The following is a 56,558-nucleotide window of genomic DNA, read 5'->3' as shown; positions in this document are numbered from 1 at the left end:
CATGACCTATGGCAGCGTGCCGGCGCTGCGCGGCCAGGGCGGGATTGCTGAGACCGTTCTCGCCAGGATCGGCACGCGCAGCTACGACCCGCGCGACATTCCCGTCGCCGACAAGACCGGGGCTCTGGTCGGGATGGGCATGACCGAGAAGCAGGGCGGGTCGGACGTGCGCTCCAACACCACCGTCGCGGTGCCGGCAGGCAGCGGCACCGGCGATGAGTTCCTCCTTACCGGACACAAATGGTTCTTCTCCTGCCCGCAGATCGACGCGCACCTGGTGCTCGCCCAGGCGCCGGGCGGCCTGTCCTGCTTCCTCGTGCCGCGCCGGCTGCCGGACGGGACGAAGAACGCGGTGCGCATCCAGCGCCTGAAGGACAAGGTCGGCAACAAGTCGAACGCCTCCTCCGAGGTCGAATTCCACAATGCCCATGGCTGGCTCGTCGGCGAGGAAGGCCGCGGCATCCCGACCATCCTCGAGATGGGCACCTTCACGCGGCTCGACTGCGCGCTGGGTTCGGCCGGCCTGCTGCGCGGCGCGGTGGCGCAGGCGCTGCACCACGCCTTCCACCGCCGCGCCTTCCAGCGCCACCTGATCGACCAGCCGCTGATGACCAACGTGGTCGCCGACCTCGCCATCGAATCGGAAGCGGCGACGCTGCTTGCGCTGCGGCTCGCGCGCGCTTTCGACGGCATGGCGGCGGGAAGCGCCGAGGATGCCGCCTTCGTGCGGCTGTGCACGCCGGCGGTGAAATACTGGGTCTGCAAGCGCGCGCCGAACGGCGTCGTGGAGGCGATGGAGGTGCTGGGCGGCAACGGCTATGTCGACGAAGGGCCGCTCGGTCTCCTCTACAAGGAAATCCCGCTCAACTCGATCTGGGAAGGCTCGGGCAACGTCATGTGCCTCGACGTGCTGCGGGCGCTGCAGAAGACGCCGGACATCCTCGGCGTCTATCTGGCCGAGATCTCAGCCGCACGCGGCGCCGACAGCCGTCTCGATGCGGCCGCCCGGTCGCTGGAAGCCGACTTCGCGCAACGGGCCGACATGGAGCACCGCGCGCGGCGGCTGGTGGAGCGGATGATGACGGTGCTGCAGGGCGCGCTGCTCGTCCGCCACGCGCCGGCGGCGGTGGCCGACGCCTTCTGCGCCAGCCGGCTCGGCAACGACTGGGGCCACGCCTTCGGCACGCTGCCGGCCGGTGTCGACACGCGCTCGATCGTCGAGCGGGCGCGGCCGATCTGAACGACCGACCCGCGCGACTGACGCCCGAAACGACGAAGGCCCGCGAATTCCGGTTCGCGGGCCTTCCTCGTTCAGGCGTTCGGGAGGTGCGTCAGAGAACGACGACGTTGGCGCCCATCGGCACGCGGCCGTAGAGGTCCATGACGTGCTCGTTGATCATCCGGAAGCAGCCGTTCGACGAATTCGTGCCGATGGTCTGCGGCGCGTTCGTTCCGTGGATGCGGATGTGGGTGTCCTTGCTGTTCTGGTGCAGGTAGATGGCGCGCGCGCCGAGCGGGTTGTCGGGGCCGCCCGGCATGCCGTCCTTGTACTGGCCGTACTTCTTCGGCTCGCGCTTCTGCATGTCCTGGGTCGGGATCCAGCGGGGCCATTCCTGCTTGTCGCCCACCTTGGCCGCACCCTTGAACTCAAGGCCCTCGCGGCCGACCGCGATGGCGTAGCGCCGCGCGCTGTTGGAGGATTCCACCAGGTAGAGGAAGCGCTCGGACGTGTTGATGACGATGGTGCCGCGCGGATAGCCCGAGAAGGGCACCGTCTGCGGGACGAACTCGTTCTTCACCGCAAACGTCTTGCCCTTCTGGCGCTTCTCCAGCACCGAATCGAGCGCCTCGGTCTGCGGCAGGAGCTTCGCCGTCCGGCTGCCGAAAATTCCGATCAGCGGATCTCCGGGTCTGGTCTCGGACCGCAGCTCGCCATTGTTGCCCGCGGCCATCACCTCCGACACCGTCGGCGGCTTCGGCTTCTCGGCGAGCTTGACGTTCTTCGTTTTCACCTCGTTCCGCGCCTGGGGCTTCTGGGCGCGCTTGAGGGTTTCCGCCGCGCCGGGATCGACCCGGTCGCGTTCGGCCGACGCCGGAAGGGTCAGGCTGAGGGCGATGACGGCGCCGAGCGCCGCAATGAATAGACGAGTTGTCCGCATGACGTTCGCGACCTGCCGTGGTTTTGCGCAAGGCTCCGAAGCGGGATCGCCCACCGAAGCCGGTGGACAGGAATACCGCATTGCAGCACGCGGGCTCAAGTCCAATCGGCAAGTGGTTGCAGCAATCGGGTCGGTTCGTCGGGCGCGGTTGCAGATCGACAACAGTGCAGACTGCGCGCTGTTCCCCCATGCCGCCGAAGAACAGCCCTCCGGCGAGCAATAACGAAGTCTAAACGAACACCCTGTTCGCGATGAGCGGCGAATTACTGGCCGCTCGGAACCTGCGGACCGGCGGGCGCCGGTGCCGGCGCGGCAGGCGTGTCGCTGCCGCCGAGCTGGTCGAGCACGCCGCCGCCCGTGCCGCCGCCCTGTTCCTGCTGGCCGGCTGGCAGGCGATCGAGGATGTCGATGGGCTGCTCGCCGTAGCGTGCGATCAGCGACAGGCCGAGCGAGGTGACGAAGAAGGCCGCCGCCAGGATCGCCGTGGCGCGGGTGAGCGCATTGGCTGCGCCGCGCGCCGTCATGAAGCCGGACCCGCCGCCGATGCCGAGGCCGCCGCCCTCCGAGCGCTGAAGCAGCACGACGCCGACCAGCGCGAGCACGATCATCAGGTGAATGACGATGAGGACGGTTTCCATTGATCAATTCCGCGGATGTGTCCGGGCACGCGGTGCCCTGGGAAGGAGACGCGGCTCAATACACGCCTTTGCCGACGTTTCCAAGCCCGAACGCCGCCGATGTGACGTCTGGCCCCGATATGGGGGCCGGACCGGCAAATTCAAACGATTCCTTCGTCCGCCGTCTCTCAGATGGAGCGATAGGCATCGGCGATGCCGAGGAAGTCGGCGGCCTTGAGGCTGGCGCCGCCCACGAGCGCGCCGTCGACATTGTCGATGCCGAGCAGCTCCACCGCGTTCGACGGCTTCACCGAGCCGCCATAGAGGATGCGCGTGGTCGATGCCGCCTCGCCGATGATGCGGCGCAGTTCCGCACGGATATGCGCATGGGCGACGGCGACGTCGTCCGGCGACGGGGTCAGGCCGGTCCCGATCGCCCAGACCGGCTCGTAGGCGACGATCATCGTCTTTGCATTCGCGCCCTCGGGGACGGATCCCGCGAGCTGGCGCGAGAGAACCGCAAGCGTTTCGCCCGCCTCGCGCTCGGCGCGTGTCTCGCCGACGCAGACGATGGCGACGAGGCCCGCCTGCCACGCGGCTTCGGCCTTCGCCCGCACCGTCGCGTCGTCCTCGCCATGGTCGGCACGGCGTTCCGAATGACCGACGATGACGTGGCTCGCGCCGGCATCCTTCAGCATCTCCGCCGAGATGTCGCCGGTGTGGGCGCCGCTCGCGCGGGCATGGCAGTCCTGCCCGCCGCTCCTGACCGGCGTCGAGGCGAGGATCTGCTGCGCCCGCCAGACGAGCGTCGCCGGAAAGCACAGAAGCGCATCGCATTCCGCGTCGAGGCCGCGCATGAAGCCGTTGCCGATGGCGCGCGCCTCGGGCAGCGACGCGCTGGTGCCGTTCATCTTCCAGTTGCCGGCGACGAGCGGCTTTATGCCCTTGGTCATGACGAAATTCTCCATCGAAGGCGGTGTGATGCAGGGGTTTCCTACCAAACCGGACCCATAAAGCAATCGACACCCGCCATGAAGGAGTCTATTTGCTGTGCTCCGTGACCGCGCCGCGCACAGGCGGGGCGACAGGATAATCTTGGGTAGGACATGCTCGATTCATTGCGTTCGGCGGCCGGCACGTGGGTAGCGAAGCTTCTGCTTCTGCTGCTGGTTCTGAGCTTCGCCGTCTGGGGAATTTCCGGACAGATCGCCAACGGCTTCGGCGGCAATGCCGTCATTACCGCCGGTGAGACCACCGTGACGCCGATCGAGTACCGGCTGGCCTACGACCGCCAGCTCTCGGTCCTGTCGCAGCGCTTCGGCACCAGGGTGACGCGCGAGCAGGCGGTGGCGCTCGGCGTCGACCAGCAGGTCCTGTCGCAGCTGGTCGCGGGCGCCGTGCTCGACGAGCAGGCCCGCGTCATGAACCTCGGCGTCTCGAAAGACAGGATCGCCGTACTCACCGCCGAGGATCCGGCCTTCCGGGGGCCCGGCGGCAGCTTCGACCGCCGCCAGTTCGAGTTCGTGCTGCGCCAGATCGGGATGCGGCCCGAGGATTATCTGAAGAACCGCGAGCAGGTCGCGATCCGCCAGCAGATCGTCGAGGCGATTTCGGACGGCCTGTCGGTGCCGGACACCTTCCTGCGCGCGGTCGCACTCTACCAGGGCGAAGACCGCACGGTCGAATATCTCGTCCTGCCGCCGGCGCTGGTCGAGCCGATCGAGGCGCCGACCGAGGCGCAGCTGACGGCCTATTTCGAAGAGAACAAGGCGCGCTACGCAGCGCCCGAATACCGCAAGATCGACTACGTCAAGCTCGAGCCCGAAGACATCGCCGACACGTCGGCCATCACCGACGAGCAGGTGGCTGAAGACTACCAGCGCACGATCGCGGCCTTCACGACGCCGGAGCGGCGCACCATCGACCAGATCGTCTTCCTCAACGAGGACGCGGCGAAGATCGCCGCCGACCGCCTGCTCGGCGGCGCGACCTTCGAGCAGATGGTCGAAGCCGACGGACGAAGCCTCGACGACGTCCGGCTCGGCACGGTCGAGAAGTCGCGCGTGCCGGACCCGGCCATCGCCGACGCGGCCTTCGGCCTCGCCAAGGACGAGGTCAGCGGCATCGTGCAGGGCGCGTTCGGCCCGGCCATCGTCCGCGTGACCGAAATCATCCCGCAGACCGTGAAGCCGCTCTCGGAGGTACAGGAACAGATCCGCCGCGACCTCGCGCTGGCCGAGGCCAACCGCGTTCTTCTCGACGTGCACGACCGCTACGAGGACGCGCGCGCCGCCGGCAGCACTATGCAGGAAGCAGCCGCATCGCTCGGACTGACCGTCACGCCGGTCGAATCCGTCAGCCGCGCCGGCCAGGATCCCTCGGGCGCGGTGCTGCGCGACATTCCCGAGACGGCCGAACTGCTGCGCCAGGCCTTCGAGACCGAGATCGACGTCGAGAACCCGCCGATCAACATCGGCTCCGACGGCTTCGTCTACTATGAGGTCCGCAGCATCACGCCGGCGCGCGACCGTGCGCTCGACGAGGTGCGCGACCGCGTCGTCGCCGACTGGACGGCGGCGCAGGTATCCGCACGCCTCGCCGAGCGGGCGGGCGGGATCGAGAAGCGGGTCAGGGACGGCGCGACGCTGGATGAGATCGCCGCCGAACTCGGCTACGAGAAGCAGGTCAAGCGCGGCGTGCGCCGCGGCGCCACCGATCCCGATCTCGGCGAGACGGGCGTGGCCGCCGTCTACGGCGTCACCGATGGCGGCACCGGTCTGGTGCCGACACCGTCGGGGGACGGCCAGATCGTCTTCAAGGTGACGGAAGTGTTCGAGCCCGCCGGCGCCAGTGCGGAATCCGTCGCGCCCGACATGCGCCAGGCCTTCCGGTCCGGCTGGTCGGACGACCTGCTCGACCAGATGGTCGCCGAACTGCAGCAGCGATACGAGGTGACCGTCAACCGGACGGCCATCGACCAGGCCCTGAGCTTCTGACGGAACGGGCGATGAGCGATTTCAAACCCTTCATCGCCAAGGTCGCGTCCGGCCAGTCGCTGAGCTTCGAGGAGGCGCGCCAGGCGTTCGAGATCGTCATGTCCGGCGAGGCGACGCCGGCCCAGATCGGCGGCTTCCTGATGGCCATGCGCGTGCGCGGCGAGACGGTGGACGAGATCTCCGGCGCCGTCGCCACCATGCGCGCCAAGATGCTGCCGGTGGAGGCGCCCGCCGACGCGATCGACATCGTCGGCACCGGCGGCGACGTCTCGGGCTCCTACAACATCTCCACCTGCTCGGCCTTCGTGCTGGCGGGTGCAGGCGTGCCGGTGGCCAAGCACGGCAACCGCGCGCTGTCGTCGAAATCGGGCGCGGCCGACACGCTGATGGCGCTGGGCATCGACATCGACATCGGCCCGAAGGAGATCGCGAGCTGCATAAGGGAGGCCGGTGTCGGCTTCATGTTCGCGCCGCGCCATCATTCGGCAATGAAGCATGTCGGCCCGGCGCGGGTGGAACTGGGCACCCGCACCATCTTCAATCTGCTCGGGCCGCTGTCGAACCCGGCCGGCGTCAAGCGGCTGATGGTCGGCGTGTTCTCGCCCGAATGGGTCGAGCCGGTGGCGAGCGTCCTCAAGGCGCTCGGCGCGGAGGCAGCCTGGGTGGTGCATGGCGACGGGCTCGACGAGGTGACGACCGCCGGCAGCACCAAGGTCGCGCAGCTCCGCGACGGCGCCATCGAACTCTTCACCGTCACGCCCGAGGCCGCCGGACTGCCGCGCGCCGATTTCGCCGACCTGCGCGGCGGCGACGCTGCCCACAACGCTCTGGCGCTGCGCTCGGTGCTGGCCGGCGAGAAATCGCCCTACCGCGACATCGTCCTGATGAATGCCGCCGCCGCCCTTCTGGTCGCTGGCCGCGTCGCATCGCTCGCCGACGGCGTCGGCGTCGCGGCGCAGTCGATCGATTCGGGCAAGGCGGAACAGGCGCTCGAGCGCCTCATCAAGGTCTCGAACCGCGAGGCGGGCGCGTGAGCGACATCCTGAAGAAGATCGAGGCGTACAAGCGCGAGGAGATCGCCGCCGCCAGGGCCGCGGTTTCCCTGACGGACATGCGCGCGCGCGCGAAGGACGCCGACCGGCCGCGCGGCTTTGCCGCCGCGCTGCGCCGCAAGCGCGAGGCGGGATCGTTCGCGCTGATCGCGGAGATCAAGAAGGCGAGCCCGTCCAAGGGCCTGATCCGCGCCGACTTCGACCCGCCGTCGCTCGCCGCCGCCTACGAGGCGGGCGGTGCCGCCTGCCTGTCGGTGCTGACCGACGCCCCCTCCTTCCAGGGCGCCCCCGAATTCCTCACCGCCGCGCGCGCCGCATGCGCCCTGCCCGCGCTGCGCAAGGACTTCATGTTCGAGCCCTACCAGGTCTTCGAGGCGCGCAGCTGGGGCGCCGACGCGATCCTCGTCATCATGGCGAGCCTCTCCGACGACGAGGCGAAGGCGCTGGAGGAAGCCGCCTTCGAGATCGGCATGGACGTGTTGGTGGAAGTGCACGACGAGGCCGAGATGGAGCGCGCGCTTCGCCTGTCCTCGCCGCTCGTCGGCGTCAACAACCGCAACCTGCGCAGCTTCGAGGTGGACCTCGCGACCTCCGAGCGGCTGGCGGCGATGGTGCCGGACGATCGCCTGCTGGTCGGCGAGAGCGGCATCTTCACCCATGCCGATTGCCTGCGCCTCGCCAGATGCGGCATCGGCACCTTCCTGGTCGGCGAGAGCCTGATGCGGCAGGCCGACGTCGCCGCCGCCACGCGCGCGCTGCTTTCGGGCGAGGCCGAGGGCCTGCGCCGGACCGCCTGAGCGATGGCCGGCGCCCTCACCCATATCGGTGCTTCCGGCGAAGCGCACATGGTCGACGTCGGCGCCAAGGACGAGACGAAGCGCATCGCCGTCGCCGAAGGCTTCGTCGTCATGAAGCCGGAAACGCTGGCGATGATCCTCGAGGGCAACGCGAAGAAGGGCGACGTGCTGGCCACCGCCCGCATCGCCGGCATCATGGCGGCCAAGAAGACGCACGACCTCATCCCGCTCTGCCATCCGCTGATGCTGAACAAGGTCGCCGTCGAGATCGAGCCCGACGAGGCCCTGCCCGGTCTGCACGTCACCGCAACCGTTGCCGTCTCGGGCAAGACCGGCGTCGAGATGGAGGCTCTGACGGCGGCCTCCGTCGCCTGCCTGACGATCTACGACATGGCCAAGGCCGTCGACCGCGGCATGACGATCACCGGCATTCGCGTCCTGGAGAAGTCCGGCGGCAAGTCCGGCGACTGGCGCGTCGCGGGCCGGTGATGGCAGCCGGGCTGCTTCCCATCGACGAGGCGCTATCGCTTCTTCTGGCCGGTGTGGAGCCGCTCGGGTCCGAGCGCGTCGGCATCGCCGACAGCGGGGGGCGGATCCTCGCCGGTCCCGTGCGGGCGCTGCGCACCCAGCCGCCCTTCGACGCATCCGCCATGGACGGCTATGCCGTCCGCGCCGAAGACGTCGCCGCCCCCCCTGCCCGCCTCGCCGTGATCGGCATCGCACCGGCAGGCAGGCCTTTCGCGGGCGCCGTCGGCCCAGGCCAGGCCGTTCGCATCTTCACGGGGGCGCCGGTGCCGGACGGCGCCGACAGCGTGCTGATCCAGGAGAACACCCGCACCGTCGAGCCCGGCATCGTCGAAGCACTGGAGCCGGTGCGCGCCGGCGCCAACATCCGCCGCCGCGGGCTCGATTTCAGCGAGGGCGAACCGCTGCTGGAGGCGGGCCGGCTGGTCGACGCCGCAGCGCTGGCGCTCGCAGCCTCCGCCAATCATGCCGAACTCGAGGTCGTGCGCCGTCCGCTCGTCGCGGTGCTGGCCACCGGCGACGAACTGCTGGCGCCGGGCAGTGTGGTCGGCGAAGGCCAGATCATCTCGTCCAACACCTATGGCGTCGCGCTGATCGCGCGCCAGGCCGGCGCCCGCACGCTCGACCTCGGCATCGCGCCCGACGACCGCGACGCGATCGCTGCGGCCATCGACCGCGCGCTTGAAGCGGGCGCCGAGATCATCGTGACGTCGGGCGGCGCCTCGGTCGGCGACCATGATCTGGTCCGCGACGTGCTGGCGGCCAAGGGCGGTGACCTCGACTTCTGGAAGATCGCGATGCGGCCCGGCAAGCCGCTGATGGCGGGAACCCTCGCCGGGCGCCGCATCCTCGGCTTGCCCGGCAATCCCGTGGCGAGCCTCGTCTGCAGCCACGTCTTCCTGAAACCGCTGGTGGCACGGCTAGCCGGCCGCGCCCATGTCGACGACGTGCGTCCCGGCGTCTTCGGCGGGCCGGTCGCGGCCAACGACCTGCGGCAGGACTACATGCGCGCCCGCGTGGTCGAGACCGACGGCGTGCTCGTCGCCACCCCCTCTGCGGTCCAGGACTCCTCGATGCTGCGCACCCTTGCCGAGGCGCGCGCGCTCGTCATCCGCGAACCCTTCGCGCCCGCCGCCGCGGCCGGCGATCCCTGTCGGATCCTGATGCTGCGCTGACGGTCGTCGGCAAAGGCGGCGCGTCCTCCCTTTTCTGATGGGGGAAACGGTCGGCGACGACGGTTCGGCGACGGAATGCTCGTCCCTGCGAAGGCCATCGGGAAAGGATTGACAGTTTTTTGCCAAATCCCTGACCATTCGAAGAATTGGAGATCCATGATGGCGACAATGAACGTCAGCCTGCCCGCCCCGATGGTCGGATTCGTGGAGGAGATGGTTGCGAGCGGAGGATACAGCTCTTCCAGCGAAGTCGTGCGCGAGGCGCTCCGTCTCTTGCGTGACGAGCGTGCGGTAGAGCATGAGAAGGCCGTCATTCTTCGGCGCGAGGTCGGGAGCGGCCTCGAGCAGGCCCGCGCGCAACGCTTCTCCGATCGATCGCTGGAAGAAATCGCCGGGAGCGTGGTGAAGAAGGCGGATCGGAAGTGAGCCTTCGGCTCACCGGAGCCGTCGACCACGACATCGAGCGCATTCTCGAGGACAACCTGCAGCTGTTCGGGCCGCGCCAGTTCCGGGCCTATACGGATTTGATCGGTCAGGCTCTCCAGCGGCTCGCCGCGGATCCGCGGGGCCCGGGCACATCGGCGCGCGCGGACATCGGTCCAGGGGTGCGTTCGCTTCGGCTGTATGCGGTCGCACGGCGCAGAGGGGCTGGATCACACTGCGTCTACTATCTGCCGCCGGAGGACGGACGAGGATCCGATGTCGTCGTTCTGCGCCTCCTGCATGACCGGATGGAACCAGGGCACCGCGTGACGTCCGCACGTCACGATGACCAGGAATGGGGCGGAACTCCATCCGGCTCGAAGCCTTAGCGTCTGATGTCGGTCGAGGTCCGGCACGCAGGCGCTGCCACGCCCACCATCACGGCATTCCCGTCGATTCCCCGGACCCGCGCGATTCCCTGATACCGCGCGGACGGCCACGTTCCGTCTTGTCTTCTTCCGCCCGACCGGAGCAGCCGCCCCGACCCGCCGCCTTCACCAGGCGACGGTAAGGCGCGCCTGGCCCTGGTAGCCGGTGAGGTCGATCTCCTGCACGCCATAGCGGCCCGAGAAGCTCGACGACAGGCTGACATTGTCGTTGAGGGCGGTCTCGATGCCGAGCGCCAGTTCGAGTGCGGTTCCGCCGGTGCCCGTGGTGTAGGCGAAATTGTCGACCGTCACCGTCTCGTCGGCGGTCAGGTCGTGCGCCACGGCGAAGTCGGCAAAGGTCGACACGCCCTCGAAATGGCCCTCGGCGCGCAGGCCGCCGCGCACGCTCATCGCGTCGCCCGTGCCGAACTGGACGTCGTCGACCCAGTTGCTCGACAGGTCGCTCACCGTCGTGTTCTGGTAGGCGAACTGGCCCCAGGGCGTGATGCGCAAGGTCTCGCTGCCGAACGTCACGCCGGCCTCGACCACCACCGTCGCCGTCTGGGCGTCGAGCGTGGTGGCGCTCGCGGCCGTCGGGTTGAACGTCCAGTCGCTCGCGCCATACTGGGCGACCGCGTCGAGATAGGCCCGCTCGTTCGACCAGTTGGCGGTGATGCCGGCGGCATAGAGGTTGCCGCTGAGGTCGGCCGTGCCGGTCTCCGTGGTGACGTCGCTGGTCGACCTGCCGTAGGAGGCGAGGAAGCCGGCGCGGAAATTGCCGCTGCCGATCACGTCGCTGCCGAACTGCGTGAAATAGGTCTGCTGCGTATGCGAGGTGGCGTCCTCGATCTCGGTGCTGCTGCCGCCGGCGCGCATGAAGGACGTCTGCATGTCTTCGCTGGTGCCGAGGCCGCGGCGATCCACCTTGCTCCCCAGGATTTCCAGCGAGGCCTTGCGGATGCTGCTCTCCAGCACCGACAGGCCGTAGGTCTCGTCCTGGATGATCGAACCGACGCCGTAGACGATCACGTCGCCCGCGCCGAACAGCTGCTCTTCTGTCCAGCCGCCCGTGCCTTCGACCGTGGCCACCGAATCCGCCGCGCGAACGGTGCGGGTCAGCACGATCTCGTGGCCGTTCTGCGTGAACCTTTCGGCACGGTAGATGTCGGCATCTGCATCGCTGCCGCCGATCCGGATCAGCTCGATCTGGCTCAGGTCGCCGAGCGCGTCGCCGCGGTCGGAATTGTAGCGCGCCAGCGTGACCGCCAGGGAGCCGGTCGCATCGCCGCCGATGTTGGTCTGGTCGTAGTCGTAGGCGGCCACGTAGGTTCCCTGGCCGTAGACGATCTCGAACAGCGAATCGGCGGTGTCGAGGTCCAGATTACCGCTGACGGTGACCACGCCCGGCGAGTAGCCGGGCGACAGATGGCCGCTGAACGCGAGATCGCCGATGATGAAGATGTTGCCGGTGATGGTGCCGTTGTTGATCACGGCGTCGCCCGTCACCTGGAGCTGGCCGCCCAGCGTTCCGCCGAGCACGGTCGAGCCGGCTTCGGCCGTCAGGCCGCCGACGATGGTCGAGCCGTCGGCGAAGTCGGCGTCCGCGCCCTCCTCGATGTAGAAGCCGGCGCCGTTGACGAGGCCCGACCAGCTGGTGCCCGCCGACACCGTCACCGTGGTCGCGCCAGACCCGGTCTTGGTGCCGGTGTCGAAGATGTTGCCGACCACCACCGTCTCGCTGTCGATGACGAAATTGACGATGCCGTCGGATCCGGCGCCGTCGCGCTCCACGAGCAGCAGCGTGCCGTCATTGCCGGTGATGGTCGTGCCAGATCCCAGCGTGATGTTGGCGATGCCGCCGCTCTCGTCGAAATAGGCATAGGCCAGCGACTTGTCGGTCGAAAGGCTGGTGCCGGTGGTCGTGATCGAGCCGCCATTGACCACCGAGAGCGCCGACAGGTTGGCGCCGCCGGCGACCGAGCCGCCGTCCACCACGATCGTGCCGCCGCTCGACGCGATCAGTCCGGTCTGGGAGGCGACCTCGCCGAGCGTCAGGCTGCCGCCGGCCACTTCGAAGCCGCCCGAGCCGTTGATGGCACCCGAGAAGGTGGTCGAGGCATTGGTGAGCTTCAGGCGGTTCGCACCCAGTTCCACCGTGCCGTCGCCCGACAGCGTGACGATGTCGATGCCGGCCAGCGCCGAGGCGATGTCGAAGGTGCCCGCCACGTCGACGGACGAGGAGAGGGCGATCGAGCCGCCGTCGGCGATGAACAGCGTCGTGCCCTCCTCGACGCTCGTCGCGCCGGTATAGACGCTGACGCCGGTCAGCGTCTGCGAGCCGCCAGCCACGGTCAGCCCGCCATTGCCGGAAATGACGCCGGAGAAGGTTGTCGACGCGTCCGTGAGGATCAGGTCGTTGGCACCGAGCGTCACGGTGCCGCCGCCGGCCAGCGTCACGATCGAGGCGTCGGTATCGTTGCCGGCGATGTCGAGCTCGCCGTCGACGGTCACCACCGCGGACGCCTCGATGCTGCCTTCGCCGTCGAGCACCAGCTTGGCGCCCGTGGCGACGTTGGTCCCGCCGGTATAGGTGTTGACGCCCGACAGCGTCTGCGTGCCGCCGTCGACCGTGAAGCCGCCCGTCCCTGCGATGACGCCCGAAAAGTCGGTCGAGCCGTTGGAAACGACGAGGGTCTTGTCGCCAAGCGTCACGTCGCCGCCGCCCGAGAGCGTCACGATCGTGGCGCCGGATGTGGTCGCCGCGATGTCGATCTCGCCCTCGACCTTGACCTCCGCCGAGTTCTCGATGCTGCCGCCCCCCGACAGGACCAGCTTGGCCTCGTCGGCGATCGACGTGTCGCCCGAATAGGTGTTGGTGCCCGTGAGCGTCTGCGTGCCGCCATCGACCGTGAAGCCGCCGGTGCCGGCGATGACGCCCGAGAATTCGGTCGAGGCGTCCGACAGGACGAGGGTCTGGGCGCCCAGCGTCACGTCGCCGCCACCCGACAGGGTGACGATCGTCGCGCCGGAAGTGGTGGCCGCGATGTCGAATTCGCCCTCGACCTTCACCTCGGCCGAATCCGCGATGCTGCCGTCGCCCGACAGGACGAGTTCGGCGCCCGCATCGATCGTCGTGTCGCCGGTATAGGTGTTGACCCCCGAGAGCGTCTGCGTGCCGTCTTCGACCGTCAGGCCGCCGCTACCGGTGATGACGCCGGAAAAGGTCGTCGAGCCGTTGGAGACGACCAGCGTGTTTTCGCCCAGCGCGACGTCGCCGCCGCCTGCCAGCGTGGTCAGGCTGCGGTCGCCATTGGCGCCCGACAGGTCGAGCTTGCCGTCGATCGTCACCTGCGAGGATTCGGAAATGTCGGCCGCGCCTTTCAGCACGAGCGTCGTCCCGTCCTTCACCTCGGTCGTGCCGGCATAGCTGTTGTTGGCGGTCATCGTGATCGTGCCGACGGTCGTGCCGTCGCCGAGGATCACCGAACCGTTCGACAGGACGCCGTCCAGATAGGCGATGTTTTCGCCGAGTTCCCCGCCGTTGGCGATGATGGTCCGCGTGCCGCCGGCGAGGTCGATGGCGTTCTCGAAGTAGACGTCGGAATCGGCGCTGTCCGAGCCGAACAGCAGCGACGAGCCGTCGGTGACGAAGCTTGCGGAGGCCCAGGTCAGCGTCTGGCCGTTGTTCAGGCGCACGGTCAGGTCGCCATCGACCGCGGCGAAGCCGCCCGAGCCGGTCCACTGGATGCGGCCGGACGCCGTGCCGAGATGGCGGTCGAAGGTGCCGTTGGTCTGCAGGACGCCGCCGGCGAGGTTGATGTTGCTGTCCTCGTGGATGCCGGTGCCGTCGTCGGCGTCGAGCACGCCGCCGGAGATCTTCGTCTGGCCGGAATAGGTGTTGACGCCGTTGAAGACGACGAGGCCGCTCTGGATGTCGATGCCTGCCCCGTTGCCGCTGGCGATCGAGGTGCCGCTGATGCTGGCCTTGCTGTCGTCGGCGATGGTGCCGTTGAAGGTGATCGTGTTGCCGTCGCCGGCGTCCAGCTTGACGGTCGAGCCCTTCATCATGAACAGGTCGGTGCCCGCCGCCTGGCCCGCATCGCCGCCGTTTTCGCTCGATCCGCCATAGACGCTGTTGCCGTCGAAGGTCGCGTTGCCGGTGATGGTGACCGTGCCGCCCGACTGCACGAAGATCGCGCCGCCATAGGCCGAACCGCCGCCGCCGCCATAGCCGTTCGCCGTTCCGTCGGCGGTGGAGCCCACGCCGCCGCCGAAGCCGGCGGCGCCGCCCGAACCGCCCGAGCCGTCATGCGGACCGTGATTGGCTTCGGAGCCGTCTTCGCCACCCTCACCGCCCTCGCCGCCCATGCCGCCGCCGGCGCCGAACCCGCCGCTGCCGCCCGAGCCGCCCGAGCCGCCGGAACCGCCCGCAGAAGCGGAGATCGTCACGGCATTGCCGGCGTCGCCGCCGTCGCCGCCCGCGCCGCCGCCGTAGCCGAAGCTGCCGTCGCCGCCGGCGCCACCGGACGCGCCGCTGCCGCCAGCGCCGGAAACGCCCATCGCGTAGCTCGTGACCTCGATGGCGGTCAGAAACGCGGCTTCGGCGGCCGCCTTCGTCACGGCCGCGGCCGCGTCAGCGGTCTTGTCGGTGGTCAACGCAGTGAAAGCCGCTGCAGCCGCCGTCAACTGTGCCGTCAGCGCCGCATCCATTGGCTGGGCCGATGCCGCGGCAGCTGCAGTGAAAGCCGCTGCTAGCGCTGTCAGCTGCGTCACCTCGACGGATTCCGAACCGGAATTGTAGATGGCGTAGACCTGGTCGGCGAGTGCCTTGACCGTCTGCACGGTCGAAGCCGCGCCCGAGGCACCATCGCCGCCTTCGCCGCCGGCGCCACCGGCGCCAGCGCTGCCGTCGCCGCCATCGAAGCCGTTCTGGCCGCTCGGTCCGGTGCCGTTGCCGGCGAAATAAGAGGCTTCGGTCGGCGCGTCGCGCCCGTCGTCGCCGTCCGCGCCCGTCGTGCCGTCACCGCGCCCGTTCAACCCGCCGCCCGTGTCGCCCACGCCGCCGTCGCCGCCGATCGCGGTGTTGCCGATGAAGTCGACCGAATCGATGGTGACCGTGGCGCCGCTGCCGACGAAGATGCCGCCGCCCATGCCCGCGCCGCCGCCGCTGCCGTCGCTGCCCTGCGCGGTCTGGCCGGTGATGGTGGTGCTGGAGATCGTCGAGGTACCGGTCAGGTACTCCGTCGCTTCGGCGCGTCCGGAATAGCCGGCCGCCAGAAGCGTCACCGCAATCATCGACGTCGTGGCGAGCGCCCTGTCACGGAAGCGCCATCCGGTCGCGGTGGCGCTTGTGGACGTGGCCGCGATCATGCCGCGCGACGCGGCCGGACGGCTCTCGATTGAACGGTTCATGGACCGGATATCCCCTCGCTGTCGTGTCCGGCGCGGCAGTCGGAATCGTCGACCTGGCCAGCAAATCAGCGGGATTGCTACCATCTCGTCCTAACGAAAAATTAATGTATATTACACGTCAGGCTTGTGCGGGTCAGCCATCCGTCCGGCGCATCAGCCGTCGATCCCGAGGGGAACGGACAGGCCGTAGCCCCAGTTGCGGATGGCGCGGATGCAGCGCTCCTCGGCACCCGTCTCCTTGATCTTCTGGTTGATCCGGAAGATCGTCACGTTGACGGTGTTGCGGCTGGCCACGGCGCCGTTGCCGCCCAGCACCTCGGCGATCTGCCAGGCCTCGAGCTTGCGATCCGGCGCACGCGCCAGCGCCACGAGCACCGCCATTTCCGCTCCCGACAGCGGAACCTTGCGCACCGGCCCGTGCAGCTGCCGTGCCTTGAGGTCGATCCGGAAGTCGAGCAGCGGAGCGGCTGGTTCCGCGACGCGGCGCCGGAGCGCGCCGACGGCCGCCGTCAGTTCGTCCGGATCCACGGGCTTGGTCAGGTAGATGTCGGCACCCATCTCGTAGCCGTCCCGGCGGTCGGCCGGCTTGCCGCGCCCAGACAGGATGATGATACCGATGCGCGGCTGCAGGCGGCGCATGCGGGCGGTGAGGCTCAGCCCGCTCTCGCCCGGCAGGTTGACGTCGATGAGGAGCATGTCCGGATCGTTCGACTGCGGATCCTCGATGAATTCCTCCGCGCAGCTGAAGGCGCTGACGCGATAGCCGACGTCCGAAAGCGACCGCGCGATGGCGCGGCGCAGGCCGTCATTGTCCTCGATCACCACGATGTCCATCAGCGCCGTAGGTCCGCTTGCAGGAGGCCTTCCTCGCCGGCCGGCACGCCCAGGCCACCGCGGCCGGGGGCGACGAGCGGCAGCCAGAACTCGAGGCGGACCCGATCGTCCGCCACCGTGCACGCGATGCGGCCCGACAGCATGTCGGTCACGCCGGCGACGACGTAGAGCCCGAGCCCGGAGCCCGGAGCCTGGCGCGCGCCGGGCGCCCGGTAGAACTTGTCGAAGACGCGCGCGGGGTCGGGGCGTCCCGCGGCGGCGGCCGCGTTTTCGACGGTGACCGCCACGCCGTCGACGCCGTCGCGGTCGGATCTGCGGCAGGTGAGGACGATCGGCGTATCCGCCGGCGCGTATTTGATGGCGTTCTCGACCAGGTTCGACAGCACCATGTCGACCATGTGCCGGTCGCTCTCGACCACAACGGGCATCCGCGCGTCGATCGTCACGGGGTTAGACGGTGCATGGCGCGCGACGACCTTGCGCAGCGCCTCGGCAAGGTCGAACCGGACACCAGCGCCCCCCGGATCGGCCTGGTTCGACAGGTTGCTGCGTTCCACCACGGCGTCGATCTCGTCCAGCGCCTCCTGGACATCGCGGTATCGCTCCGGACCGAGACGCCTTTCGTCGACGGACAGCCGGATCGTCGCCAGGGGGGTGCGGATTTCGTGCACCAGCATGGCCGTGAAGCGGTCCTGGATGTCGCGCTGCCGCCGCTCGGCGCCCAGGGCCTGGCTCACCAGGTCCAGCCGCGCGCGGTTCTCGCCGTCGCGCAGGTCCCTGTCCCGGGTCCGGCGCTGGATGACGAAGTACATCTGCGCGCCGTAGGTCAGCACCAGGATGTAGGGATAGTGGAACGTCCATTCGCCAAGGCTGCCGATCCCGAGCAGCGGGGCGATCGTCATGACGAAGGCGATGGCCTGGACGGCGTAGAGCGTTCGCAGCAGGAGCGACGGAACGCGTTCCTTCCATGGCCAGAACGCCATCGCGAAATAGAAGGCCGAGCTGAGGAAGATGAGGGTGGAATTCGACCGCAGCGCAAACTGGGTGTGTCCGCTCAAAAGCACGATGATCAGCGCGACCGCGCAGGCAAACATCATCCAGCTGACCGTGGAAACGATCCGCGCCGGGGCATAGAGCAGGAAGATCTGGCGATGCAGCATCACCCCCAGGACGGGAGTCAGGCAGACGAGGATGTTGGTCAGTCCGTGCACCGTCCCGGGCGACGCCGTCGGAAGCAGGGGCGCGAGGTAGCCCATCACCGCCAGCACGTAGAGCATGTAGCAGATCTGGGAGGCGACGAAGATGACGGTGATCGGCTCCGGGCGGACGACGAGATCGCTGATCGACCAGAGCAGGATGCAGCAGGTGATGGCGAGAAACACGACGAGCAGCGCGTCGGACGCGAGTTCGGCGCGGCGCAGGTCGTGCCAGTCGAGAGCCTGCACGCCGAACAGCGACGAACTGGTGGTCTCCAGCCGCAGGTAGTAGACCCCATCGGGCGCCGGGGGATCGATTTCCAGCGCCAGGGCCACCGCCGCCGTCTCCCGCTCCGAGAAGGCCGGAAGATCGCCCGTCACCCGGCTGCGCCAGCCTGGTCCGGCCGGGTCCGGCTCGAACAGAACGACCGAATCCAGAAAGGTCGGCCTGATGTGCAGGACCAGCGGCCGGCCGTCCGGATGGGCCTCGACGCGCAGGCGGATCCAGTGGGCGGATGGCGTGTAACTCGCGGCGAGCACCGGCGCCATCGGCGCGAACTCCATCCCGACGACGTCGTCGATGCCCCACTGCGCCGACGCATCCTCCAGGACCTGCCGCTCGACAACGTGGTCGGCTCCCGCGGGCATGGATATGAAGGAGCCGGCGGCGAGGATGACGGCGAGCATCGCGGCGATCGCCAGCAATGGGAGAACGAGTTCGCCCGGTCCCGGCAGTGCCTTGACCGAAGTTGCGGACGTCCGGGCGGCATGCTCAGGCCGCTGGCGCGAGGTGGTAACCATGTATCCCGACCGCAATGCCCATCGTATCCAAGCAGGGCGATCCAGAATCCGTCTGCATTTTCAAAGCCACCCCATGCCCACGACAAACCCTATGCACCCAAGACGGGCCAATGACCAGAGGTTGTTTTGATCGCTGCTGCGTGTATCCCGATCATTCTTGCTGCAGGGGCGGCTGCCCGGTCACCACGCTGGTTTCGCTCGTCTTCCGGCGCGGCGGCGGTTGCTGAAGACCTTCCGGTCCGGGCAAACGCCACAGAAACCGGTTGCGGAACAAGACTGGAACGGATAGGTTTGTTCCGGTTTTGTTTTTCTCTGCGATTCCTCCCGGGGGTGGACCGATGCTGACCCGCAAGCAACACGAGCTTCTCCTTTACATTCACGAACGCCTGAAGGAGACGGGCATTCCGCCGTCGTTCGACGAGATGAAGGAAGCCCTCGATCTCGCGTCGAAATCGGGCATTCACCGCCTGATCACGGCGCTGGAGGAGCGCGGCTTCATTCGCCGCCTGCCCAACCGCGCCCGCGCCCTGGAGGTACTTCGGCTGCCCGACTCGATCGCGCCGGGCCTCGGCGCGCCGCGGAAGTTCTCGCCCAGCGTGGTGGAAGGCGGCCTCGGCAGGAAGCCCGAGCCGAGCCCCGCGCGCACGGCCAGCAACGACGACAATGCCAACGGCATCTCGATCCCGGTGATGGGGCGCATCGCCGCCGGCGTGCCGATCGACGCCATCCAGCACCAGACGCATTCGGTCGTCGTGCCGCCGGACATGCTCACCGCCGGCGACCACTATGCGCTCGAGGTGAAGGGCGATTCGATGATCGAGGCCGGCATCCTCGACGGCGACACGGTCATCATCCGCAACACCTCGTCGGCCACGCCCGGCGACATCGTCGTGGCGCTGGTCGATGGCGAGGAAGCGACGCTGAAGCGGTTCCGCCGCAAGGGCGCGTCGATCGCGCTGGAGGCCGCCAACCCCGCCTACGAGACGCGCATCTTCGGCCCCGACAGGGTCAGCGTGCAGGGCAAGCTGGTCGGTCTCATCCGCCGCTACTGAGCCGGCGCGGCCGGGTTCGCTCCGGCCGGCGCCTGAACGGTTCCGGCCTCTGGCTGACGCTCTTCCGGCCGATAGGGCGGCAGTCCGCGCGCCTCCCGCGAGAAGCGCAGATGCGCATGCCATGGCCGGAAGGGTTCCGCGATGGCCCGCCGGATGGCGGCGAACGCGGCCGGCCCGTCGCCGGGGGCAGCGAAGCGTCCTTCCGCGCTGCCGCGGCGCGCGAGATCGCGTTTGGTGAGCACCGTCGTCGATGTCCCTGCCGCGCAGGGCGCCGAGACCGTCGCGTCGTCGATCACGAGAACGGCCGCGACGCCGCAATGGTCGGCCGCCGGGGTGCCTTCGCTCAGCCAGACGACCAGCGCACCGCTTGCGTGCCGCGCGGCGCAGGCCTGACGGGTGCAGGCGAAGGGCGTGTCGGCCTGCAGTTCGGGGAGGCGCAAGGGTCTCCCGCTGTCCGTCGCGGCGGCGGGGCCGTCATCCGCCTGGACCGGCCTGATCACCGCGCCCGCCATGGCCGCGTCCTTCCAGATGCCGGTGACGAAATCGCTCGGCCGCGTACGGTTGACTGCCAGGTCGCCATTGCCCATGCGCAGGGCGACCAGCCGCCCGTCGTCGGCGACGAAAAGCTCTGGCAGGTCGCGGGTGGCGATGATGCCGATGCCGGCGACGAGCAGCGGCAGAACGAGCACGCGCAGCCATGTGGTCAGCACGGTCGCCAGCACGAGTGCGGCCGTCAGCGTCAGCACCGCCGAGGCCGGAATGGCGCCGACCGCGTCGATCGGCGTCATCTCCGCCAGCCATCGCGCGATCGCCAGCATCACGCCGATGCCCCAGCCCATCAGGTCGAGTGCCGGACCATCCAGCCCGAACGGCATCAGCACGCCGGCCAGCACCGCCGACGGCATGACGACGAGCGAAACCACCGGCATGGCGAGCAGGTTGGCCGCCAGACCGAGTGGCGAGGCGCGGTGGAAGTGCCAGACGCCGTAGAGCGCCGTCGCCGTTCCCGCGATCAGTGAGGTCGCGGCGATGCCGCCCGCATAGCCGAGCCCCTTTTCCAGCATGGCTCGCGGCATCGCGCGGTCGCGGCTCCATCCGGCGCCCGCCGGGCGGCGCAGACGCCGCTCCGACCAGGCCGCATAGGCGGCAATCAGCGCGCCGGTCGCGGCAAACGACATCTGGAAGCTCGGCCCCACCACCTCGTGCGGCGCGACCGCGATGACGATCAGCGCCGAGATCGCGAGGTTGCGCATGGTGAGCGCGGCGCGGTCGAACAGCAGCGCGACCAGCATGATGGCGATCATGATGTAGGAGCGCTGCGCCGCCACGGCCGCGCCGCAGATCACGAGATAGTAGCTTGCGGCCACGAGCGCGGCGACGGCGGCGTATTTCTTCACCGGCCGGCGCGATGCGAAGCCGGGCGCGAGCGCAAACAGGAAGCGCAGCGTCAGCATCACCGTCCCGGCGACCAGCGCCATGTGCAGGCCCGAGATCGACAGGACATGTGCGAGGCCGGTCTTGCGCAGGTCCTCGTTGACCTCTTCGGGAATGCCGGCCCGCGTTCCGGCGATCAGCGCGGCGGCGATGGCGCCCTCCGCGCCGCCGACGCGCTGCATGATGCGCGCCGAGATGGCCTCGCGCATCCGCCCGACACGGGCGAGCAGCCCGGCCCGCCATCCCGGCGCCGATGCGAGGTCCGCCTCCACCGGGTTGGACAGGAAGAAGCCCGTCGCGCCGATGCCGTCCATGTAGCTTTCGAAGGCGAAGTCGTAGCCATGCGGCCGCGCGGGGCCGGACGGCGGAAACAGCCGGGCATATCCGGCGACGCCGTCTCCCGGTGCAAGCGTCGGGGGGATCGCGCGGGCGGAAAGCCGGACGCGCTCCGGCGCATAGCGCAATGTCGGCCGCGCCGTGCTCTCCACGTCGATCGTCAGCCGCACGCGGCCGCTTGCCTGCCGCTCGATTGCGGCCACGCGCCCCGTCAGCATGGTCGGGATCTCGGAGCCCAGCATCGGCGTGCCGGCCCGCCAGGTCTCGGTCTTGCCAGCGAGAGCGCCGAGCACCATCAGCAGCGCTGCGGTCGCCGCCACCCGTCCTGCGCCGCCATCCGCCGTCGCCAGCCGCCAGACGACGGCTGCGATCGTCAGTCCGCCGAGGACGGGAAAGCCCGGCTCGACGGGAAGCGTCCAGTAGAGCGCGGCACCCACGGCAAGCAGCACCGGCAGGAACAGGAAGCCCGCGCCGCGATCGCGCTCGACGGCGGCGGCCGCCTGCGCGCGGATCCAGAGCCGTGCAGCCGCGCCGGAACGTGCTGGCAGTGCGGGCTTTGCGCGTGGCGCCTCCCACTCCGCGCCGCCTCCGGCATGGTCGGGCAGGCGCGCGCCCGCGAGGGCGGCGGGAAGCATGCGCCGCTCGTCGGCATCCGGTTCACCCGCCGTCGCCATCGCCCACGTCCCCGCGCGGAGCCTCCAAGCCGACGCCCCTCCCCCGAAAAGCTTGCACCCCAACGAGCCTATGCTACATGAACGCAGCCCAAAACACCCGCGCGACGATGCAGTCCCTGCGCACGCGCCCGTCCCCTGGAACCGTCATGCCCGCACCCATCGTCACGCGCTTCGCGCCCTCGCCCACCGGCTACCTGCACATCGGCGGCGCGCGCACCGCGCTGTTCAACTGGCTCTACGCGAAGCACACCGGCGGCACGATGCTGCTGCGCATCGAAGACACCGACCGCGAGCGGTCGACCGAGGCGGCGACCGTGGCGATCCTCGACGGTCTGGCCTGGCTCGGGCTGCACTGGGACGGCGAGCCGATCTCCCAGGCCTCGCGCGCCGAGCGACACCGCGAGGTTGCCGAGGAACTCGTCCGCATGGGCGAAGCCTATTACGCCTACGAGACCGCGGAGGAACTCGACGCCATGCGCGAGAAGGCGCGCGCGGAAGGCCGGCCGCCGCGCTACGACGGCAGCTGGCGCGACCGCGACGCGTCGCAGGCGCCCGTCGGCGTGCGGCCGGTGATCCGCATCAAAGCGCCGCGCGAGGGCGAGACCGTGGTGCACGACAGGGTCCAGGGCGAGGTCCGCTTCCCCAACAAGGATCTCGACGATTTCATCATCCTGCGTTCCGACGGCACGCCGACCTACATGCATGCCGTGGTCGTCGACGATCACGACATGGGCGTCACCCACATCATCCGCGGCGACGACCACCTCACCAACGCCGCGCGTCAGACCGTCATCTACAAGGCGATGGGCTGGGACGTGCCGGTGATGGCGCACATCCCGCTGATCCACGGCGCCGACGGCGCCAAGCTGTCGAAGCGCCACGGCGCGCTCGGCGTCGAGGCCTATCGCGCCATGGGCTACCTGCCGGCGGCGCTGCGCAACTATCTCGCCCGGCTCGGCTGGAGCCATGGCGACGACGAGGTCATGTCGACCGCCGACATGGTGTCCTGGTTCGAGATCGAGGACGTGAACAAGGGCGCGGCCCGCTTCGATTTCCAGAAGCTCGAGGCGCTGAACGGCGTCCACATCCGCAACACTCCCGATGCCGAGCTGCTCGACATCCTCGTCGACACCCTGCCCTATCTGGAAGGCGGCAATGCGCTCCTGGACGCGCTGGACGAGAAGCGCCGCGCCATGCTGCTCGCCGCCATGCCCGGCCTCAAGGAGCGCGCCAAGACGCTGGTCGAACTCGCCGACAGCGCTGGCTACCTCTTCGCAACCCGCCCGCTGACGCTCGACGAGAAGGCCACGCAACTGGTGGGCGAGCCGCCGCGCGCCATCCTCGCCGGCGCCCGGGCCGCTCTCGGCGCCATCGAAGGCGACTGGACCGCGGCGTCGACCGAAGCAGCCATTCGCGCCCACGTCGCCGCAACGGGCCTGAAGCTCGGCGCCGTGGCACAGCCGCTGCGCGCGGCCCTCACTGGACGGGCCACCTCGCCCGGCGTCTTCGACGTGCTCGCCGTGCTCGGCCGCGACGAAAGCCTCGGCCGCATCGACGACCTGCTGTGAGGCTTCCGCCCTTGCGGGGCGGCCTAAATCGATCCAACCGGGAGATGCCGGTTTCGCGGCCCTTCCGAGGGTGGTGCAACGCAACATTCCGGCCGTGACAACTTGGCATCGGGGGGGAAATAGGATAGCTAGAACGCCGTTCTTGCTCGCGATTTCCCGTCGTCGAGCCTCCTCCCCACGCTGAAATTCCGACAAAGGAGCCCGCGATGTCCGATTCAACCGCAAAACTCGATTTTGGCGGCAAGGCGATCGATCTGGCCGTCCGAAAGGGCTCCGTCGGTCCCGACGTCATCGACATCGGCAAGCTCTACGCCCAGACCGGCGCCTTCACCTACGATCCGGGCTTCACCTCCACCGCGAGTTGCGAATCCGAGATCACCTTCATCGACGGCGACGAGGGCGTGCTCCTGCATCGCGGCTATCCGATCGAGCAGCTGGCCGAGCATGGCGACTTCCTCGAGGTCTGCTACCTGCTGCTCTACGGCGAGCTGCCGACCAAGTCCCAGAAGGAAGACTTCGACTACCGCGTGACGCGCCACACCATGGTGCACGAGCAGATGTCGCGCTTCTTCACCGGCTTCCGCCGCGACGCGCATCCGATGGCGGTCATGTGCGGCGTGGTCGGCGCGCTGTCGGCCTTCTACCACGACTCGACCGACATCTCCGACCCATACCAGCGCATGGTCGCCTCGATGCGGCTGATCGCCAAGACGCCGACGATCGCGGCGATGGCCTACAAGTACCACATCGGCCAGCCCTTCGTTTACCCGAAGAACGATCTCGACTATGCGGCCAACTTCCTCAACATGTGCTTCGCGGTGCCCTGCGAGGAGTACAAGGTGAACCCGGTGCTGGCGCGTGCCATGGACCGCATCTTCATCCTGCATGCCGACCACGAGCAGAACGCCTCGACCTCGACCGTGCGTCTCGCCGGCTCGTCGGGCGCCAACCCCTTCGCCTGCATCGCCGCCGGCATTGCCTGCCTCTGGGGCCCCGCGCATGGCGGCGCCAACGAAGCGGCGCTCAACATGCTGTCGGAGATCGGCTCGGTCGATCGCATCCCCGAATTCATCGCCCGCGCCAAGGACAAGAACGATCCCTTCCGCCTGATGGGCTTCGGCCACCGCGTCTACAAGAACTACGATCCGCGCGCCAAGATCATGCAGAAGACGACCCACGAGGTGCTGGGCGAGCTCGGCATCAAGGACGATCCGCTGCTCGACGTGGCGATGGAGCTGGAGAAGATCGCGCTGACCGACGCGTACTTCATCGAGAAGAAGCTCTATCCGAACATCGACTTCTATTCCGGCATCACGCTGAAGGCGCTGGGCTTCCCCACCACCATGTTCACCGTGCTGTTCGCGGTTGCCCGCACCGTCGGCTGGGTAGCGCAGTGGAAGGAGATGATCGAGGATCCGCACCAGAAGATCGGCCGTCCGCGCCAGCTCTACACCGGCGCGCCGGCGCGCGATTACATGCCGATCGCCAAGCGCTGACGCGCAACGATCGATCTCCCGTCCTGAACGACCCGGCGGCGCCCTTGGGCGCCGTCAGCCGTTTGGGCGGCGGTTCATCGTGGACAGCACCGCTTCGGCGGCAATCGTGCCCGAGGGCCGGTCCGTCGCCATCGCGGCGGCGATCCTGTCGAAGCCGGCGATCTGGGCGGCCCGCGCCGGCGTGTCGGCCAGCAGAAGCTCGAGATGGCGCGCCAGCATGCCCGGCCGCACGAAATGGTCGTAGAATTCCGGCACCACCGGGCTGTCGGCGACGAGGTTCGGCAGCGACGCCGTCCAGATGCCGATCATCGAATAGGCCGCGCGCATGAGGCGGTCGGCCTTGTAGCAGGCCAGCGTCGGCACGCGCCCGAGCGCCAGTTCCAGCGTCACCGTGCCCGACGCGGCGAGGGCCGCATCTGCCTCGCCGAAGGCCCGGTACTTCTCGTCCACCGACGTCAGGATCTCGGGCGTGACCGTCCAGCCGGCAGTTTCGGCCCGCACCATGCCCTCGACATGCGGCACGGTCGGCAGGAGAACCCGCAGCGCTGTGCCGCGCGCGGCCAGGATGTCGATCGTCTCGCGGAACGGCTCGAGCAGGCGCGAAACCTCGCCGCGGCGCGAGCCGGGCAGGACGAGCAGCGTCGCCGGCGTTGCCGGGTCGCGCGGCGCCTTTGCCCGCTGGCGCTCGGCAGCCGCCGCAAGGCGCGGCTCGTGTGCGAGGCGGTGGCCGACATAGGTGGCCGCCGGCCCCTTCAGCCGCGCCAGTTCGCCCACCTCGAACGGCAGCAGGCACAGCACGTGGTCGACGAAGGCGGCCATGCGCGGCGCTCGCTCCGGCCGCCAGGCCCAGACGCTCGGGCAGACATAGTGCACGACCGGCACGTCGGGGGCGGCGGCGCGCACCTTCTTGGCCACGCGCAGGCTGAAATCGGGCACGTCGACGGTGATCAGGCAATCCGGCTTCGCCGCCGCCACCGCGGCCGCCGCCTGGCCGATCCGGCGGTAGAGCTGCGGCAGCCGCGTCACCACGGCGGCGATGCCCATCAGCGAGATCTCGCCCGGGTCGAACAGCGTCTTCAGGCCGAGCGCCTGGAGATGCGGACCGCCGACGCCGATCAGTTCGACCTTGCGGCCGGTCGCTGCCTGCAGCGCGGTAACGAGATCGGCACCCAGCAGGTCGCCGGACTCCTCCCCGGCCACGATGGCGATGCGCAGCGGCCGGTCGCTCATGGCGTCGTCCCGTCGATGCCGACCACGAAGAGGCCAAGCCGGTCGGCGCTCTCGATCACGTCTGCCTGTCGCAGCACGATGGCGCGGCCCGCCTCGACCGCGATCCCCGAGAGGCCCGCATCATGCACCTCGGCCACGGTGTCCGGCCCGATGGTCGGGAGATCGGCGCGCAGTTCCTGCCCCGGCTTGGCGCATTTCACCAGCACGCCGCCCGTCATCGTGATCCGGCCGGAAGCGCGCAGGTCGCGCACGCGCGCCAGCATCGCGGCCGTGCCTTCCACGCCCTCCAGCGCCACCACCCGTCGCCCCACGGCAACAGCGGCCTGGCCGATGTCGAGCGCGCCGATGGCGCGGGCGGCCGCGAAGCCTGCCGCGATGCCCGCGTCCATGGCGGCGGCTGGCCGTGCCCGCGTGAGAGGGCCCTTGCCCGCCAGGAGGTCGGGCAGGATCTGGTGCGAGCCGAGCACCCGGATGCCGCTGGCCTCGATGTGGCGGACGACGACCCTCAACAAGGCGTCGTCGCCGCGCCCGAGCCCCCAGACGATGCCGGGCAGCAGCTTCAGCAGGCCGACGCTGAACCGGATGGCGCGCAGCCGGGGCCGTCGCGACACGCTGCCGGCCATCACCACATGGGTGGCGCGGGCGGCGCGCAGCACCGGCAGCAGCCGGCCATATTCCTCGAGTTCCAGAACGGTATGGTCGCCGTCGGTCAGGCCTGTCCGGTCCTCGCCGCCGACGATGATGACGAAGGGCGGATGGCCGGCCTCGGTGAGACCACGCACCAGTTCGCGCGGGAGTTCGCCCCCGCCGGCGATCACCGCGACGCGATCGGAGGGAGAGAGGTCGAGCGAGAGGGTCCGGTCAGCCGTCGCTGCCATCGCCGGCGTCTCCGGCATCGGCATAGGGCGGCACGCACATGTGCCGCTTGCCGCGCTTGGTCATGAACTCGACGATCTCCATCACCTCGGGTGCCTCCGCGAAGTCGATGGCCACCCTCTCGAGGTTCTGCGCCACCGGACGGGCGGGATCGAAGATGCGGCGGTAGGCCTCGCGCATCGACAGCACCTGCGCGCGGGCCATGCCGGCGCGGCGCATGCCGACGAGGTTGAAGCCCTGCAGCCGCGCCCGGTTGCCCACCGCCATCGCGAAGGGAATGACGTCGCCCACCACCGCCGAGCAGCCGCCGAGGAAAGCGCGACGACCGATGCGGACGTTCTGGTGCACGGCGGTCAGGCCGCCGATGATGACGTAGTCGCCCACCTCGCAATGTCCACCGAGGGTAGCCTGGTTGGTCAGCGTGACGTTGTTGCCGACGATGCAGTCATGCGCCACATGCGCGGCCACGAGATAGAAGCCGTTGTCGCCGACCACGGTCGCGCCGCGGCCGCTGTCGGTGCCGGTGTGCATCGTGACGTATTCGCGGATGGTGCAGTTGCGGCCGACCGTCAGCGTCGTGCGGCCGCCCTTGTGCTTCATGTCCTGCGGCGGTCCGCCGAGCACGGCATGCGGATAGACCCTGGTGCCCTCGCCGATCGACGTCGCGCCGATGACGCTGACATGGCTGACGAGTTCCACGCCGTCGCCCAGCACGGCGTCGGCACCGACATGGCAGAACGGGCCGACGCGCACGCCCTGGCCGAGCTGCGCGCCCGCTTCGACGACGGCCGCCGGATGGATGAAGGTTTCGCTCATCGAGGCGGTCAGCCGGCCTGCTTCGGCGTCATCATCGCCGTCAGCTGGGCTTCGGCGACCTTGACGCCGTCAACGGTCGCCTCGCAGGCATAGCGGAAGATGCCGCCGCGCTCCTTCTCCTTGCGGACGTGGATGCGCAGCTGGTCGCCCGGGGTGACCGGCTTGCGGAACTTGGCACCGTCGATCGCCATGAAATAGACGAGGCTCGGTGTGTCCATGCCGCTCTTGCGGATGCAGATGGCGCCCGCCGTCTGCGCCATGGCCTCGACGATCAGAACGCCCGGCATCACCGGATGGCCGGGAAAATGGCCCTGGAAGTGCGGCTCGTTCATCGACACGTTCTTGATTCCGACGGCCGAGTCGTTGCCGTCGATCTCGACCAGCCGATCGACCAGCAGGAACGGATAGCGATGCGGCAGGAGCTTCAGGAGCCCGATGATGTCGACGGCTTCCAGTGTCGATCCACCCTCAGCCATTCGCGGTCCCCTTTCGTTTCCTGTCGCTTGCGAGCTTCTTCAAGGTGTAGACCTCGCGGAAGAACTCCGTTGCCAGCTTGGCCGGGAAGCCGGCCCATCTCTCGCCGGCCGGAACGTCGTGCATCAGGCCGCTGCCGGCGGCGATCTGCGCGCCGTTGCCGATGGTGACGTGGTCGGAAATCCCGGCCCTGCCGCCCAGAAGCACGCCGTCGCCGATGATCACCGAGCCGGAGATGCCTGCCTGCGCGGCGATGGCGCAATGCCGTCCGATGCGCACGTTGTGACCGATCTGGACGAGATTGTCGATCTTGGTCCCCTCGCCCACCACCGTGTCGTCGAGGGCACCGCGATCGATGGTGGTGTTGGCGCCGATCTCGACGTCGTCCTGGATGATCACGCGGCCGATCTGCGGAATCTTCTCCAGCCCCGCTGGCCCGGGATGGAAGCCGAAGCCGTCCTGGCCGATCCGCGCACCACCGTGGATGGTGACGCGGTTGCCGATCAGCGACGCGAGAATGGAAGCGCCGGGGCCGATATAGCAGTCGCGGCCGATCCGGCAGTCGGCGCCGATCACCGCGTTCGGTGCGATCACGCTGCCGCGGCCGATCTCGGCCCCGTCGCCGATGACGGCGCCCGCACCGATCGAAGCGCCGTCCTCGACGATGGCGCGCGGCGATACGACGGCGCTGTCGGAGATGGCCTGCGGGATTGCCGCGAGCCGGATGCCGCGGACGGCTTCCGGATAGAGCGCGCGGCCGATGCGGGCGAAGGCCACGGCCGGGTGGCGCGCGAGGATCACGGCGATGCCGTCCGGAACGCGATCGGCCAGATCCTCCTGGCAGAGCACCGCCGCCGCCACGAGGCGGTCGAGCAGCGCCGCATGCTTGCGCCCGTCGACGAAGACGAGCTTGCCCGCCCCGCCCTGCGCGGCCGCGGCCAGCCCGTCGATCTCGGTGTCTGCGGTGGAAGGATGCTGCAGCGTGCCGCCGGCCATCGCGGCAGCCTCGCCGACGGTCAGACGCCGCGTCGGCGGAAAGAAAACGGGATCACCCATCGTGTGAAAGGATCCTTGAATCCCGAACCGGGCGGGGATGACCCGCCCGGCGAGCCGCTTCCGATCAGAAGCGGGTCGAAATGCCGATGTTGAAGCTCTGCACCTCGTCGGTCTCTTCCTTCAGGACCGGCACGGCGTAGTCGACGCGCAGCGGGCCGAAGGGCGATGCCCACAGCAGCGATGCACCGACCGAAGCGCGCCAGTTCATGGCGTCCGAACCCGCGTCAACCTGCGACAGCGAGTTGCCGTAGATCGTCGCCGCATCGGCGAAAACCGCACCCTTCAAGCCGAGGCTGTCGGGCACCAGCGGCAGCGGGAACTGCGCTTCCGCCGTGGCGTTGAAGTAGGTCGTGCCGCCCAGATGATCCTCGGGGTTGGACGAGTCGACCGGACCGATGCCGCTCGATTCGAAGCCGCGGATGATCCGGCTGGTGTTCTGGAAGTAGTCGAACAGACGCAGCGACGAACCGGTCTCGATGATGTGGCCGCCGCCGACCGACAGGAGCGCCACCACGTCCTGCTCTTCGAGCAGCGTGTGGTAGTAGGTCGCCCGACCGGTGAGCTTGATCCACTCGGCATCGCCGCCGAGGCCGGCATATTCGCCGGTGAAGGTGGCGTAGAGGCCGGAACGCGGGTTGTTCATGTTGTCGATGGTGTTGAACAGCAAGGTGCCGCTCACCGACGACTTCACCCACTTGCCCTGCTCGATGGCGTCGACATAGGCCTGACCGATGTCGCAATCGCCGAGCACGTCGTTATCGTCATCGTCGCAGTCGTCGGAATAGGAATAGTCCTGGACCGAGTAGTTGTAGGCGACCTGCGTCGACAGCGCGCGGGTGATCGGCAGGCCGAGGCGTACGGTCGCGCCCGTCTCTTCCGAGTCGTAGTTGGTGTAGTTGCGCGTGCGGCGGAACACGTCGAAGCCGGCCGAGATGCGGCGGCCGAGGAAATACGGCTCGGTGAAGGAGAGGCCGTAATCGCGCGAGTTCGCACCACCGCCGGCCGAGACCTTGATGTACTGGCCGCGTCCGAGGAAGTTGCGCTCGCTGATCGAACCCTCGACCGAGATGCCGCCCGTCGCGCTGGTGTCGCCCGATGTCGAGTAGCCGGCACCGATCGAGAACTCGCCCGTCGACTTCTCCACCACGTCGATGACGAGGTAGACCTGGTCGGGCTGCGAGCCCGGCACGGTCGAGACGTTCACCGAGGTGAAGTAGTTCAGGCCCTCGAGCCGGCGCTTGGCGCGCTGGACCATGACCTGGTTGAAGGCGTCGCCTTCGCTGATGTCGAACTCGCGACGGATGACATAGTCACGCGTGCGGGAGTTGCCGCGGATCTCGATGCGCTCGACATAGGTGCGGGCGCCCTGGTCGACCGAATAGGTCACCGAGATGGTGCGGTTCTCGAAGTCGCGGTCGCCGCGCGGCGTCACCGTGGCGAAGGCGTAGCCCATGTCGACGACGCGTTCGGTCAGCGCGATGATCGTGTCTTCGACGGCCTTGGCGCTGTACACCTTGCCCTGCTCGCTCTCGATCAGCGAACCGACCGAAGCCATGTCGACGCCGTCGAGCGTGCTCTCGATGGTGACGTTGCCGAAGGTGTACCGATCGCCTTCCTCGATGGTGAAGGAGACGGTGTACTCGTTGCGGGTCTCGTCGAGCTCCGCATAGGACGAGATGACACGGAAGTCGGCATAGCCGCGATTGTAGTAGAAGCGGCGCAGCGCTTCCTCGTCCGCACGGAGGCGATCTTCGCTGTAGAGGTCGTCACGGAACAGGAAGGACAGCACGTTCGACGACTTCGTCGTGATGACTTCCTTCAGGCGGCGCGCGTTGAAGGCGCTGTTGCCGACGAAGTTGATCGCCGCGATCTTGGTCCGGTCGCCTTCGTTGATCTCGAACACCACGTTGACGCGGTTGTCGCCGAGATCGATCGTGCGGCTGCTCACGGTCGCGTCGTCGCGGCCGATGGCGCTGTAGGCCTGGCGGATCGATTCCGCGTCCGCCTCGAGCGCCGCGTCCGAATAGGTGCCGCGCGGCTTGAGCTGCACGGCCTGCGAGAGGTTGGCGTCCTTGATCTTCCGGTTGCCCTGGAAGATCACCTGGTTGACGATGGCATATTCGTCCACCTGCACCACGAGGGTCGAACCGACCTGGTTGATGCGCACGTCGGCGAACAGTCCGGTTCCGAAGAGGCGCTTCACGCCCTCGTCGATGTCGGCCGGGCCGAAGCTCCGGCCGGTCTGGATCCCGACATATTCACGGATGGTCGCGTCGTCGACCCTGCGATTGCCCCGCACGTCGATGCTGCTCACCACCGCCGCCTGCGCCGCAGCGACCGCGGCGAACTGGAGGGTGAACGCACCGGACGCGACCAAGCCGGTCGAAAGGGCGAGTGCCGAAACGGCGCTCACGAAATGTCTGCCTGCCTTCATCGGGCTTGTATACCTTGCTCTCGTAGTCCCCACGTCGAGATACCGGACGGCCGGTCGAAACCGCATACCGTATGACCCGTATTTCCTATACACGCAAGGCTCCTGGTTAATTTGTGTTTACTAATCCCGGCGGCGTGTCGTTCGGGTCACGCAATTCCCGTCGCATGGTGAATCAACCGTGAAGATCCTCTCCCAACCGCCATCGCCCGCTCAGCACCCAAACAGGTCGTTCCAGAAAACGAACCCCATGAAGGCAAGCACCAGAAGCACACCGGCGCGGTAGACCAGGTCCATGACTCGTTCGGACACCGGCCGGCCGCTTGCCGCCTCAATGGCATAGAAGAGAAGATGCCCGCCGTCCAGCGGCGGCACCGGCAGCAGGTTGAGAACGCCGATGCCGACCGAAAGCATGGCGACGAGCTGAATCAGCCATTCAAAGCCCTTCGCCGCCGCCTTTCCGGCCATGTCGGCTATCTTTACCGGGCCGCCCAGCTGGCACCTGTCTTCACGGCCTGCGACAAAACGTTTCAAGAATTGACCGGTCCGGAGGATCACATCCCCCGTCTCTACGACCGCCTGCCCCAGCGATTCCAGCGGGCCGTACTCGACGACTCGCGGCTGGCCGACTTCCTGGTTGTTCACCACCCCGATGACGCCGACGCGGATCGTGTTGCCGAGCGCGTCGGTCTGCTCGCTGAGTTCGGGGGTGGCGACCAGTTCGACTTCCCGTTCGTCGCGCAGCATCACGAAGGTGAGGGAATCGCCGGCGCGGCCGGTCACATAGCGCTGGACGTCGGAAAAGGTCTCCACGCGGTTGCCGTCGACCATCAGGAACCGGTCGCCGGGCAGGAAGCCAGCCGCCTCGGCGGGGCTGCCGGGGCGCACCTCGGCCACCATCGGGTCGGAGACGAAGCGGCCATAGAGGCCGAACATCACCGCAAAGACGGCGATCGTCAGCAGGAAGTTGAAGAGCGGGCCGGCCACCACCGTCGCCGCGCGCTTCCACACCGGCTGGACGTGGAAGGCACGTCTGCGGTCGGACTCCGACAGCCCCGCCATCTCCTCGGCGTCGGGCGGCGTGCTCGCGGCGTTCATGTCGCCGACGAACTTGACGTAGCCGCCGAGCGGGATCAGCGACAGCTTCCAGCGCGTGCCGTGGCTGTCGTTGAAGCCGAAGAGCTCGGGGCCGAAGCCGATCGAGAAGGCCTGCGCGCCGATGCCGCACATGCGGCCGACGAGATAATGGCCCATCTCGTGCACGAAGACGACGATCGTCAGCACGAACAGGAAGGGCACGATGGTGCCGATGAGCAGTCCGTCCGTCCCGAAGATGGATAGTGCGATCTCGCCCAAGCTCGATTCTCGCCTCTTGTTTCGCCCCGTGGGGCCAAAGGATGGATGGACAATCCGGGCAACAGGATGACGCCGCCCGCCCGGGAGGGATCAGGACGCAAAGAGACCGGCTGCCGGTCTCGCCGCTCCAGACATAAGCCACCCGACGACGTACAGGGCCGTGGCAGCCGCCACAAGCCCGTCGACCCGATCCATCACGCCGCCATGGCCGGGAATGAGCCGCGAGGAGTCCTTGGCGCCGAAGCGGCGCTTGATCCAGGATTCGAACAGGTCGCCTATCTGCGAGGCGACCGACAGGAACAGGGCGGCGAGCGCGAGCGTCTGCCAGTGGGCCGTGCCCACGGCAACGGCCACGGCGATGCCGGCGACGACGCCGAAGACCGCGCCGCCGACGGCCCCGCTCCAGGTCTTGCCGGGCGAGATCGCCGGCGCGAGCTTCGGCCCGCCGACCGCGCGCCCGACGAAATAGGCAAAGACGTCCGTCGCCCACACCACGGCGAAGAGGAAGCCGATCGCCGCGAGCCCGGCCGTGTCGCTGCCGCGCAGCGCCGCGAAGGCCAGGCAGGGGATCGCGGCATAGGCGATGCCCGAGGCGCCCCATGCGCCCTGCCCGGCAAACGAGCCGACGGCCAGGGCGGCGAGCAGCACGGGCAGCATCGCCACCAGCGTCACGTCCGCCGCGACGCCCGCGCCCGTCATGACGAGAGGCACGGCCAGCAGCAGCACATACGCCACCCAGGCGACGCGCTGCCGGCCGAGGGCGGCCATATGAGCCCATTCGTAGAAGATCGCGAACCCCGTCGCCACGACCAGCAGTCGGAACGGCAGGCCGCCGAGCCAGGTCAGCAGCAGCACGGCCGGTGCCATCACGAGCGCGGACAGGATGCGGAGGCGCAGGTTGCTCATCGCCGGACCGAAGCTCTGGCGATGCCCGCGCTCACGATGCGACGTCCCTCGCGGGAACGCCGCCGAAGCGGCGATCGCGTCCCTCGAACACGGCGATCGCCTCGGCGAGGTGGTTCTCGCCGAAGTCCGGCCAGAAACAGTCGAGGAAGCAGAATTCCGCATAGGCGGCCTGCCAGAGCAGGAAGTTCGACAGGCGCTGGTCGCCGCCGGTGCGCACGATGAGGTCCGGATCGGGCATGCCCGCCGTGTCGAGGAACGCGCCGAAGGTCTCGGCCGTCACCTGTCCCGACGAGATCTCGCCTGCCGCAGCCATGCGCGCGATCTTGGCGGCCGCCCGGGCGATCTCGTCGCGGGCGCCGTAGTTGAAGGCGATGACGAGGTTCATCGAGACATTGTCGGCCGTCAGCGCCTCGGCCTCCTCGAGCAGCATCCGGATGTCGGGCTTCAGGCCCTTGCGCTCGCCGATCACCCGCACCCGCACGCCGTTCTGGTGCAGTTCGGCGAGGTCGCGGCGGATGAAGAGCTTGAGCAGGCCCATGAGGTCGCTGACCTCGGTCGGCGGACGCGACCAGTTCTCCGAGGAGAAGGCGTAGACGGTCATCCACTTGATGCCGAGGTCGCCGACGGCCCGCACGGTGCGGCGCAGCGTTTCCACGCCCGAGCGATGGCCGACGGTGCGCGGCATGCCGCGCGCGGTCGCCCAGCGGCCGTTTCCGTCCATGATGAAGGCGATGTGCTCGGGCTTCGGCATGCTGTTCCTCGTGCGCGGCGTCGGACAGCCGCTCAGACCTGCATGATCTCCGCCTCTTTTTCGGCAAGCGCCGCATCGATCGCGGAAATCGTCTCGTCGGTCATCTTCTGGACCTTGTCGGAACGGATGCGCACGTCGTCCTGGGCGAGATCGCCATCCTTTTCCGCCTTCTTCAAGGCATCCATGCCGTCGCGTCGCACGTGCCGGGCCGCCACGCGGGCCTGCTCGGCATACTGGTGCGCAATCTTTACCAGTTCCTTGCGCCGCTGCTCGTTGAGCTCCGGCAGCGGAATGCGCAGCGTCGTGCCGTCCATGATCGGATTGAAGCCGAGATTCGATTCGCGGATCGCGCGGTCGACGGCGCCGACCATCTGCTTGTCCCAGACCGAAACCGCGATCATGCGCGGCTCGGGCACCGTCACGTTGGCCACCTGGTTGATCGGCATCGTCGTGCCATAGGCGCTGACCATGACCGGATCGAGAAGGTTGGACGACGCGCGTCCGGTCCGCAGCGAGGCGAGGTCGTGCTTGAAGGCGCTAACGGCGCCGTCCATGCGGCGCTGCAGGTCCTTGTGATCGTAGGCAATGCTCATTGTCTGGCTCCATGCTCCGGCCGGCAGCGGGCGAACGCTTTACGCATCCGCCACGGTCGTGCAGCGGCCTTCTCCCTTCAGAATCGCGCCGAATCCGCCTTGTTCGTGGATCGAATAGACGATTATCGGAATGTTGTTTTCGCGCGCAAGCGCTATCGCGGCGGTGTCCATGATGGCCAGCCCGCGCTCGATCACCTCGGTGTGCGTCAGGCGCTCGAATCGCTCGGCGGTCGGATCCTTCTTCGGATCGGCCGAGTAGACGCCGTCGACCTGCGTCCCCTTGAACAGCGCATCGGCGCCGATCTCGGCGGCGCGCAGCGCGGCGGCCGAATCGGTCGTGAAGAAGGGATTGCCCGTGCCGCCCGCAAAGATCACCACCTTGCCGGCGTTCATGTAGGCGGTCGCCTGGCGCTGCGAGAAGCTCTCGCACAGTTCCGGCATGGCGATGGCCGACAGCACGATCGCCTCGACGCCGAGCTTGGACAGCGAGGTGCGCAGGGCGAGCGAATTGATGACGGTCGCCAGCATGCCCATGTGGTCGCCGGTCACCCGGTCGCCGCCCTTGGAAGCGACGGCCACGCCGCGGAAGATGTTGCCGCCGCCGATCACCACGCCGACCTCGACGCCCAGCGAGCGGGCTTCGGCGATGTCGGAGGCGATGCGGTCGACCACGGAGACGTCGATGCCGAACCCCTGCTTCCCCATCAGCGCCTCGCCCGAAGCTTTCAGGACCACGCGGCGATACTGTGGCTTGGCGGGCATCTTCACCTCGGTTGTTCCGGCTGGGGCGGGTCTGCGATACACGAAGGGCGCCGCGATGTCACGCGGCGCCCTCGCCTGCAAGTCGATGTCTTCAGGACTTACTTCTTGACGGCCGCGGCCACTTCGGCGGCGAAATCCGTCTCTTCCTTCTCGATGCCTTCGCCGAGCGCGAAACGCACGAAGCCGGTGATCTTCGCCGGGGCGCCGATGTCCTTCTCCGCCGCCTTCAGCGCCGCCTCGACCGTCAGGTCGGGGTTGATCACGAAGGCCTGCTTGAGGAGGACGACCTCCTCGTAGAACTTGCGCAGGCGGCCTTCGACCATCTTCTCGATGATGGCATCCGGCTTGCCCGAGCCGCGGGCCTGCTCGGTGAAGATCGCCTTCTCGCGGGCGACCGCGGTGGCGTCGACCTGCTCGGCCGTCAGTGCCATCGGGTTGGTCGCGGCCACGTGCATGGCGACCTGCCGGCCGAAGGCGCGCGCGGCTTCCGCGTCGCCGGTCGTCTCGACCGCCACCAGCACGCCGAGCTTGCCCAGGCCATCGGTGACGGCGTTGTGGATGTAGGTCGCGACCGCGCCCGCTTCCACCGTCAGCATCGCCGAACGGCGCAGGTTCATGTTCTCGCCGATCGTGCCGATCGCGTCCTTGATCGTGTCCAGCACGGTCTTCGTCGAGCCCGGATAGGTGCTGGCGGCCAGCGCCTCGACCGAACCGTCCGTCGTCAGGGCGACCTGCGCGATGTTGCGCACGATGTCCTGGAAGGCGTCGTTGCGGGCAACGAAGTCCGTCTCGGAGTTCACCTCGACGACCACGCCCTTGCCGGCGTCGGAGTTGACCCCGATCAGGCCTTCGGCGGCGGTGCGGCCGGCCTTCTTGTCGGCCTTGGCGATGCCCTTGGCGCGCAGCCAGTCGATCGCCGCCTCCATGTCGCCATTGGTCTCGTTCAGCGCCGTCTTGCAGTCCATCATGCCCGCGCCGGTCTTGTCGCGGAGTTCCTTGACCTGTGCAGCCGAAATGCTCATCTCAACCTCTCGTCCATTTCCGGGAGGGCCATCGGGCGCGCCCAGCGGGGCAGCGCCGGCCGGTCCGGCAGAATTTGCTTGCGAATCAGGCGCGGCCCGGGACCGCGCCCAACCGCGTCGCAGACAATTGCGACGCGGGTGTTACCGATGGCTTGCGCCTCAGGCGTTGCCTTCCAGAACCGGCTCGACCGGCGCTTCCTCGGACGCGCCGATGTCCATGCCGAGCGAACCCTGCTGGCGCGCGATGCCGTCGATCGCGGCCTTGGCGACCAGCTCGCAATAGAGCGAGATCGCGCGGGCGGCGTCGTCATTGCCCGGGATCGGGTAGTCGATCTTGTCCGGGTCGCAGTTGGAATCGATGATCGCGACGACCGGGATGCCGAGACGCTTGGCTTCCTGGATGGCGATGGCTTCCTTGTTGGTGTCGATCACGAACATCAGGTCGGGCGTCGAGCCCATGTCCTTGATGCCGCCGAGCGCCTTGTCGAGCTTCTCGCGCTCGCGCTCGAGGTTCAGGCGCTCCTTCTTGGTGAAGCCCTGGGCCTCGCCGGCCAGGAGCTCGTCGAGCTTGCGCAGGCGCTGGATCGAGTGCGAGATCGTCTTCCAGTTGGTCAGCATGCCGCCGAGCCAGCGCGAGTTCACGTAATACTGCGCCGAGCGCTGCGCGGCATCGGCCACGATCTCGGATGCTGCCCGCTTGGTGCCGACGAAGAGCACGCGGCCGCCGCCGGCCACGGTGTCGGACACCACCTTGAGCGCCTGGTTGAGCAGCGGAACCGTCTGCGACAGGTCGATGATGTGGATGTTGTTGCGGGCGCCGAAGATGTAGGGCGCCATCTTCGGGTTCCAGCGGTGCGTCTGGTGGCCGAAGTGAATGCCAGCTTCGAGGAGCTGGCGCATGCTGTAATCAGGCAGTGCCATCGTCTTTTCCTTTCCGGTTAGCCTCCACGGACCATCGACGCCCCGAAGATTTCGGAAACGCCACCGGAGGTCTCAGCCGGATTTCTCCCGGACAGACACCAAAGCCCGTGTGTGGAATGACCGCGCCATACGGGATTTCGCACCGCGATGCAAGCCGGCGGCCCTGGACAATCGCTCTCTGGGCGATGGCGGCTGCGCACCTTCGTCACAGGATAGACGACTCACATCGAAAATACGTCTTCCCATCGGAGAAGACGAAGGACATCCTGAACCTCCGCACGGCATTCGGAGACGATCATGAGAATGATGGCATCGGCGGTCCTGGCGGCGATCGTTTTTGCAGGATCTGTTCCGACCCCCGTTTTCGCAGCACCCGCTTTCGATGAAGAACTGAAAAGGACCGTCAAGCGGGTCGGCGGATGCACGCGGGTTCGTCACAGGCTGAGAAGCCTGAGAAAGGAGCATCCCGAATATCACTTCGCCTTCGCCGGAAGGAAAGCTGCCACCATCACGGGGATCCACGGCTGCGGCTTTGCATGGGACAGGAGCGGGTCTGTCGCCGCTTCGAAGGCGATGGCTAGCTGCAAGCTCATCGAAAAAAGATACGGCACCGGGGACGGGACGAAGACCTGCCGGCTGCTGGACTGAGCGTGACGCGCCGGATGGTGCCGCGACAGCCACGGAGCGGATCGCGAGAACGGCGCGACGCGCAGCCGGACAACCGGTCTCAACCGCTCCTCGGGCGCTTGCCGCCCTTCACCCGCACGCGGCGGAACACCGCCACGATCTCCTGGCGCGAGGCACTGACGGCGCCGAGGCGCAGCGCCCGGTCCCGCTCGAAGCCGGTGATGTCGTAGTGCGGCGCGGACGTGCGCGGCGGCCCCTGGTAGAGGTGCCGCGTCAGCCCGAGCCGGGCCGCGAAGCGGTGCAGCTCCGCCTCCTCGTCGGCCATCAGATGGCACCATTTCCGTCCGGCCCAGAACCAGATCGGACTGTCGACATAGACCGCCATGCGCTCAGTTGGAGCAGTCCGACGGCCTGTCGAAGATCGTCAGGTCGACGAGCTTGCCGTTCATCGAGAACTCGCCATAGTCCATCACCAGGTCGCGGGTGATGCCGTTCTCGTGCAGCTTGAAGTCGATCCTGTAGTCGGGAACCTCCTCGCCCTCGACGTCGGACAGGTCGAAATAGGCGATCGACACCGGCCAGTAGGCCTGCGTGGCGATCGCCTCGGCGGCGGGAAACTCTTCCGCCGGCGTCCTGGTCGTCTCCTGCTTTCCGATGATGACCGTGGTCGTCATGATGCGGTCGGCGTCCTCCGAGCCGTCGAAAAGGCTGGTCTCGTAGAAGCTCTCGCCCGCCTTCGCCTTCTCGATCAGCTCGACGAGGTGCTGGGTCGGGAAATGCGTCTGCGCCAGCTCGATCTCGGCTTCATCCGGTTCGTCGACATCCACGATCGTCGAGCCGTCCTGTCGGCGTGCCGTGCCCTTGATCTCGCGGTCGAGCTGCTGGTCGACATAGGACTTGGTGACGAAGTCGAAGCTGTCGCCTTTTGGATCCTCGTAGGTCGTCGTCTGCTGGTCGGTGATGCGCGACACCTCGGACGTGTCGATCTGCGAGACGAAGCGGAAGGTGACGGTATAGCCGTCGCAGGCCGATCCATCGAATTCATAGACCATGCGGCCGCTGATCGAGGTGATGCCCGACCGGTCGGAGGCCTGTCCGAGCACGATGTCGTAGACTGCACGATGCGGTGTCAGGATCGGCTGCGCCAGCGCCGTGGAACCGGCGATGGAACTGCCGCCGACGATCGCGGCAGCGAGGAAGCGCTTGAGGCGCATGGCAAAACTCCCTGGGGGATCCGGCGCCGACGCGGCGCGTGCGATCCGTTTCCCCGCACGATAGAGAAAAACCCGTGGCGTTTGCGAGGCGAAAATTGCAGATTGCGCCGCGAACTCACCGTATCATTACCGAACGGAGCCTGCCGATGACCGGAACGGTCGAGACCCGCCTTGCGGCGATGGGCGTGACCCTGCCGCCCGCGGCTGCGCCCGCGGCCAACTACGTGCCCTGGTGCCAGTCGGGCAGGCTGTTGTTCACCGCCGGGCAGTTGCCGCTCGAAGGCGGCAGGCTCGCCGCGACCGGTCTCCTCGGGCGCGACCTCGACATGGCCGCCGGCAAGGCGGCCGCGCGGCTCTGCGCCATCAACGTCCTGGCCCAGGCCAAGGCCGCCACCGGCGACCTGGAGAGCGTCGCGCGGCTGGTCAAGATCACCGTCTTCGTCGCCTCGACGGCCGACTTCACCGAACAGCACCTCGTCGCCAACGGCGCCTCCGACCTGCTGGCCGAAGCGCTCGGCGACAGGGGTCGGCACGCGCGGTCGGCCGTCGGCGTCGCTTCGCTGCCGCTGAACGCGCCGGTGGAAGTCGAAGCCGTCTTCGAAATCGCCTGAGAGGATGTGAAAGAATGCCCTTTCCGCGCAGCATGAGCCAAAAATCCCAAGGATTTCAGCGGGCATTCTTTCGCAGCCTCGATTGATTCACACGCTCTGACCTTTCCGGAACCCTCCATGACCGACCTTTCCTGGCTGACCGCGCGGCCGATCGCTCATCGCGGCTATCACGACATGAACCGGACGCGCTGGGAGAACACGCTCGCCGCCTTCGATGCGGCGATCGCGAAGAACTTCGCCATCGAGTGCGACGTCCACCTGAGTGCCGACGGCGTGCCGGTCGTCTTCCACGACGACGACCTGCTGCGCCTCGCCGGCCAGGACGGCTACGTCTGGCAGCGCACCGCGGCCGAGATGGGCGCACTGTCGATCGGCGGCACGGGCGACCACGCGCCCACCTTGACGGAGATGCTCGGCCGCGTCGCCGGCCGCGTCCCGCTGGTCGTCGAGCTGAAGGGCGTCCCCGGCCATGACGACGGGCTGGTGGCGAAAGTGGCGGACCTGCTGCGCGCCTACGACGGACCGGCCGCCATCATGTCCTTCGACCACTGGCTGATCCGCCGGTTCCCGACCGAGGCCGCCGGCATCCCCGCGGGGCTGACGGCCTATGGCCAGAAGCAGAGCGAGATCGAGGCGCATTTCTCGATGCTCGGCAACGGCATCTCCTTCGTCTCCTACGGCGTCTTCGACCTGCCCAACCCGTTCATCCGCTTCGTTCGCGAAAAGCTCGCCATGCCGGTCATCACCTGGACGGTGCGCAAGCCTGCCGAGGTGGCCCAGACCGTGGCGGAAGCCGACCAGATGACCTTCGAAGGCTTCGACCCCGACGCGTGAGCGCGCACATGCTGCATCGCGAAGGCTGCGCCTTGCAACGCGGCGCGCCGGCCATATCTTGGTCCGCATGAGGGCGTATGGGGCGGCGCAATGAGCAAGGGCGAGTTCGTCATTAAGGTCGTGCCGTCGCTGACCGGTTTTTCCCGCGACGACTGGAGCCGGCTCTCTGGCGCCGCGCGCGATGGTTTGGAAAAACCATACAACCCATTTGTTTCATGGGATTTTCTGTCCGCGCTGGAAGAAGCCGGCTGCGCCACCGCCCGCACCGGCTGGCAGGGGCAGCACCTGCGGCTCGAGGCGCCCGACGGCACGCTGCTGGGCGCCGTGCCGTGCTATCTCAAGTCGCACAGCCAGGGCGAATACGTCTTCGACCATGGCTGGGCCGACGCCTTCCAGCGCGCCGGCGGCGACTATTATCCCAAGCTCCAGACCGCCGTGCCCTTCACGCCCGCAACCGGGCCGCGCCTGCTGGTGGCCCAGGGTCAGGACGGTCCGGCGGTGCGCCAGGCGCTGGCCGCCGGTCTGAAGATGCTGGCCGACCGGCTGGGCGTCTCCTCCGCGCACGTCACCTTCGCCCCGGAGGAGGAGGTCGAGGTGCTGGAGGCGGCGGGCTTCCTGCACCGCAACGACCAGCAGTTCCACTTCTTCAATGAAGGCTACGCCTCCTACGAGGATTTTCTCGATACCCTCGCCTCGCGCAAGCGCAAGGCGCTCAGGAAGGAGCGCCGTGCCGCGCTCGACAACGACATCGCGATCGACCGGCTGACTGGCAGGGACCTGACGGAAGCCGTCTGGGATGAGTTCCACCGCTTCTACATGGACACAGGCAGCCGCAAATGGGGCCGGCCCTATCTCAACCGGCGCTTCTTCTCGCTGATCGGCGAGCGCATGGCCGACGACATCCTCTTGGTGATGGCCCGCCGCGGCGGCCGCTACATCGCCGGCGCGATCAACTTCATCGGCGCTGACACCCTGTTCGGCCGCAACTGGGGCTGCGTCGAGGACCACCCTTTCCTGCATTTCGAGGTCTGCTACCACCAGGCGATCGACTTCGCCATCGAGCGCGGGCTGAAGGTCGTCGAGGCCGGCGCCCAGGGCGAACACAAGCTCGCCCGCGGCTACCTCCCCGTCACCACCCATTCCGCCCACTACCTCGCCCATCCCGGCCTGCGCCGGGCCGTCGCCGACTACCTGGTGCGCGAGCGCGCCGAGGTGGCGGCGGTCGGCGAGTATCTCGAGGAGCGCGGACCGTACCGGAAAGGCGCGCGGCCGGACGAGGAGGAATGAGCGGCAACCGCGGGCTTAGCCTTGCCGCCAGCCACGTGAGGCTGAGTTGAAGACGAAAAGGACCGCCAAGGCCGACCTGCCCGTCAAGACCTGCGCCGCCTGCGGCCGGCCCTTTGCCTGGCGCAGGAAATGGCGCAAGGACTGGGACCAGGTGAAATATTGCTCGGATGCGTGCCGGCGGAAGCGGTCGTGAAACGTCCGACGTTCGATGTCGAGCGTCGCCGGATCAGAAGGTCCCGATGCCGGCCAGAACGCGTCCCGATCCCTGGTCTACCGGCCTGCCTTGTTTCGTCCGAGGGCCTTGCGCACCGGAGCTTGACGGGCCGGGTAACCTCGCCCGATTTTCGGGCCAGCGGTACCCGTCGCTGTGGAGGCTGCGGCGAGACGATCACGGATCTCGCCCGCGTCGCGGAGGGGCGCTCCGTGCTGGTCTGTCGATATCGACAGGTCCGCGCGGTCATCCAGGCCGACGATGGCCAGAGCGGTGGCGAGATCATCCGTATTCCCGATGTGCTCGGCGAGCACATGCACCATCTCGTCTCCGTCATGAGCGGCGAATCGGACACGCTGTCCGTTACCCACGCTTCCGATCATCAGGTCGAAAAAGTGATAGCGCCCCAGATCGTCCTCGCCATGCGCGACAGCCGACGGAACGGCCGTGGCAAGAGCCGATAGCGACCCGCGAACCGCGATGTGGCTGTGCCTGAGCGGGTGGTTCATGTCGGCAACATAGTCTTCATTTGCCATAGCGGCAACGATATCGGTTGCGAACCGGATCGATCGGCACGCAGGCGAAGCTGTCCTCCCCCTCCATCTTGTGGCGGACCCGCACGTCACCGCCATCTTCCGGCAAGTACCAGTATGCCCACGCGGGGTGCCCATTTCTGGCATGGGGGACGTCGGTGTTGAACTCGGTTCCCTGCTCGTCGGCAGCAAGGCCGCCGACATAGGCCACGGCGGCAGGCAGTCCTCCAAACGCGCCGCGGCCCCAAAGTTCGCGAGAGACGTTCTGTTGCACTGCAACCCTCACCGTTTGTGTCTTGCTGTTTGCTTTGCGATGGAACGAAGACACTTCGACGCTTTCTTGAACGATGTTATATCGGCTGACATTGGCATTGCTTGGTCGGTTTCGTCAATTTTCTGCTCTGTCTTTCCTCTGCGGATGCCGGCCATCCGCGATCCGCAGGAAACCGACCCGGTTCCATCGCATCTCCCCTTCCCCTCGGTTATTGTGCAGTGCAGCAACCATATTCACGAGACGACGTTTGACCTGCTGACGTCCGTTTCGGGCGATACAAAAAGGATGGATCCTTTGCGCAAGATTTCCGATACCATCGCGCGGCTCGCGGCGCTGAAGACGCTGCACGGACACCGCCACTCCAGCACCGGGAGCGCGCCAGACAGCCTTCCGCAGCTCACCGGCTTCGGCTCCAATCCCGGCGCGCTGAACGGTCGCTACCGCCTGCCGGCACAGCTCCGCGACGGCGCGCCGCTCGTGGTGGTGCTGCATGGCTGCACCCAGACTGCGGCCGCCTACGACCATCATTCGGGCTGGTCGCAGCTCGCCGAGGAGGCGGGCTTCGCCCTGCTCTATCCCGAGCAGCATCGCGGCAACAATCCCAACCTCTGCTTCAACTGGTTCCTGCCTGCCGACACGCGGCGCGACGCCGGCGAGGCGCTGTCGATCCGCCAGATGATCGACGCCATGGTGGCGCGGCACGGCATCGACGGCGACCGCATCTTCGTCACCGGCCTGTCGGCCGGCGGCGCTATGGCCGCAACCATGCTCGCCACCCATCCGGAAGTCTTCGCCGGCGGTGCCATCATCGCCGGCCTCGCCCACGGCTCGGCGCGGACGGTGCCGGAAGCCTTCGACCGGATGCGCGGCCACGGGCTGCCGTCCGAGGCGACGCTGCAGAAGCTGCTGCGCGATGCCTCCGATCACCGGGGGACGTGGCCGAAGATCTCCATCTGGCAGGGCACGGCCGACCAGACCGTCGCCGCCACCAACGCCCAGGCCCTCGCCGCCCAGTGGCGCGGCGTGCATGGCCTCGACGAAGAGCCGACGTTCTCCCGCGCGTCGGGCGCATTGGCAAAGCACGTCTGGAGCGACATTGAGGGCGACGCCGTGCTCGAGATCAACATGATCGCCGGCATGGGCCACGGCACGCCGCTCGCACCCGGTCTCGGCGCGCCCGGACCCTTCATGCTCGACGTGGGCGTCTCCTCGACCCGCGCGATCGCCGATTTCTGGGGCATTGCGCAGGCCAGGACCGACAGCCGCACGGCGTCCGCCCAGCCCCGTTCCGTCGTGCCCTACGATGCCCGCCCGGACGCGCGCGAACAGTCCCGGCAGGCGCGGTCCGAGGCGGACACGCCGCCCGCCTCGTCCTCTGCGGGCGCTTCCGGGATCCAGAAGACCATCGAGGACGCGCTGCGGGCTGCCGGCCTGATGCGCTGAGCGCGGGCCGCTCTAAGGCGTGCGGCGGTTGACGCCGCCGCCCGGAGGGACGAAACATCCCCGGCAACGATCCACCCGCACGAGGCCCGTGATGACCCAGCCCTATGACGACCAGAACGTCTTCGCCAAGATCCTGCGCGGCGAGATGCCGTGCTTCAGGCTCTACGAGGATGCCGACACGCTGGCCTTCATGGACATCATGCCGCGCGCCGACGGCCACTGCCTGGTGATCCCGAAGAAGGCCGCCCGCAACATTCTCGACGTCGACGCCGACAGCATGGCGGCGGTGATGCGCACGGTGCAGAAGCTGTCGCACGCCGTCATGACCGCCTTTGCCGCCGACGGCGTAACGATCCAGCAGTTCAACGAGAGCGCCGGCGGCCAGGTCGTCTTCCACCTCCACGTCCACGTCCTGCCGCGCCACGCCGGCGTTTCGCTGCGGCCGCACACCGGCGAGATGGCCGACAAGGCAGTGCTGGAGGCCAATGCGCAGAAGATCAGGGACGCCCTGGGCTGAGCCGCGCAGCTGCGCGAAGGACGCGCGCCGTCACCCCAGCGCGAACCAGCCGCCGATGAACACCGCCTCGGCCACCGCGATGCCCGCCAGCACGCGCCTGCCGATCAGGAGATAGGCGGCGAAGCCGGCCACGGCCGCGCCGAGGCGGAGCGCCAGCGGCGACGCGGCCAGCGCGCCGCCGGGAAAGAAGATCAGGTTGGCGATGACGGCGGCCACCAGCGCGGTCGCCACCGCGCGCACCAGCACCAGCAGGTCGGACTCCTCCGACAGCCGCCCGCCGAGATAGACGCCGAGGAAGCGCCAGCTGTCGGTGGCGAGCCACCCCGCCACCAGGATGAACAGGAACGGCCACCACCAGGCGTCGATCGCGTCGAAACTCATGGCGCGGCCCTCCGCCGGGCGTAGCGATGCCAGCCATAGGCGGCGAACCCGCCGATCAGGCCCGCGGCCAGCAGGTCGAAGCCCGGCAGCAGGATGTGGAACACCGGTCCGAGCCCCAGACCCAGCACCATCGCCACATGCGCCGCGCGCTCCCGGGCCGATCCCCACAGCGAGGTCAGGAAGTACATCGGCGTCAGCAGGAACAGGGCCGCCGAGGCCACCGGCGGCAGCTGCTCTGCCAGCATGTAGACCACCGCCACCACGATCATGTTGTTGAGGACCAGCATGCCGCCGAGCCCGGCGTAGAACGTGGTGCGCATGTCGGGCGGCACGTCGCGGAAGCGCTCCAGCGCCAGCACCCAGCTCGTCACCGCAACGAAGTGCGACAGGAGGTAGAGCACCCAGGGCCGCGTCTTTTCCGTGCGCATCTCCGGCACCAGCGCCACCACCATCGGCATCAGCCGGATCGAGGACAGCGCCACGGCGAAGGCGGCGGCGAAGATCGAGGCCTTCGACAGGATCGCGCCGATCAGCACCACCTTGGCCGGCAGCGCCCAGACGACGCCCACCATGAACACGGTCTCGACCACGGTCAGGCCGGTCTCCTTGGCAAGGCCGGCAAAGCCGATGAAGGCGGAGACGAGGATCAGGCCGGGAACCGAATAGGCGGCCGCGACGCCGCGCAGGAACCACCGCCGCGCGGAGCCTGGGTCACCCGGCGCAGTCTGCGGATGGTTCCTGGACATGTCCGGCGCTTAGCACAACCGCGCGGACCTGACGACGCCAGCCGGCCCGAAGCCGTTGCGCCAGTTGCGCCCCGGCCGCCCGGCCCGCGCATGCGAAGGGCCCGGAACCTTGCGGTCCCGGGCCCTTGATCTTCCGAAGCGACGGCGCCTGAGCGTCAGCTCTTGCGCGGCAGCTGCGGCACGAGGCTGCGCTTCGGCGGCTCGTTGTCCTTCGGTGGCGTCTTGCCCTTCGGCTTAGCCGTCGCGACCTTGGCCTGCTTGACGCGCTTGACCTTCGGCTTGCGAACGGTCTCGCCCTCCGGCTCTTCCTTCTTCGGCCGCACCGGCGTTTCGTCGGCGATGGTGTCGAGCTTCAGGCCGGTTGCGCCGCTGTCCTTGGTCTCGACAGTCACGCGCACGGTGCCGCCCTTCTTGAGCTTGCCGAACAGCACTTCCTCGGCCAGCGGCTTCTTGATGTGCTCCTGGATGACGCGGCCGAGCGGCCGTGCCCCCATGCGCTCGTCATAGCCCTTCTCCGCCAGCCAGGCGATCGCCTCGGGAGACAGGTCGAAGGTGACGCCACGCTCGGAAAGCTGCGCTTCCAGCTGCATGACGAACTTCTGCACGACCTGATGCACCACCGGCACCGGCAGCGAGCCGAACGGGATGATCGCGTCGAGGCGGTTGCGGAACTCCGGCGTGAACAGGCGGTTGATCGCCTCCACGTCGTCGCCCTCGCGCTTCGACGAACCGAAGCCGATCGCCGCGCGCTGCGCATCGGCCGCGCCCGCATTGGTCGTCATGATCAGGATGACGTTGCGGAAGTCGATCTGCTTGCCGTTGTGATCGGTCAGCTTGCCGTGGTCCATCACCTGCAACAGGATGTTGAACAGGTCCGGATGCGCCTTCTCCACCTCGTCGAGCAGCAGCACGCAGTGCGGATGCTGGTCGACGCCGTCGGTCAGGAGACCGCCCTGGTCGAAGCCGACATAGCCGGGAGGCGCGCCGATCAGCCGCGAAACCGTGTGCCTCTCCATGTATTCCGACATGTCGAAGCGCAGCAGCTCGACGCCGAGCGAGGCGGCCAGCTGCTTGGCGACCTCGGTCTTGCCGACGCCCGTCGGGCCCGAGAACAGGTAGGAGCCGATCGGCTTCTCCGGTTCGCGAAGCCCGGCGCGGGCGAGCTTGATGGCCGACGCGAGCGCGGTGATCGCCGTGTCCTGGCCGTAGACGACGCTGCGCAGTTCCTGCTCCAGCGTGGCCAGCACCTTCTCGTCGTCCGCCGACACGGTCTTCGGCGGAATGCGGGCCATCGTGGCGATGGTCGCCTCGATCTCCTTCACGCCGATCGTCTTCTTGCGCTTGTTCTCCGGCAGCAGCATCTGCGAGGCCCCGGTCTCGTCGATCACGTCGATCGCCTTGTCCGGCAGCTTGCGGTCGTTGATGTAGCGTGACGACAGCTCCACCGCCGCCTTGATGGCGTCGTTGGTGAACTTCACCTTGTGGAAGTCCTCGTAATAGGGCTTCAGCCCCTTCATGATCTCGATCGCATCGTCGAGCGACGGCTCGTTGACATCGATCTTCTGGAAGCGCCGCACCAGCGCGCGGTCCTTCTCGAAGAACTGCCGGAACTCCTTGTAGGTGGTCGAGCCGATGCAGCGGATAGCGCCCGACGACAGCGCCGGCTTCAGCAGGTTCGACGCGTCCATCGCGCCGCCCGACGTCGCACCCGCGCCGATCACCGTGTGGATCTCGTCGATGAACAGCACCGCGCCCGGATAGTCCTCGAGCTCCTTGACAACCTGCTTCAGCCGCTCCTCGAAATCGCCGCGATAGCGGGTGCCGGCGAGCAGCGTGCCCATGTCGAGCGCAAAGATCGTGGCGTTGAGCAGCACGCCCGGCACGTCGCCCTCGACGATGCGCTTGGCCAGCCCCTCGGCGATCGCGGTCTTGCCGACGCCCGGATCACCCACGTAGAGCGGGTTGTTCTTGGAGCGGCGGCACAGCACCTGGATGGTGCGGTTGATCTCGTTGGCGCGGCCGATCAGCGGATCGATCTTGCCGGACTTGGCCTTGGCATTCAGATTGACGCAGTAGGCCGTCAGTGCGTCCTGCTGCTTCTTCTTCACGCCTTCCTCCGGTTCCGCTCCGGGCTGACCGGGCTGGTCCTCCTCGGCTCCGCGCGGTGCGCGCGTCTCGGTGGCGCCGGGACGCTTTGCGATGCCGTGCGAGATGTAGTTCACCGCGTCGTAGCGGGTCATCTGCTGTTCCTGCAGGAAGTAGGCGGCGTGGCTCTCGCGCTCGGCGAAGATCGCCACCAGCACGTTGGCGCCGGACACTTCCTCGCGGCCGGACGACTGGACGTGGATCACCGCGCGCTGGATGACGCGCTGGAAGCCGGCGGTCGGCTTGGAATCCTCGTCGTAGCCGGTAACCAGATTGTCGAGCTCGGTGTCGATGTAGTTGACCACCGTCTTCTTGAGTTCGTCCAGGTCGACATTGCAGGCGCGCATGACGGCGGCCGCGTCGGTGTCGTCGATCAGCGACAGCAGGAGATGTTCGAGCGTCGCGTATTCGTGGTGTCGCTCGTTCGCGAAGGTCAGCGCCTGGTGAAGGGCGCGTTCCAGGCCTTGGGAGAAAGCCGGCATTCAGTACCTCACTTTTTCTCCATCACGCATTGCAGGGGATGCTGATGCTGACGGGCAAAATCCATGACTTGCGACACTTTCGTCTCGGCGACCTCGAACGTGTAGACGCCGCATTCGCCCACGCCGTGGTTATGGACGTGGAGCATGATCCGGGTCGCCGCCTCTCTGTCCTTCTGGAAGAACCGTTCCAGGATGTGAACGACGAACTCCATGGGGGTGTAGTCGTCGTTGAGGATCAGGACGCGATAGAGGCTGGGCTTCTTGGTCTTGGGCTTGGTCCGCGTGATGACGGCCGTGCCACGCCCGGGTGTGTTGGACCTGTCGTCGTTGCCCTGCATTCGCCCTGGCTGGTTTCGCATGGCATGCCCACCCGTCTTCAAGTCCTGCCTTCCCGTGTCCCGGTCACTCGGAGAGTCTTCTCAATGTAGGCGATCATCGACAGATTTTAAGGCCTTCTTTCGTGCTGACAATATGGCGCGCCAGCGGCACCCCGGATTTTTCGGCGGCGCCGGAGGCCGCACCCGTCGACTAACGAAAATGCCCGGCTGCGGTTGCGCAGCCGGGCCTGTCTAGCGCGCGGCGGCGCGCCTGTCCCGTCAATTCCGGCTGAAGCGCCTCATCTGGCCCTGGAGAGCACGGATTCGAAGGGTTTGAACGCATCGCGCGACATGTCGGCCATGAGCTCGCTCATCCGCGTCGCTTCGGTCACGAACGATTCGTAGGAGCTCCGCGCGAAATCTGCCTGCACCTCGATCACCTTGTCGAGAGATTTCGAAGCGAGCAGCTTCTCGAGGGTGGCGCTGCCGGTCTCGGCCGTCCTGCGGGTGTATTCGGTCGCCTCGGCGGCGATCGCCTGCGCGCCTTTCGAGACGGCCGCCACGCTCTTCAGGCTGGTGTCGACGAGTTCCTTGCCGAGCTTGTTCATGTCCCCGAGCGAATTGACCATGCACTGTGCCTTTCGGATGGATGGGTCCGCGCGATCCGGTGACCGCACTGCGGCAAAATTAGGATGCACCGCACAAAGCGTCAAGCAGAGCGCCGCTGGCGCGGGTTGCGAGCCCGGCACAGCCTCGCTACATGGGCGCCATGAAGATCAAGGACGCCGATATACTGATCATCCCCGGCTACACCAATTCGGGGCCGGACCACTGGCAGAGCCGGTGGGAGAAGAAGCTGTCGACCGCGCGCCGGGTCGAGCAGGCCGAGTGGTCGAAGCCGGTGCGCGAGGACTGGACGGCGGCGGTGGCAAGGGCCGCCAACGCGGCGGAGAAGCCGCTGGTGCTGATAGCCCATTCGCTGGGCATCCCGACCGCCATCCACGCGCTGCCCGCCATCGAGCGGAAGATCGCCGGGGCCTTCCTCGTCGCGCCGCCGGACGTCGCCAATCCGAAGATCAGGCCGCGCCACCTGATGACCTTCGGCCCCTACCCGCGCGATCCGCTGCCCTTCCCCTCGATCCTCGTCGCCAGCCGCAACGACGAGTTCTGCGATTTCGACGTCGCCGAGGACATCGCCGCCGCCTGGGGCTCGGTGTTGCTCGACGCCGGCGAGGCGGGCCACATCAATGCCGAGGCGGGTTTCGGTCCCTGGCCCGAAGGGACGATGGTGTTCGCGCAGTTCCTGACGCGCCTGCAGGGCTGAAGCCGGCGCGACGGCCCCGCATGAAAAAAACGGCGGCCGATACGGCCGCCGTTTTCTGTTTCCATGCGATCCGCCGCGGACGTTCAGCCGACGAAGGCGCGCTCCACCACGAAGTCGGCCGGCGCGGCGTTGGAGCCTTCCACGAGACCCGCCTCCTCGACCAGCTTCGAGACATCGCGGATCATGTCGATCGAGCCGCAGATCATCACCCGGTCGGTCCGGGGATCGAAGGCGTCGAAGCCCAGGTCCGCAAACAGCTTGCCCGATGCGATCAGGTCGGTGATGCGGCCCATCCGGGGCGACGCGTCGCGCGTCGTCGTGGCGTAGTAGGTCAGCCGGCCCGTGGTCAGTTCGCCGATCAGCGGATCCTCGGAGACGGCCGCCACCAGCTGGTCGCCATAGTGCAGTTCGGCCAGGCCGCGGCAGGTGTTGGTCAGCACCACCTGCTCGAACTTGTCGTAGGTCTCGGGATCGCGGATCAGGCTGGCGAAGGGCGCGATGCCGGTGCCGGTGGCGATCATCCACAGCCGCTTGCCGGGCTTCAGCGCGTCGAGCACCAGCGTGCCGGTCGACTTCTGGCGCAGCAGGATCGTGTCGCCCGGCACGATCTTCTGCAGTTCCGAGGTCAGCGGGCCGTTCGGCACCTTGATCGAATAGAACTCCAGTTCCTCGTCCCAGGCGGGGCTGGCGATCGAATAGGCGCGATAGACCGGCTTCTCCGCATTGGGCAGCCCGATCATCACGAACTCGCCGGAGCGGAAGCGGAAGCTCTGCGGCCGGGTGATGCGGAACGAGAACAAGCGGTCGGTGTAGTGCGTCACCGAAACGACGGTCTCGGCATGCACGTTGGCCGGGATCGGGAAGCGAAGCGGCGCTGCATTTTCGTTGGCGGGAACCGCGGTCATCGGCTCAACTCCGTCGGTCTGATGTTTCGCGCGGGGCTCCATAGCACGAAGCGGCGGTGGATTCCCATGGGTGAAAAAGCGGATGCGGAACCTCGCTCTTGCTCCCGCGAATTATTAGTATACAAATGATTTTCGGGTCAAGGCGCACGGGTAGTCTCCCATTCCAAACTGCGTCCTCCCCTGAGGTCTTGGTTGCGGGATTCGGGCATGGACGAGAAAAACGGCGCAGCCTCCGAGAGCGTCGTCGCCGGGGTGGACGTCGGCGGGACCTTCACCGACCTGATCCTGATCGACGGACGCGGTGGCGGCAAGGTCCGTCTCGCCAAGACGCCGACCACGCTCGACAACCAGGCCTTCGGCGTCATCGCCGCGCTCGAAGCGACCGGCTTTCCGATTCCCGACATCGACCTCCTCGTCCACGGCACGACCACCACCACCAACGCGGTGCTCGAACGGCGCCTCGCCCGCACCGGCATGATCACGACCGCCGGCTTCCGCGACGTGATCGAACTGGGCCGGCGCACGCGCCCCCAAGCTTATGGCATGACCGGCGTTTTCGTTCCCTTGATCCAGCGCAATCTCCGGCTGGAAGTCGACGAGCGGCTGGAGGCGTCGGGCGCGGTGCGCGTCCCGCTCGACGAGGACGGCGTGCGCGCAGCGGTGCGGCAGCTCGCCGAGGCGGGCTGCGAATCGCTGGTCATCCACTTCCTGCACGCCTACGCCAATCCCGCGCACGAGCTGCGCGCCGCAGCGATCGCCGCCGAGCTCTGGCCGAACGACCACATCACCATGGGCCACGCACTGCTCTCGGAGGCGCGCGAGTTCGAGCGCGGCGTCACCGCCGCCGTCAACGCCTCGGTGCAGCCGATCCTGAAGCGCTATGTCGAGCGCCTGCGCCACGAACTGCAGTCGCGCGGCTACCGGCGCGAGTTCCTGATCATGAACGGCAATGGCGGCATGATCTCGGCCGCCCTCGTCACCCGCGAGGCCGCCAAGACGGTGATGTCGGGCCCGGCCTCGGGCGTCATGGCCGCCGCCTATACCGGGCGCCGCGCCGGCTTCGACAACCTCGTCACCTACGACATGGGCGGCACCTCCACCGACGTCGCGCTGATCCGCGGCGCGCGGCCGGCGGTCTCCAACGAGATCGAGATCGAATATGCCATGCCGATCCACGTGCCGATGGTCGACGTCCACACCGTCGGCGCCGGCGGCGGCTCGATCGCCCGCGTCGACGATGCCGGCCTGCTCCAGGTCGGCCCCGAGAGCGCTGGCGCTTCTCCCGGCCCGATCTGCTACGGCCGCGGCGGCACCGAGCCCACCATCTCCGACGCCAACCTGCTGCTCGGGCGGCTGAACGCGAAAAAGCTCCTGTCGGTGGCGAACGCTGCCAGCGTCGAGACGATCGGCGCGATCTTCGAAGACAGGCTCGGCCGTCCGCTCGGCGTCGGCGCGGTCGAGGCGGCGGGCGCGGTCCTGACCATCGCCAACATGAAGATGGCCGGCGCCATCCGCATGGTCTCGATCGCCCGCGGCAACGACCCGCGCGACTTCGCCCTCTTCGCCTTCGGCGGCGCCGGTCCGCTGCATGCCGCAGCGCTGGCCCGCGAGCTCGGCATCCCCAGGGTGATCATTCCGGCGCGGCCGGGCATCACCAATGCGCTCGGCTGCGTGGTGGCCGACCTTCGCCACGATTTCGTCCGCACCGTCAACCAGCCGGTCGCCGGCCTCGACGAGACGGCCATGCAGGCGATCCTCGCCGCCCAGTCGGCCGACGGCATGGCGCTGATCGACGCCGAAATGGTCAGGCCCCAGAGCGTGCAGGTGCTGCATTCCGCCGACATGCAGTTCGTCGGCCAGACCCATCTCCTCAACGTTCCCCTGCCCTCCGCGGCGGTCGACCGCGCCACGCTGCAGGCGCTGTTCGAAAAGGCCTATTTCGCCCGCTTCAGGGTCGAACTGCCGGAGATCCGCGCCAATCTCGTCAATCTCAACACCTCCGTCATCGGCCTGCGCGCGCCGCTCGACCTGTCGACCCTGATCGACCCCGCCGGCCGCGCCGCGACCCTCGACGGCGCGCTGAACGAGGTCCGCCCGGTCTGGTTCGATGGCCGCTGGATCGACACGCCGGTCTATGCCCGCGAACGCCTGCCGCTCGACGCAGCGTTCGACGGCCCGGCGATCCTCGAGCAGATGGACGCCACCACCGTGCTGCCGCCGGGCGACAGCCTGGCAGGCGACGCCGACGGCAACCTCATCGTCACGATCGGAGGCGCAGCCGCATGACGAAGCCCCTCGACGCCATCACGCTCTCGGTCATCCAGGCAGCGCTCGCCCAGGTCTGCGACGAGATGGATCTGACCTTCTCGCGTGCCGCCTTCTCCCCCGTCATCGCCGAGGCCAACGACCGCTCCGACGGCATCTATTCCGCCGAGGACGGCTCGCTCATCGCGCAGGGCATCGGCGGCCTGCCGGTCTTCGTCGGCGTCATGCAGTATTCCACCCGCACCATCATCGAGATGATCGCCGACGGCCGCTGCCAGCCGCCCGAGGAAGGCGACATCTACATCGTCAACGACCCCTATCTCGGCGGCACCCACCTGATGGACGTGCGCTTCGCCATGCCGGTCTGGCGCGGCGGAAAGATCTTCTGCTGGCTCTCCAACACCGGCCACTGGCCCGACATCGGCGGCTCGGTGCCGGGCGGCTTCTCGGCCTCTGCCACCGCCGTCGAGCAGGAGGGCCTGCGCCTGCCGCCGGTCAAGCTGTTCAAGCGCGGAAAACTCGATCCCGAGATCCACGCCATCATCGCGTCGAACATCCGCATCGCCGACCAGCGCATCGGCGACATCAAGGCCCAGGCCGCCGCCCTGATGGTCGGCGCCGAGCGGCTCGCCGGCATCCTCGACCGCTACGGCGACGAAACCATCACCGAAGCGATCGCCGAACTGCGCCGCCGCGCCGCCGACCAGATGCGCGCCCGCATCGCCGAGATCCCCGACGGCACCTGGCGCTCGACCGCCTTCGTCGATTCCGACGGCGTCGTGAACGAGCCGCTGACCATCGCGCTCGCCATCGAGAAGTCCGGCGACACGCTGACCTTCGACTTTTCCGGTTCCAGCGCGCCCTGCACCGGGCCGATGAACTCGGTGCTCGCCACCACGCTGTCGTCCGTCTACCTGGCGATCCGCCACATCTTCCCCGACGTGCCGATCAGCGCCGGCGCCTTCGAGCCGCTGATCGTGAAGCGGCCGGAGGGCACCTTCCTCGACGCCCGCTACCCGCGCCCGGTCTCCGGCTGCGCGGCCGAAGTCTCGCAGCGCATCGCCGAGGCCGTCTTCTCCGCCATGGTCCAGGCCGTGCCAGACAAGGTGACGGCCGCACCCGCCGGCTCCTCCGGCAACTTCGCGCTCGGCGGCTTCGATCCGGCGCGCGGCCGCGGCTTCGTGCTCTACCAGCTTTCCGGCGGCGGCTATGGCGGCAATGCGAGGCACGACGGCCTGACCAACGGCTGCTCCACCATCGGCATCTCCAAGTCGCCGCCGATCGAGGTCATGGAACAGGCCTACCCGATCCTCTACCGCCATTATGCGCTGCGCGAGGGCTCGGGCGGCGCGGGCGAGCACCGCGGCGGCTTCGGCCTCTCCTACGAGATCGAGCTGCTGAGAGGGGAGGCCCGCGCGTCCTTCGTCATGGACCACGGCCGCTTCGGCCCGCAGGGCGCGCTCGGCGGCGAGGACGGCGCGGTCAACACCGTCACCGTCTGGCGCGACGGCGTCCCCCACGTGCCCGCCCACCTTTCCAAGGAGCAGGACATCCCGATGAAGCCCGGCGACCGCGTCAGCGTCGGCACCCCCGGCGGCGGCGGCTACGGCGACCCGGCCCGGCGCGACCCGGCCCTGATCCGCCGCGACGTGGCGATGGGGTATTATACCGCCGAGCAGGCAGCAGAAAGATTCGGCCCCCGCTAACGCCGACGCCCACCTCCAACCCCACTGCATGGGATTGAGGACAAGCTGCCGGCAGCACTGCCGCCCATCCTCCAGCCCCACGCAGTGGGGGGAAGGTGCAGAGCGAAGCGACGCGGAGGGGGGACCCCGCCGCACCGATGCTCACGCCTTTCAGCCCAGCCACGACCGGCATGGCTGCAACGACGGTAAATCCCTGCGGCCTCGACCGGCCTCGGCTGCATCATGCCAAACGCCACCCGCCGCATCGCCCCCTCCGCCGCTGCGCGCCATCCTCCGCATCCCGCCGCCGCCGCTACGCGACCCCACCCCCCCGCAAGCCCCCCCCTCCGTCGTCGCTGCGCGACGCCACCTCCCCCCACTCCGTGGGGTTGGAGGATAAGCTCCGGCAGCGCTGCCGCCCATCCTCCAACCCCACGCAGTGGGGGGGACTCCTGTACCCTTTTCCTGCGGTTTCTGGATGCACGCCGTGGGTCGCGCGAAGTGAAGCGGAGCGGAACGGAGCGTGACCCACGGGCGACGGCCCGAATCGGCGTAGCTTTCCCGAACCGAGCCGATCCGTCGGGAGCG

51 protein-coding genes and 1 pseudogene (1 of these 52 running past the window's edge) are annotated in these 56,558 nt (G+C 68.1%); 22 read left to right on the top strand and 30 right to left on the bottom strand.

Annotation, left to right across the window (positions count from 1 at the left end; translation table 11 throughout):
- Positions 1–1,240, top strand: partial view of an isovaleryl-CoA dehydrogenase gene (locus N1F91_RS16395; protein ID WP_289993913.1) — the 3' portion only. Its footprint begins 416 nt before the window's first position; the window shows 1,240 of its 1,656 coding nt (coding positions 417–1,656); its start codon lies beyond the left edge, outside the window; it ends in the stop codon at positions 1,238–1,240.
- Positions 1,241–1,331: 91 nt separating this feature from the next.
- On the opposite strand, the pseudogene N1F91_RS16390 reads toward N1F91_RS16395, so the two are convergent.
- A pseudogene (locus N1F91_RS16390) lies at positions 1,332–1,865 on the bottom strand (L,D-transpeptidase); the annotation flags it as partial.
- A gap of 292 nt (positions 1,866–2,157) precedes the next feature.
- Between N1F91_RS16390 and N1F91_RS16385 the strand changes: the two are divergent.
- On the top strand, positions 2,158–2,382 hold the full coding sequence (locus N1F91_RS16385) for a hypothetical protein (protein WP_289993912.1): 225 nt from the start codon (positions 2,158–2,160) through the stop codon (positions 2,380–2,382).
- A 40-nt stretch (positions 2,383–2,422) separates the two neighbouring features.
- On the opposite strand, the gene secG is transcribed toward N1F91_RS16385, so the two are convergent.
- Both secG and tpiA read right to left on the bottom strand, forming a co-directional pair.
- A complete protein-coding gene (gene secG / locus N1F91_RS16380) occupies positions 2,423–2,797 on the bottom strand; it encodes a preprotein translocase subunit SecG (RefSeq protein WP_289993910.1) in 375 nt (124 codons plus the stop codon).
- Positions 2,798–2,964: 167 nt separating this feature from the next.
- Positions 2,965–3,729: a triose-phosphate isomerase gene (gene tpiA / locus N1F91_RS16375; RefSeq protein ID WP_289993909.1), complete on the bottom strand. Its 765-nt coding sequence runs from the start codon at positions 3,727–3,729 to the stop codon at positions 2,965–2,967.
- A gap of 153 nt (positions 3,730–3,882) precedes the next feature.
- Here tpiA and N1F91_RS16370 point away from each other — a divergent pair, with 153 nt between their 5' ends.
- From N1F91_RS16370 to N1F91_RS31135, 7 genes are all read left to right on the top strand, one after another.
- The gene (locus tag N1F91_RS16370) at positions 3,883–5,772 is read left to right on the top strand and encodes a SurA N-terminal domain-containing protein (protein WP_289993908.1); all 1,890 of its coding nucleotides are present in this window, start codon (positions 3,883–3,885) and stop codon (positions 5,770–5,772) included.
- Between the two features lie 11 nt (positions 5,773–5,783).
- A complete protein-coding gene (gene trpD, locus N1F91_RS16365) occupies positions 5,784–6,806 on the top strand; it encodes an anthranilate phosphoribosyltransferase (protein WP_289993903.1) in 1,023 nt (340 codons plus the stop codon).
- On the top strand, positions 6,803–7,621 hold the full coding sequence (gene trpC, locus N1F91_RS16360) for an indole-3-glycerol phosphate synthase TrpC (RefSeq protein WP_289993901.1): 819 nt from the start codon (positions 6,803–6,805) through the stop codon (positions 7,619–7,621). Before trpD ends, trpC begins: the two co-directional genes overlap by 4 nt.
- Positions 7,622–7,624: 3 nt before the next feature.
- Positions 7,625–8,110 carry a cyclic pyranopterin monophosphate synthase MoaC gene (moaC, locus tag N1F91_RS16355; protein ID WP_289993900.1) on the top strand — a complete coding sequence of 162 codons (486 nt, stop codon included), beginning with the start codon at positions 7,625–7,627 and terminating at the stop codon, positions 8,108–8,110.
- On the top strand, positions 8,110–9,321 hold the full coding sequence (glp, locus tag N1F91_RS16350; protein ID WP_289993899.1) for a gephyrin-like molybdotransferase Glp: 1,212 nt from the start codon (positions 8,110–8,112) through the stop codon (positions 9,319–9,321). The genes moaC and glp overlap by 1 nt, the downstream gene beginning before the upstream one ends.
- A 168-nt stretch (positions 9,322–9,489) precedes the next feature.
- Positions 9,490–9,747, top strand: a complete 258-nt coding sequence (locus tag N1F91_RS16345) for a type II toxin-antitoxin system ParD family antitoxin (RefSeq protein ID WP_289993897.1) — start codon at positions 9,490–9,492, stop codon at positions 9,745–9,747.
- Entirely contained in the window at positions 9,744–10,133 is a 390-nt protein-coding gene (locus N1F91_RS31135) for a type II toxin-antitoxin system RelE/ParE family toxin (protein WP_354670548.1), read from the top strand. Before N1F91_RS16345 ends, N1F91_RS31135 begins: the two co-directional genes overlap by 4 nt.
- 165 nt (positions 10,134–10,298) lie before the next feature.
- Here N1F91_RS31135 and N1F91_RS16340 read toward each other — a convergent pair whose 3' ends face one another.
- The 3 genes from N1F91_RS16340 to N1F91_RS16330 form a co-directional block, all read right to left on the bottom strand.
- Positions 10,299–15,584, bottom strand: a complete 5,286-nt coding sequence (locus N1F91_RS16340; protein WP_289993896.1) for an autotransporter-associated beta strand repeat-containing protein — start codon at positions 15,582–15,584, stop codon at positions 10,299–10,301.
- 153 nt (positions 15,585–15,737) lie between these two features.
- A complete protein-coding gene (locus tag N1F91_RS16335; protein WP_289993895.1) occupies positions 15,738–16,418 on the bottom strand; it encodes a response regulator transcription factor in 681 nt (226 codons plus the stop codon).
- Positions 16,418–18,415 carry a 7TM-DISM domain-containing protein gene (locus N1F91_RS16330; protein WP_289993893.1) on the bottom strand — a complete coding sequence of 666 codons (1,998 nt, stop codon included), beginning with the start codon at positions 18,413–18,415 and terminating at the stop codon, positions 16,418–16,420. Before N1F91_RS16330 ends, N1F91_RS16335 begins: the two co-directional genes overlap by 1 nt.
- A gap of 338 nt (positions 18,416–18,753) precedes the next feature.
- On the opposite strand from N1F91_RS16330, the gene lexA reads away from it, so the two are divergent.
- Positions 18,754–19,467, top strand: a complete 714-nt coding sequence (gene lexA, locus N1F91_RS16325; RefSeq protein ID WP_289993891.1) for a transcriptional repressor LexA — start codon at positions 18,754–18,756, stop codon at positions 19,465–19,467.
- On the opposite strand, the gene N1F91_RS16320 is transcribed toward lexA, so the two are convergent.
- Positions 19,461–21,911, bottom strand: a complete 2,451-nt coding sequence (locus tag N1F91_RS16320) for a ComEC/Rec2 family competence protein (protein WP_289993889.1) — start codon at positions 21,909–21,911, stop codon at positions 19,461–19,463. The genes lexA and N1F91_RS16320 overlap by 7 nt on opposite strands.
- Before the next feature lie 146 nt (positions 21,912–22,057).
- Between N1F91_RS16320 and gltX the strand changes: the two genes are divergently transcribed.
- A complete protein-coding gene (gene gltX / locus N1F91_RS16315; RefSeq protein WP_289993888.1) occupies positions 22,058–23,479 on the top strand; it encodes a glutamate--tRNA ligase in 1,422 nt (473 codons plus the stop codon).
- A gap of 206 nt (positions 23,480–23,685) precedes the next feature.
- A complete protein-coding gene (gltA, locus tag N1F91_RS16310; protein ID WP_289993886.1) occupies positions 23,686–24,975 on the top strand; it encodes a citrate synthase in 1,290 nt (429 codons plus the stop codon).
- A 54-nt stretch (positions 24,976–25,029) separates the two neighbouring features.
- On the opposite strand, the gene lpxB is transcribed toward gltA, so the two are convergent.
- The 13 genes from lpxB to rpsB form a co-directional block, all read right to left on the bottom strand.
- Positions 25,030–26,205, bottom strand: coding sequence for a lipid-A-disaccharide synthase (lpxB, locus tag N1F91_RS16305; RefSeq protein WP_289993885.1), 1,176 nt, complete (start codon positions 26,203–26,205; stop codon positions 25,030–25,032).
- Positions 26,202–27,083 carry a UDP-2,3-diacylglucosamine diphosphatase LpxI gene (gene lpxI / locus N1F91_RS16300; RefSeq protein WP_289993883.1) on the bottom strand — a complete coding sequence of 294 codons (882 nt, stop codon included), beginning with the start codon at positions 27,081–27,083 and terminating at the stop codon, positions 26,202–26,204. Before lpxI ends, lpxB begins: the two co-directional genes overlap by 4 nt.
- The gene (gene lpxA, locus N1F91_RS16295) at positions 27,067–27,897 is read right to left on the bottom strand and encodes an acyl-ACP--UDP-N-acetylglucosamine O-acyltransferase (protein WP_289993881.1); all 831 of its coding nucleotides are present in this window, start codon (positions 27,895–27,897) and stop codon (positions 27,067–27,069) included. The genes lpxI and lpxA overlap by 17 nt, the downstream gene beginning before the upstream one ends.
- 8 nt (positions 27,898–27,905) lie before the next feature.
- Positions 27,906–28,373, bottom strand: a complete 468-nt coding sequence (gene fabZ, locus N1F91_RS16290; protein WP_289993879.1) for a 3-hydroxyacyl-ACP dehydratase FabZ — start codon at positions 28,371–28,373, stop codon at positions 27,906–27,908.
- Positions 28,366–29,427 carry a UDP-3-O-(3-hydroxymyristoyl)glucosamine N-acyltransferase gene (lpxD, locus tag N1F91_RS16285; protein ID WP_289993878.1) on the bottom strand — a complete coding sequence of 354 codons (1,062 nt, stop codon included), beginning with the start codon at positions 29,425–29,427 and terminating at the stop codon, positions 28,366–28,368. The genes fabZ and lpxD overlap by 8 nt, the downstream gene beginning before the upstream one ends.
- Positions 29,428–29,491: 64 nt before the next feature.
- The gene (bamA, locus tag N1F91_RS16280; RefSeq protein ID WP_289993876.1) at positions 29,492–31,861 is read right to left on the bottom strand and encodes an outer membrane protein assembly factor BamA; all 2,370 of its coding nucleotides are present in this window, start codon (positions 31,859–31,861) and stop codon (positions 29,492–29,494) included.
- Positions 31,862–32,071: 210 nt separating this feature from the next.
- Positions 32,072–33,214, bottom strand: a complete 1,143-nt coding sequence (gene rseP / locus N1F91_RS16275; RefSeq protein ID WP_289993875.1) for an RIP metalloprotease RseP — start codon at positions 33,212–33,214, stop codon at positions 32,072–32,074.
- Between the two features lie 90 nt (positions 33,215–33,304).
- Entirely contained in the window at positions 33,305–34,120 is an 816-nt protein-coding gene (locus N1F91_RS16270) for a phosphatidate cytidylyltransferase (RefSeq protein ID WP_289993874.1), read from the bottom strand.
- Between the two features lie 31 nt (positions 34,121–34,151).
- Positions 34,152–34,907 carry an isoprenyl transferase gene (locus tag N1F91_RS16265; protein ID WP_289994031.1) on the bottom strand — a complete coding sequence of 252 codons (756 nt, stop codon included), beginning with the start codon at positions 34,905–34,907 and terminating at the stop codon, positions 34,152–34,154.
- On the bottom strand, positions 34,904–35,464 hold the full coding sequence (gene frr, locus N1F91_RS16260) for a ribosome recycling factor (protein WP_289993872.1): 561 nt from the start codon (positions 35,462–35,464) through the stop codon (positions 34,904–34,906). The genes N1F91_RS16265 and frr overlap by 4 nt, the downstream gene beginning before the upstream one ends.
- Before the next feature lie 39 nt (positions 35,465–35,503).
- Positions 35,504–36,226 carry a UMP kinase gene (pyrH, locus tag N1F91_RS16255; protein WP_289993871.1) on the bottom strand — a complete coding sequence of 241 codons (723 nt, stop codon included), beginning with the start codon at positions 36,224–36,226 and terminating at the stop codon, positions 35,504–35,506.
- A gap of 98 nt (positions 36,227–36,324) precedes the next feature.
- Positions 36,325–37,248 carry a translation elongation factor Ts gene (tsf, locus tag N1F91_RS16250; RefSeq protein ID WP_289993870.1) on the bottom strand — a complete coding sequence of 308 codons (924 nt, stop codon included), beginning with the start codon at positions 37,246–37,248 and terminating at the stop codon, positions 36,325–36,327.
- A gap of 159 nt (positions 37,249–37,407) precedes the next feature.
- Positions 37,408–38,169: a 30S ribosomal protein S2 gene (gene rpsB / locus N1F91_RS16245; RefSeq protein WP_289993869.1), complete on the bottom strand. Its 762-nt coding sequence runs from the start codon at positions 38,167–38,169 to the stop codon at positions 37,408–37,410.
- A 297-nt stretch (positions 38,170–38,466) separates the two neighbouring features.
- Here rpsB and N1F91_RS16240 point away from each other — a divergent pair, with 297 nt between their 5' ends.
- Entirely contained in the window at positions 38,467–38,817 is a 351-nt protein-coding gene (locus N1F91_RS16240; RefSeq protein WP_289993867.1) for a hypothetical protein, read from the top strand.
- Positions 38,818–38,896: 79 nt separating this feature from the next.
- Here N1F91_RS16240 and N1F91_RS16235 read toward each other — a convergent pair whose 3' ends face one another.
- The gene (locus N1F91_RS16235) at positions 38,897–39,181 is read right to left on the bottom strand and encodes a DUF4031 domain-containing protein (protein ID WP_289993866.1); all 285 of its coding nucleotides are present in this window, start codon (positions 39,179–39,181) and stop codon (positions 38,897–38,899) included.
- Between the two features lie 4 nt (positions 39,182–39,185).
- Positions 39,186–40,010 (bottom strand): cell envelope integrity EipB family protein, encoded by an 825-nt coding sequence (locus N1F91_RS16230; RefSeq protein ID WP_289993864.1) that lies wholly within the window; start codon positions 40,008–40,010, stop codon positions 39,186–39,188.
- A 146-nt stretch (positions 40,011–40,156) separates the two neighbouring features.
- On the opposite strand from N1F91_RS16230, the gene N1F91_RS16225 reads away from it, so the two are divergent.
- The 4 genes from N1F91_RS16225 (at position 40,157) to N1F91_RS16210 (ending at position 42,935) form a co-directional block, all read left to right on the top strand.
- Positions 40,157–40,621: a RidA family protein gene (locus N1F91_RS16225; protein ID WP_289993863.1), complete on the top strand. Its 465-nt coding sequence runs from the start codon at positions 40,157–40,159 to the stop codon at positions 40,619–40,621.
- Positions 40,622–40,738: 117 nt separating this feature from the next.
- The gene (locus tag N1F91_RS16220) at positions 40,739–41,455 is read left to right on the top strand and encodes a glycerophosphodiester phosphodiesterase (RefSeq protein ID WP_289993862.1); all 717 of its coding nucleotides are present in this window, start codon (positions 40,739–40,741) and stop codon (positions 41,453–41,455) included.
- A 90-nt stretch (positions 41,456–41,545) separates the two neighbouring features.
- Positions 41,546–42,742: a GNAT family N-acetyltransferase gene (locus N1F91_RS16215; protein WP_289993861.1), complete on the top strand. Its 1,197-nt coding sequence runs from the start codon at positions 41,546–41,548 to the stop codon at positions 42,740–42,742.
- Positions 42,743–42,788: 46 nt separating this feature from the next.
- Entirely contained in the window at positions 42,789–42,935 is a 147-nt protein-coding gene (locus N1F91_RS16210; protein WP_289993860.1) for a DUF2256 domain-containing protein, read from the top strand.
- A 77-nt stretch (positions 42,936–43,012) separates the two neighbouring features.
- Here N1F91_RS16210 and N1F91_RS16205 read toward each other — a convergent pair whose 3' ends face one another.
- Positions 43,013–43,462, bottom strand: a complete 450-nt coding sequence (locus tag N1F91_RS16205; RefSeq protein ID WP_289993856.1) for a hypothetical protein — start codon at positions 43,460–43,462, stop codon at positions 43,013–43,015.
- Between the two features lie 16 nt (positions 43,463–43,478).
- Positions 43,479–43,760 carry a hypothetical protein gene (locus N1F91_RS16200; RefSeq protein ID WP_289993855.1) on the bottom strand — a complete coding sequence of 94 codons (282 nt, stop codon included), beginning with the start codon at positions 43,758–43,760 and terminating at the stop codon, positions 43,479–43,481.
- A 294-nt stretch (positions 43,761–44,054) separates the two neighbouring features.
- On the opposite strand from N1F91_RS16200, the gene N1F91_RS16195 reads away from it, so the two are divergent.
- Positions 44,055–45,203: a PHB depolymerase family esterase gene (locus tag N1F91_RS16195; protein WP_289993854.1), complete on the top strand. Its 1,149-nt coding sequence runs from the start codon at positions 44,055–44,057 to the stop codon at positions 45,201–45,203.
- A 91-nt stretch (positions 45,204–45,294) separates the two neighbouring features.
- The gene (locus N1F91_RS16190) at positions 45,295–45,720 is read left to right on the top strand and encodes an HIT family protein (RefSeq protein WP_289993853.1); all 426 of its coding nucleotides are present in this window, start codon (positions 45,295–45,297) and stop codon (positions 45,718–45,720) included.
- Positions 45,721–45,750: 30 nt separating this feature from the next.
- Here the strand turns inward: N1F91_RS16190 and N1F91_RS16185 are convergent, their stop codons facing one another.
- The 5 genes from N1F91_RS16185 to N1F91_RS16165 form a co-directional block, all read right to left on the bottom strand.
- Positions 45,751–46,101: an AzlD domain-containing protein gene (locus tag N1F91_RS16185; RefSeq protein ID WP_289993852.1), complete on the bottom strand. Its 351-nt coding sequence runs from the start codon at positions 46,099–46,101 to the stop codon at positions 45,751–45,753.
- Entirely contained in the window at positions 46,098–46,847 is a 750-nt protein-coding gene (locus N1F91_RS16180) for an AzlC family ABC transporter permease (protein WP_289993851.1), read from the bottom strand. The genes N1F91_RS16185 and N1F91_RS16180 overlap by 4 nt, the downstream gene beginning before the upstream one ends.
- 155 nt (positions 46,848–47,002) lie before the next feature.
- The gene (clpA, locus tag N1F91_RS16175) at positions 47,003–49,474 is read right to left on the bottom strand and encodes an ATP-dependent Clp protease ATP-binding subunit ClpA (RefSeq protein WP_289993850.1); all 2,472 of its coding nucleotides are present in this window, start codon (positions 49,472–49,474) and stop codon (positions 47,003–47,005) included.
- An 8-nt stretch (positions 49,475–49,482) separates the two neighbouring features.
- Entirely contained in the window at positions 49,483–49,833 is a 351-nt protein-coding gene (clpS, locus tag N1F91_RS16170; RefSeq protein ID WP_289994030.1) for an ATP-dependent Clp protease adapter ClpS, read from the bottom strand.
- Positions 49,834–50,090: 257 nt separating this feature from the next.
- Positions 50,091–50,420 (bottom strand): phasin family protein, encoded by a 330-nt coding sequence (locus tag N1F91_RS16165; protein ID WP_289993849.1) that lies wholly within the window; start codon positions 50,418–50,420, stop codon positions 50,091–50,093.
- A gap of 140 nt (positions 50,421–50,560) precedes the next feature.
- Between N1F91_RS16165 and N1F91_RS16160 the strand changes: the two genes are divergently transcribed.
- The gene (locus N1F91_RS16160; protein ID WP_289993848.1) at positions 50,561–51,115 is read left to right on the top strand and encodes an alpha/beta hydrolase; all 555 of its coding nucleotides are present in this window, start codon (positions 50,561–50,563) and stop codon (positions 51,113–51,115) included.
- Between the two features lie 83 nt (positions 51,116–51,198).
- Here the strand turns inward: N1F91_RS16160 and N1F91_RS16155 are convergent, their stop codons facing one another.
- Positions 51,199–52,020 carry a ferredoxin--NADP reductase gene (locus N1F91_RS16155; protein ID WP_289993846.1) on the bottom strand — a complete coding sequence of 274 codons (822 nt, stop codon included), beginning with the start codon at positions 52,018–52,020 and terminating at the stop codon, positions 51,199–51,201.
- A gap of 207 nt (positions 52,021–52,227) precedes the next feature.
- Between N1F91_RS16155 and N1F91_RS16150 the strand changes: the two genes are divergently transcribed.
- Positions 52,228–54,306 (top strand): hydantoinase/oxoprolinase family protein, encoded by a 2,079-nt coding sequence (locus tag N1F91_RS16150; RefSeq protein ID WP_289993844.1) that lies wholly within the window; start codon positions 52,228–52,230, stop codon positions 54,304–54,306.
- Positions 54,303–55,991 (top strand): hydantoinase B/oxoprolinase family protein, encoded by a 1,689-nt coding sequence (locus tag N1F91_RS16145; RefSeq protein ID WP_289993843.1) that lies wholly within the window; start codon positions 54,303–54,305, stop codon positions 55,989–55,991. The genes N1F91_RS16150 and N1F91_RS16145 overlap by 4 nt, the downstream gene beginning before the upstream one ends.
- Positions 55,992–56,558 lie beyond the last annotated feature (567 nt).

This window comes from Aquibium sp. ELW1220 (assembly GCF_030398385.1).
In the GTDB taxonomy this organism is placed as follows: domain Bacteria; phylum Pseudomonadota; class Alphaproteobacteria; order Rhizobiales; family Rhizobiaceae; genus Aquibium.
Note: the sequence above shows the minus strand (reverse complement) of the source record. Positions and strands in the feature narration are given on the sequence as shown.

Excerpts from the sequence above, each read along its gene's own strand:
- N1F91_RS16385 (WP_289993912.1), top strand. The coding sequence starts at position 2,158 with ATGACGTTCGCGACCTGCCGTGGTTTTGCGCAAGGCTCCGAAGCGGGA.
- secG (WP_289993910.1), bottom strand. The coding sequence starts at position 2,797 with ATGGAAACCGTCCTCATCGTCATTCACCTGATGATCGTGCTCGCGCTG.
- tpiA (WP_289993909.1), bottom strand. The coding sequence starts at position 3,729 with ATGACCAAGGGCATAAAGCCGCTCGTCGCCGGCAACTGGAAGATGAAC.
- N1F91_RS16370 (WP_289993908.1), top strand. The coding sequence starts at position 3,883 with ATGCTCGATTCATTGCGTTCGGCGGCCGGCACGTGGGTAGCGAAGCTT.
- trpD (WP_289993903.1), top strand. The coding sequence starts at position 5,784 with ATGAGCGATTTCAAACCCTTCATCGCCAAGGTCGCGTCCGGCCAGTCG.
- moaC (WP_289993900.1), top strand. The coding sequence starts at position 7,625 with ATGGCCGGCGCCCTCACCCATATCGGTGCTTCCGGCGAAGCGCACATG.
- glp (WP_289993899.1), top strand. The coding sequence starts at position 8,110 with ATGGCAGCCGGGCTGCTTCCCATCGACGAGGCGCTATCGCTTCTTCTG.
- N1F91_RS16345 (WP_289993897.1), top strand. The coding sequence starts at position 9,490 with ATGAACGTCAGCCTGCCCGCCCCGATGGTCGGATTCGTGGAGGAGATG.
- N1F91_RS16340 (WP_289993896.1), bottom strand. The coding sequence starts at position 15,584 with ATGAACCGTTCAATCGAGAGCCGTCCGGCCGCGTCGCGCGGCATGATC.
- N1F91_RS16335 (WP_289993895.1), bottom strand. The coding sequence starts at position 16,418 with ATGGACATCGTGGTGATCGAGGACAATGACGGCCTGCGCCGCGCCATC.
- N1F91_RS16330 (WP_289993893.1), bottom strand. The coding sequence starts at position 18,415 with ATGGTTACCACCTCGCGCCAGCGGCCTGAGCATGCCGCCCGGACGTCC.
- lexA (WP_289993891.1), top strand. The coding sequence starts at position 18,754 with ATGCTGACCCGCAAGCAACACGAGCTTCTCCTTTACATTCACGAACGC.
- N1F91_RS16320 (WP_289993889.1), bottom strand. The coding sequence starts at position 21,911 with ATGGCGACGGCGGGTGAACCGGATGCCGACGAGCGGCGCATGCTTCCC.
- gltX (WP_289993888.1), top strand. The coding sequence starts at position 22,058 with ATGCCCGCACCCATCGTCACGCGCTTCGCGCCCTCGCCCACCGGCTAC.
- gltA (WP_289993886.1), top strand. The coding sequence starts at position 23,686 with ATGTCCGATTCAACCGCAAAACTCGATTTTGGCGGCAAGGCGATCGAT.
- lpxB (WP_289993885.1), bottom strand. The coding sequence starts at position 26,205 with ATGAGCGACCGGCCGCTGCGCATCGCCATCGTGGCCGGGGAGGAGTCC.
- lpxI (WP_289993883.1), bottom strand. The coding sequence starts at position 27,083 with ATGGCAGCGACGGCTGACCGGACCCTCTCGCTCGACCTCTCTCCCTCC.
- lpxA (WP_289993881.1), bottom strand. The coding sequence starts at position 27,897 with ATGAGCGAAACCTTCATCCATCCGGCGGCCGTCGTCGAAGCGGGCGCG.
- fabZ (WP_289993879.1), bottom strand. The coding sequence starts at position 28,373 with ATGGCTGAGGGTGGATCGACACTGGAAGCCGTCGACATCATCGGGCTC.
- lpxD (WP_289993878.1), bottom strand. The coding sequence starts at position 29,427 with ATGGGTGATCCCGTTTTCTTTCCGCCGACGCGGCGTCTGACCGTCGGC.
- bamA (WP_289993876.1), bottom strand. The coding sequence starts at position 31,861 with ATGAAGGCAGGCAGACATTTCGTGAGCGCCGTTTCGGCACTCGCCCTT.
- N1F91_RS16270 (WP_289993874.1), bottom strand. The coding sequence starts at position 34,120 with ATGAGCAACCTGCGCCTCCGCATCCTGTCCGCGCTCGTGATGGCACCG.
- frr (WP_289993872.1), bottom strand. The coding sequence starts at position 35,464 with ATGAGCATTGCCTACGATCACAAGGACCTGCAGCGCCGCATGGACGGC.
- pyrH (WP_289993871.1), bottom strand. The coding sequence starts at position 36,226 with ATGCCCGCCAAGCCACAGTATCGCCGCGTGGTCCTGAAAGCTTCGGGC.
- tsf (WP_289993870.1), bottom strand. The coding sequence starts at position 37,248 with ATGAGCATTTCGGCTGCACAGGTCAAGGAACTCCGCGACAAGACCGGC.
- rpsB (WP_289993869.1), bottom strand. The coding sequence starts at position 38,169 with ATGGCACTGCCTGATTACAGCATGCGCCAGCTCCTCGAAGCTGGCATT.
- N1F91_RS16240 (WP_289993867.1), top strand. The coding sequence starts at position 38,467 with ATGAGAATGATGGCATCGGCGGTCCTGGCGGCGATCGTTTTTGCAGGA.
- N1F91_RS16235 (WP_289993866.1), bottom strand. The coding sequence starts at position 39,181 with ATGGCGGTCTATGTCGACAGTCCGATCTGGTTCTGGGCCGGACGGAAA.
- N1F91_RS16230 (WP_289993864.1), bottom strand. The coding sequence starts at position 40,010 with ATGCGCCTCAAGCGCTTCCTCGCTGCCGCGATCGTCGGCGGCAGTTCC.
- N1F91_RS16225 (WP_289993863.1), top strand. The coding sequence starts at position 40,157 with ATGACCGGAACGGTCGAGACCCGCCTTGCGGCGATGGGCGTGACCCTG.
- N1F91_RS16220 (WP_289993862.1), top strand. The coding sequence starts at position 40,739 with ATGACCGACCTTTCCTGGCTGACCGCGCGGCCGATCGCTCATCGCGGC.
- N1F91_RS16215 (WP_289993861.1), top strand. The coding sequence starts at position 41,546 with ATGAGCAAGGGCGAGTTCGTCATTAAGGTCGTGCCGTCGCTGACCGGT.
- N1F91_RS16205 (WP_289993856.1), bottom strand. The coding sequence starts at position 43,462 with ATGAACCACCCGCTCAGGCACAGCCACATCGCGGTTCGCGGGTCGCTA.
- N1F91_RS16190 (WP_289993853.1), top strand. The coding sequence starts at position 45,295 with ATGACCCAGCCCTATGACGACCAGAACGTCTTCGCCAAGATCCTGCGC.
- N1F91_RS16185 (WP_289993852.1), bottom strand. The coding sequence starts at position 46,101 with ATGAGTTTCGACGCGATCGACGCCTGGTGGTGGCCGTTCCTGTTCATC.
- N1F91_RS16180 (WP_289993851.1), bottom strand. The coding sequence starts at position 46,847 with ATGTCCAGGAACCATCCGCAGACTGCGCCGGGTGACCCAGGCTCCGCG.
- clpA (WP_289993850.1), bottom strand. The coding sequence starts at position 49,474 with ATGCCGGCTTTCTCCCAAGGCCTGGAACGCGCCCTTCACCAGGCGCTG.
- clpS (WP_289994030.1), bottom strand. The coding sequence starts at position 49,833 with ATGCGAAACCAGCCAGGGCGAATGCAGGGCAACGACGACAGGTCCAAC.
- N1F91_RS16165 (WP_289993849.1), bottom strand. The coding sequence starts at position 50,420 with ATGGTCAATTCGCTCGGGGACATGAACAAGCTCGGCAAGGAACTCGTC.
- N1F91_RS16160 (WP_289993848.1), top strand. The coding sequence starts at position 50,561 with ATGAAGATCAAGGACGCCGATATACTGATCATCCCCGGCTACACCAAT.
- N1F91_RS16155 (WP_289993846.1), bottom strand. The coding sequence starts at position 52,020 with ATGACCGCGGTTCCCGCCAACGAAAATGCAGCGCCGCTTCGCTTCCCG.
- N1F91_RS16150 (WP_289993844.1), top strand. The coding sequence starts at position 52,228 with ATGGACGAGAAAAACGGCGCAGCCTCCGAGAGCGTCGTCGCCGGGGTG.
- N1F91_RS16145 (WP_289993843.1), top strand. The coding sequence starts at position 54,303 with ATGACGAAGCCCCTCGACGCCATCACGCTCTCGGTCATCCAGGCAGCG.